This window comes from Alkalibaculum sporogenes, from assembly GCF_009362815.1.
Taxonomy (GTDB): Bacteria; Bacillota; Clostridia; order Eubacteriales; family Alkalibacteraceae; genus Alkalibaculum_A; species Alkalibaculum_A sporogenes.
Map to the genome: position 1 here is coordinate 1 of NZ_WHNX01000011.1, position 57,671 is coordinate 57,671.

Genomic DNA, 57,671 nt, shown 5'->3' on the forward strand with positions numbered 1-57,671 from the left:
AATGACAAGAAAGGATTCTAGTACCATATCAAAGGAAGTACGTAAACATTCAAAAGTTTCAGAACGTAAGAATATGGAATTTGCGCCTATTCCATGTGCGAAGAGAAGAGAATGCGTGTTAATGTATCTGTGTGATCATAACTGTGGAACAGAGTGCAAAATATGCTTGGTATGAGATGCATAGACGTATGTAAGGTATATGAACCTATTCAATGTGAAAAACTGCAAAAACCACCCTATGTATGTAACGGTTGTGGAAAGCGTACTGGTTGTCTTCTTGAGAAAAGAGTATATTCATCAAAGTATGCAGATGACTCATATAAAGGACTTCTAGTCTCATGTAGGGAAGGTATTAATCAAACACCTGAAAGTATTCAGAAAATGAATGATATTCTCACTCCGCTAATAAAAAAGGGTCAGTCAATTGCACACATATATGCAAACCACGCAGAAGAGTTAGGATGTTCTAGAAAGACAACCTATACTTACATTGATGCAGGTATCTTTGATGTCATAAATCTTGATTTAAGACGTCTTGTAAAATATAAAAAACGTAAAAAATCAACACAGAGCAGCGTCAAAGATAGGTTTCATCGTCAAGGTCGTAATTATGATCAGTTCCTGGATTTGGGCATACCCCATTCGAACTGTCCCAACTTCTACTGGACAAGGAATTACATAAACAACTCCATCTTAAGGCAATCAAACCAGATGATGTAACCCTTATGCCAGCATTATTAAGATAAAATAGTCGTAGCACAGGCAGAGATTTTACTGTATAGAACTTAGTCTTACACTAAGGCATGTGGAATTTAGTCTCGCACACTATTTTCAGATGCCTGTTTGCTATGCAGAAAAACCATGTTTTTTGTGCTAATACAGACATTGTAATATAAAAAAAGAGTTTTGTTAAGCTCAAAAGTGGACGTTAGTTCCACAGAAAATAAGGGGTTATGAAAAACTGGAAGTTAGTTTTTCATTCAACCAGAACAATCAACCCTAATATTCAATGTGATTTACAAAAATATTATAATTTATAGATAGCGTAAGATATAGTTATAAAAAGATGAGACATGTCCCTATGCTACTATAGCCTATATAACATGTGACACAAAATGATTTATCTACTTTATATGTACTAAAGCATATAATATTAATTGTAGCTTTTAATAAATTATTTTAACCATTTTTTTAAAATACCTCTTTTAAATAGTAAATAGAAACCCTATGGTTCTACTAAAGGGAGGTGGGAGCCAATATCACTATTGTTATTAATAGATGCTTTTCAAAAAGATAACAATACTTTTTTAGAAATTGTAGACTTATTCAAAAATTCGATAAAATTCTATTCTAGAAAATTAAATTACGATTGTGCAGAAACTGATTTAATCATTTTCTTGTTGGAATTATTGCGTAAAATAGATTTGAGTACTTTTAAAGCAAATGAAAGTCTTGATTATTATATAAAAAAATCAATTAAGCACGAATATATACGACTAAGTAAGAAAAAAATCACTGAATTAATAATTGAAAATGATTTCATTGAGGTAATTCAAGATGACCAATATAATGATCCATTTTCATTAATATATTTTACAGATATGATAGGGAATTTATCGCAGAGAGAAAGTAAAATTTTAGATTATAAATATAATCAAAAATTCACAGATACAGAAATTGCATCGCTACTTGGTTTATCAAGGCAGACAGTTTATAAATATAGAAAGAAAAGTTTAGAAAAATTAAAAAACACAATAAATATGTAAATAGAATAGATTTATCACAGGACATAACCTATCAACTCAGGTTATGTCTTGTGAGTTTATATAACTCTTACAGATTGCTAGAAAGTAAATTTCTATTATATCCAAAAAATAGTGTACAAAAATATATTACATATCCTTATTAATAATTGTAATAAATTTCAACGAGTAATCTGCTCTTTGAATCCGTAATTAGTAATACACAATAAAATGATATAAGGAGGAAATATAAATGGATATAATGGTTTATGCTGCGCAGGCGTGGTTAAATTTAACCTATAGAGGAAGGATTGGTTATAATGAAATCCCAGAAGATGGAATAACAGGATGGGCGACGATGTATGCTTTAACCAGAGCATTGCAAATAGAACTGGGAATAGCAGTTACTTCGGATAATTTTGGAAGCCAAACTATGGCAGCATGTCCTACGTTATCTGTAAATTCAATTCCTGAAGATATAACTGATAGCAATATCGTTAGAATTCTTCAGAGTGCCATGTACTGCAAAGGGTATAGTCCTGGAGATATTAGCGGTAACTATACTGTTGCAACAAAAGATGGGATTCAACAAATGCAATCACATGCAGGGTTATCAAATACAGATGGAGTAGCAACTCCATTGATTTTTAAAGCATTATTGACTATGGATGCTTATGTACTGTTACCTGGAGGAGATTCAAATATTCGCACCATACAGAGGAATCTAAACAGAGATTATTACCCTGCCATAGGAGGGCTCATACCCTGTGACGGTATTTATGGACGCAATACTTGTAAGGCAATGATTATGTCTCTGCAAATCAAGGGAGGAGTTGCAGTAGATGGTCTATGGGGTCCATCCACAGTCGCAACATTACCTGTTTTAGTTTACGGCAATAGCAATAGAGATTATAATTATCTATTGCAATATGCTCTTTATGCCAATGGTTTTAGTCCTAATGGATTTGATGGTCTATTTGGAAACGGGTGCAGAACAGCTGTACAAAATTTCCAAGAGTTTTGCATGATTACGGTAGATGGAATTGTGGGAGCAAGAACATGGGCGTCTTTAATGGTAAGTGCAGGAGACACCAGTAGATCGGCAACAGCATGTGACTGCAGTACAACAGTGACAGCACCACGGGCAGCAACTATTTATAATAATGGCTATAGAATTGTAGGAAGATATCTTACCGGAGGCTGGAAAGAGATTCAGCCAGGGGAAATCCAAACGATATTTAATGCAGATTTAAAGATTTTTCCCATATATCAGACGTCAGGAGACTCTGCTGGTTATTTTAATTATTCAAGAGGTGGTGTTGATGCGGTAAAAGCAATTGTAGCTGCTAAGAAAAATGGATTTAAGCCAGACACTACAATTTATTTCGCAGTTGATTTTGATGCATTAGACCATCATGTAACAAACAACATCTTGCCTTATTTCAGAGGGATCTACAATCAATTTACAAGTTCAAATCCCGGGTATAAAATTGGAATATACGGACCTAGAAATGTATGCTCTAGGATAGGAGGAGCAGGCTATTCAACCAGTAGTTTCGTCTCAGATATGTCTACAGGCTTTAGTGGAAACTTAGGATATAAACTTCCAAATGACTGGAATTTTGATCAAATACTAGAGTATTCTATTGGCAGCGGAGAGGGTCAGATCGCCATAGATAAAAATATATGTAGGGGAAACTATATGGGAGAGAGTAGCGTCATTGAATCTAGCGGAGTAACAACGTCAGATATAGTAGCATTAGCGAATAATTTAGATGGAATAATGAATAGATTAGGAATCACATTTACCTCACCAGAAGCAGAGATTGTATTAATAAATACACCACTGGTAAAAATAAGTGCGAATTTTTCCGTATCTAGTGTGTTTAGCGAAGGCGATGGCCTATTGGTAAAGGTAGAGAATGGTCAGATTGTCAGTGCTGAAGGTGAAGTTTTTGATGTTACAGGTGCATTTGATATTGATGGTGCAACTTTAGGAGCTAAAATTGCATCGTGGGAAGGTATTGATTTTAGTGTTAGTATGACAACGACACCTACTGGTACCAAAATCAGATTAATCAATCAGTACAACGCTGAATACTTTGACCAAATAGGATATTTAACTGAACAATTGACGATAGAATTTAAAAGTCTTAACGAAATCCTTTTGGAAACTCAAATTTCCGCCGCCTTTGATGATATATTGGAGTGGGTAGATGAGAATTCAGGTTTAATTCTTGGTATTTGTATTGTTGCTGTAGTTATAGCAATCATAGGTCTTTTGGGGATAGGAATAAGCACTATAGCAGCTGCAATAGCATCATTTGCATCAGCGCTGATGACTTATGGTATGATCATTGTATTTCTAATGTTTTTTACTAACAAAATATTTGAAGAGGATATAACTTAGATCTTAAAAGGGTGCCTCACAATAATGTTATGAGGCAACCTTTTGCTTATACGAAATATCTTTTATATTTTATGTTGGTAGGATAGCATTTATTAATAATTAAATTAGTATAATGGGAAACAAGCTTACAGAATTCATCTATTTCAATAACTTCGCAAGGAATATATATAATTTCGTCAGAAATTGTACGTATTATAACATAGGCATTGGTAACATATATATCATATAGAGATTTCCATGTAAAATATTTTTTTCCATAACAAGTCTCTGTCTTTATTCCCGTATCTATTATCAAAAGGTTTGTTGTTTGAAATGTATTTTTGTATATATCCGATTCAAATACTCTCTTTCGCAAACTTTTCTTTAATGTTTTGTTTCTATATTTACTAAATATAATCTTATGAAATAAAAAAACAAATAATGTCCCAATCATTAAACCAACTCTCATGGGTGAAAAGATTACACATATTAATAATAAGATTAATAAAGAGATAAGAAAAGGCTTTAACAAACTTCTAACGGCATCGGAGTTAAGTATATGAGAATGATGAAACTGTAAAAAATTATCTTCGTTTATTTTGTAACGAACATCCAATTAATATCACCTCAACTAAATATTATATCTGGTACTTTACTACTGATTTTTAAGTCCGTGTTTTTTATTACCATGTCTAGAAAATTTTTTCGAATATCTTCTTTGATACTATTCGAACCAATAAAAATAAATTCTCTCATATATGTAGTAATATAGATATTATTATTTATGAAATATAAATTTGTTAATGTGTTCCATTTAAAGAATACTTTACATAAATTTGTTATTAATTCGATTCCATCTTCATTTATCTTCAGTGATGTATGCAAAAAACAATTATCAAATATTTTTAACGAATACAACTTTAGAATATTATTTTTATAAATTCGAGATACGACAAAGGGAGTTGATGTGAATATTAAAAATAATACAAATAATCCTATTCGAGTATAATTATTATACGTGGTTACAACAAAAATAAGAAAATAGAATATGGCAATCAAATCTATTGTAATATACCACCCTACATAGAGAGGTGTTTTTTTGTAATGCGATAAATAAAAGTCAATAAATTCTTTTCTCGTAACTTCATATTGTAGTTCTATTGTCATCTCCTCCTATTCTAAATAATTAATTTCTTGTTGTTTAAGTACAGCATAAATCTCAGAAATTTTGCGGGGGCTTTGTAGATTCTATAATATCTTCATCCACAATTCTCAACAAATCATTAAACATCATCCCACCTTTTATATACTTATAGTAAGCTTCTTCCAAATCTTTATTATTCTTAGCATCCATATAAAGATTTTTAGCTTCATCAAGCCAATTATACAGAATAGGGATTTCTTCAACTCCTCCTTGTATTTTTTCTATATAACTTATATTATGTTCTATGTCAGGCATTATCAAAAGTTCCCAACTAGCCATATTACTATCTTTCAATGTTTGAAGATCTGCCTCTGAAGGCTTAGGAAAATCAAATACTGGAGAACCAGCTTTAATCGCATAGTGTTCTGTTAACTCATTTCCGAGCAATAATTTAAAGTATAGGAGGGTTTGCCTTTCTTCATCTGTAATCTCTTTGTTAACATCTATATCTATTAACAGTACTTTTATTTCAGACAAAGTTGGATCTATTGGGCTAGTATGATTGTTTTCTGAATTTGTTGAATTGAGAATATCTTGAGGAGAATTCAACAATAAACTTAAAGACAAAATTAAAAGTACTACTGAAATTACTAGAACCGTTTTTTCGGTTTTTCTCCGATACTGTAGTATATTTTTTATCCGCTGTTTAATACTACTGCCTTTGAAAAATAGGGAAACTTGTTGATTCCCACTCGTATTTATTGCTAATAAGGTTTTTGAGTAATTAGTACGAATATCCTCTTCATATTTTTTTAAGACGCTTTCATCACAAGACATTTCCATATCTCGAATCATCAGGAAATAGCAAATCCAAACAATAGGATTAAACCAATGAACGACCAACGTAATTGCAGATAATAACTGGATGAGATGATCTTTTCTCTTAATATGGATTTGCTCATGTTTAAGAATATAACTGAGTTCTATTTCATTTAAATACATAGGTATATAAATTCGTGGTTTAAGTACCCCCAATACAAAAGGTGTCTTTATTTGATCAGATTCAAAAATATTTCCTTCTTTACATGTAGCTATTGCTACTTGCTTTTTAAGAATTCGATAGGAGGTTATTCCATAGAACAGAAAGGCAAAAATTCCCGCTATCCATACAAGAAGTATGATATCAACAATGGACAATGTAAATAAATGCGGTATTTTCGATTGCTGAAATGTATCAAGATTTTGTGATACTCCAATTTTTCCATTGCTTTGCCAAGTAGGATTCATTTCTATTGCCTCAATATCAGAAGCTCTTTCAGTAAAGGTATATATCAAATTATTTGAAGGTGGTAACAAGCTGACTTGGCTATAAAAAGAAAAGGGGGAAACCAATCTAAAAAAAACTACAGCCCAAAGAATATAAGAATATAATTTGGGAGAATGAAAGAATATGAGTATTGAGCGAAATATTAAAACCACAATCGTAACATAACTTGCCATAAGACTCATGTTCAACACTGTAAAAAAGATATCTTTCATCTCGTCGCCTCTTCAATCATTTTTTTTATTTCTTCCGCGTCTTTCAAAGAGAGAGTTTTATCATTCAAAAAAGCAGTAATAAAAGCTGGCAAAGAACCGTTAAATGATTTTTCAACTAATTCATTACATTCATACTTTTGCATATCTTCTCGTTTTACTAAAGCGACGACAAAAGTATTTTCATTTTTAACGATTTCTCGTTGTGCAAGTTTTCGTAATACAGTGTAAGTGGTAGACTTATTCCAAGCCAGTTTTTCCAGACATACTTTAACCAATTGTGTGGAGTTGATAGGTTCCAATTCCCAAACAATATCCATAAATTTATATTCCGCATCAAAAAGTTTGTTTTTCTTCATATTTACCAATTCCTCTTACTTTTTTATTTTGATACCAATTTTAGTTTATCTCAATAAACCTCACGAGTCAATATGTTATTAATTTTTATTAAATATTGTGATTAAATGTTTTATTCACTTGTTCCTCGCTAGATCAACTAGTTAAATACTTAATAAAACAGCACAAATAATAGAAATTTATTTATGCTGTTTAATTTATTATCTCGTATTTATAGCATAACTACCAGAATCCATTGTAATATCTCTTACTCGAACATATAGTCCAGTTGTTTCTATTACTATACCACTAGCATTTTTATAACCCCAACATCTTAGTCTATTGAAATTATTAAAATTAGCATTATTTGAATAAGTGTACCCTTGACCTCCTCCTATTATAACTCTATGGTTTTGCGGTAAAGTTTTTTGAGTTTGCCAATTTCCATTTACTAATTTTTCTAAATACGTTTCTTTTCTTAATCCGTAATGAGATCCACCTGCATATGCATAACTACTTCCATATACAGCTTTATTAAAATTAGGCAAAGAGTATAATTTATCACCATATCCATTTACTACTTCGCCTTCTTTTGGGAAACCATAATTATCTGTAAACATTGAAGTCATTACAAATGATCCTGTATTTCTATAGATATAGAAGAATGTTCTCCATTGACCCGCTGCATCCACGCTTTCATCTGGAAATAAAAATATTTGTCCGTTTGTAACAGATATCGGTTGTTCTCCTATTCCCATTGGCTCATAAGTTCTTGAACTTGATCCTCCATTTTTATGCCTAAATATATAAGCAACTGCCATTTAATTTCACCTCTATTTAGTGTTTGTTTTTGAATATATATTTCTTTAATATAAAAGGTAAAGATATATAGAATTGTAAATGTTTTTATTAAATATTATTAAATTTATATGTAAAACAATAGGGTATTTAAGGAATGCACTAAGAGGTTTTTTGTATGTATAAAATCAATGGTACAAATCGGTTGTCAAAAATTATAAAGATTGGTACACTTAATATCATTTGTTTTGTAAACCTATTGATTATCATGTTACGTCATAGTGTATATTAATATTTCAAAGGTGATGATTAAATGAAGATTACACTTATGCGCTCAGATGAGAGCGATGATTATTTATATTTTGTGAGTAATAAAAACCTTTTGACTCTCCAGTTACAGGAGCTTGTAGAATAAGTTATGATAAAGGAAGTGAGTGAATGTACCGTATCGGCGATTTTTCAAACTATCATTAAAGAATTACCTGAATGTATTGTTTATTCCAAAAGAATGACCGTGCCAAACTACGACTCATATTTCGAGCTTATTCCTGCAATAGGAAAGGCAGTATCAGAGAAATATCCAGATCTCAAGTGTATTGTTCCCGAATACTGCTTCATCATCTATCTTGATAATGAGTACAAAGAAAAGGACATCCACGTGGAGTACTGCGAAGCGATTGACAAAATGAAAGATGACTTTGAAGACGTTAAATTTAAGAAGATGGAAAAGGTTACTGCTATATCAGTTATGCACAAGGGTGCATATGCTGGACTAGCTCATGCCTATGCATACGCTTTCAAGTGGATTGATGAAAACGGCTATGCAGTCGCTGACAGCCGACCAAAGGTGCGCCCCTACGCATTAATAATGCTATATCGTAGGGGAGACCTTTGGTCTCCCGCTGTATGACACAATATTCTAAAAATGCGAAAAATTATGGACAAATAATTGTTTATCATACTGATAAATAGGAATTTGTAGAAAAGATTATATACCCCTTAGTATAGTTGTCTGCATTTGTAGGCAGCTTTTTTTAAAAAACTTTGTAACGAAATCATATTTCATTAGTTAGTGAGGTGAAAGGAGGATTTAACTTTGGAATTTGAACAAGTATATAAATTGTATTTCAAAGATGTATATATATATCTGTATGGTTTATCACAAAATAAAGCCGTTGCCGAAGATATTACACAAGACACATTTTTAAAAGCAATGAAGAACATTCATACATTTGACGGACGAAAAGAGATTAAAGCATGGCTTTTTACCATCGCACGAAATACATATTATACAGAGTATAATCGCCAAAAACATTTCTCGTCTTATGAGCTTGAGGACAATGTGGATGGTAAAACTAATGTTTTGGATAATTTGATATTAAAAGAACAATCTATTTTGATACTAAAAATTTTGCACAATATGAGCGAACCATATAAAGAAGTTTTTATGTTAAGATTTTTCGGCAGTCTATCTTTTAACAAAATAAGCTTAATTTTTACCAAAACTGAAAGTTGGGCGAGAGTTACTTATTACCGAGCTAAAAAACAAATATTAGAACAAATGGAGGGAAATCATAGTGAATAAAATAAACTGCAACATTGTAAAGGATATTTTGCCTTTATATGCTGATAACATTGTCAGCGAAGACACAAAGAAACTTGTTGAAGAACATCTGCTGAGCTGTAATGACTGTAAAAAGGAACTTTCATTATTAAAATCCGATTTAGAAACACCTACAGTTGTTATAACTGAAAAAGATGACATAGAATTTCTGAAAAAAATAGGTTTAGATATAAAGAAAAAACGAGTATTTAATGCAATACTCTCAGCAACTATTTCAGCCATCGTTGTAATATTATCATTTGCATATCTAACTGCACCTGAATATATACCCTATACTCAATCATCTGAGATTATTACTGTAGATGAGAATAATAACAGTGTAACGCTTTCTTTTGTTGGAGAATATGAACTAACACAAAGTGAGCAAGGAATATATAATATTAGTATTTATAATACTGCATGGAATGAAATTATTGACGCTACAAGATCCCAGACCATTACAGTAAACCCAAATAATGAAGAAGTGAGCACGATTTATTATGTGTCTAACGGAGGAGAAGAGGATAAAGTAATATATGGTAAAAATCTAATTTCTAATGGCGGTGTTATTACCTTGCCACGATTGTTTTTGAATTACTATATTACTCTTGGCATGTTAATTACATTTGTTTTGGTAGTATTCTTTCTAATATTCAGAAAGAAAGAAAAAGTTAAAGCTATCATAGTAAAGATTCTATTTGTTCCTGTTTCTTACTTTGTAAGTCATGTTATGATTACAGGATTTAATGCTACCTCATACTCAGCAACTCGTGATTTTTATTTGATTTTGCTTTTAGTAATACCTATTTATTCTCTATTTTATATTTTGTATAAAAAGAAACATTCGAAATTTAGGCACTAACTGTTATGAGCATAACACGAAGTTCATAAATTCCAATTTGTAGTCTACTGTAATAAATTTAAGACTATATTTACACATAAAAAGACTATGCGAAAACATAGTCTTTTTTGCTTGTGATCCTATTTAATTTACTTTGGTTTGCACCTCAAAAGAGAACATGTTATATAAGAAGTGGTTGGTTTTTAAACTTTATGAATTTTACGCTCGGTGGGTTTTCGTGACTCTTAATCTTCTCTCAACTTCACAATCTTTGCAGCACTACGCTTTTGGTCATCGCTGATGGCAGCGTAGTGTTTTTTTGTAGTGTTGACGTCTTTGTGTCCCAATACGTCGGCTACTAGGTAAATATCTCCTGTCTCTCTATAGAGGTTGGTGCCATAGGTGCTTCTTAATTTGTGAGGGGAGATGTTTTTTAATGGGGTTATAATGCTGGCGTATTTTTTTACTAATTTTTGGATAGCACTTACTCCTAAGCGTTTTCTTTGAAGTGATAGGAAAAAGGCATTTTCATGGCCAGGGTAGGGGATAATGCTTTCTCTAACGGATATGTAATCTGTTAGGATTTTTTGAACTTCATCGCTAAAGTAAAGAATAGTTTCACTTCCACCTTTACGAATAATTCGAAAGCTGTTATTTTCAAAATTAAAGTGTTGTATTTCTAATCCAACACATTCGCTTATACGGATACCAGTACCTAATAATAGGGCAATTAAAGCTAAATCTCTTTCTTTATTGTGTTCATGATATTTCTTTTGTGAGGCAGATAAATTTTCACCTGTCTCAATAGTATCTAGTAAATTAGCTACTTCATCAACTTCTAAGCGAATTATAGCTTTTTCTTTGCTTTTAGGTAGATCTACTAGTAGGGCAGGGTTGCTTATTATTAATTCTTTTTTAAAGAAGTATCTATAGAAAGTTCTTATAGTTGAAAGTTTTCTAGCTTTTCCACTATTTGAATTTGTATAGGTTATAAATTGATCTGGATTTTTATAGTTGGGTAGGGAGTAGAATGATAAAAACTCCATAAACTTCTCTATATCGATTGAAGTTATCACATCTAAATCTTCTATATTTAATTCTTTCATCTTTTTTCCATAAAAGTTTTCTAATTCTTCGGTAATATAATAAAAGAATGTTCTTAAGTCAAAAGCATAAGCAATCCTTGTTTTAATAGAAGTATTTGGTTCAATTCCTCTGAAAAAGGTTTCTACGAAAGTTGGCAAATCATTGATTAATTTTCTCAATTTAATAGTTAACTGAGTATTTTGATCTTTTGTAAATGTATCCATTTTCATTTTTAATCATCCTTTTGTATAAAAATTTGATCTGAGGTGATGGGTAAATTGTACTAATATGTAATTTGAAAGTCTAACAGCATTTTAGCCAATAATATGTTATTGAAGGATAACATGGTATTTATGGAAATTACTATAGTAAAATTGTATCACAACTATCTGTTAAACACAAGTTTAATGTAAAGTTGACAAAAGAAAAGGGTACTTTTTTATATTTTACATTCTATTAGAGATTTTCATAAGTTTTTCTACTTTGTTAGTATAAAGAATTTGTTTTTGTATCAATAATTAAAATAATAAAAGATTTACTAATAATATATAGTTTTAACTCTAGTGCAGTCTCAAACTTTGATATACGCCTTCATTTATATAATACATTGGTAGAAGACTAATATTATTAGTGTAAAAATTTAATAGCTTTAAAACGCAATTATGGGCTCTGTATTTTTACTGATAATAAATCAGTTTCTCTCTTTATAGTATTTCTGAGATTTTGAGAAGAGATTCTATTTTTAATACTTGGATTCTTATCTACATGACTTTTAATTAAATGTTGTATAGTACGTTTACTAATTTGACTTTTACGCTGACTTAAAAAAAGATAATCACAATTAGCATTTTTTCTCTCATTATTTAAATAATCATATATAATATTTTTACACTCATTATTCAATAAAACAATTTTATCATCGTATCCTTCTTGATTAATAACTATATGATTATTTTCTAAATCCAAATCATATAGTTTAATATTTATTATCTCTATAAGTCTTATACCTGAATATACAAATAATAGTATAATTGATTTATCTCTGAGTGGGAATTTTCCACCGATGCTATTTACTAATACTAATGCATTATCAAGTTCTAATTGTTGAGAAAGCTTATTTGTTTTTTTAGGTACATCTACATTATCACAAGGGTTTTTATCTAAGTATCTCTTTGTATTAACTAGATAATTAAAAAAAGATCTTATACTAGATAATTTCCTAGCTTTTGCTGCTTCGCTATTGTTCCTATTATTTGAAATATAATTCATAAATGCGATTATGTCAACAATAGATGTTCTAGATAATAGTTGTATATCTACATCTATTATATCGATTGAATCGAAATGTGTAATGTTAATAGTAAATAATCTGGTTTTTAAGTACTTTAAAAACAATACTATATCATATGAATACGCTTTAGCAGTTTGAGGTCGTATTTTACCTGTTTCAATTAATGTGTTTATATATTCATTTAAAATATCTGGTGTATTTTTATCCACCTTATCACCTACCTATTTTTAGCTAAATATAGTAGTCTCAGATGCCTACCTAGCTGGCAGCCAATTGGCTTCTGTTTACAAATAGTATATCATAAATAATAACATTGCGCGAAATATTATTTAACGCAATGTTACATACAAGTATATCTTTATCTTTAACAATAAATAATAAAATTACTTATTGACTTATTTCCTTCCCGCCTTTATAATAATAAATGTACTATTTTTAGGGGTATAGCTCAGTTGGTAGAGCAGTGGTCTCCAAAACCACGTGCCGATGGTTCAAATCCTTCTACCCCTGCCAAATTTAATCATTAGTTGTATGTATATAAATAAGATCTCACAGATCTTATTTTTTTTATCGCGAAGACAATGAGCCAAGCGGCTGCGTCGAAGACGCATTTTCATAGAATTGAAAGTTTGGCCAGCTTGCTGAGTTAAACAAGAAATTCTATGAAAATACTACGTCGAAGACGTAGAACATTTGGCGACTGTCCGCGTAACCAGGAGAAACTCGCGAAGCGTGTTTCTCGCTGAGTTAAACAAGAAATTCTATGAAAATACTACGTCGAAGACGTAGATCGTTTGGCGACTGTCCGCGTAACTATAAGTTCTTATTTTTTTAATGTAAAGAAATAGCGTGACTACGCCTCATACAATACCAACAACATATCTATTAGCTCTCCACGAGATAGTTTTATGGATTTTGCGGCGATTACAGCTTCAAACAATTTATCTTCTACTATTTTCACTTGATTTTCTTTTACCATCTCATTGTTTTGGGCTGTTATATAAGATCCTTTGCCAGGTACTGTGGAGATATACCCTTCTTTCTCTAAGTCGTCATAAGCTCGCTTTATGGTTATTATGCTAATCCCTAGATCCTTGGACAGTTTTCTAATTGAAGGCATCATTTGCCCTTCTTTAAGCTCGCCTATCATAATAGATTCTTGAACTTTGCCAACTATTTGTTCGTATATTGGTTTGTCACTAGTATTTGAAATAGAGATATTGATAAAATCACTCCTTTAGATTACTGTATATACACAGACGTTCCGCACTGTATATATACAATATACACAGATGAAATTCATCTGTCAATAGCTATACAATGTGAAATGTTAGAATTACATTTACTTCGTACAAGAAGGTGTCTTCGACGCGTTTTAAAGAATATAGGATAACGAGCTAGTCAAACTATCTATCTTATAAAACAAATAAGCTCCTAGACATAGCCTAGAAGCTTATTTGTTAATGAATAAAGTTACATTTTTAAACGTGGACCTCCCCTTTTTCTCCTAGAAGATCTTGATTTTCTGTTAAGATAGGATTGATTATATCATTTATAAACTCTACAACTTGTTCTGGTGCTCGCCCAATGTATTTATTAGCATCTAATACATCGTCTAATTCGCCTTCATTTAGATTAAAGCTTGGATCATTTTTGATTCTTTCTATTAAATCGTTACTCTTTCCTTCTACTTTTACCATTTTGCCTGCTTCCATAGAATGAATTCTGATTCTTTCATGCAATTCTTGCCTATCTCCACCTTTTTTAACACCTTGCATAATAATATTTTCTGTAGCCATGAAAGGTAATTCCTCTTCAATGCGTTGTTGAATTACTTTTTCATATACTACTAAACCTTCTGAAATATTTAAGCATATGTTTAGAATGGCATCTACTGCTAAAAAAGATTCTGGTATACTTATTCGCTTGTTAGCAGAATCGTCAAGAGTTCTTTCAAACCATTGAGTAGAAGCAGTAATTGCTGGATTTAAGGCAGTTACAATAACATAACGAGCCAAGGCACCTATTCTTTCGCTTCTCATTGGATTTCGCTTATATGCCATTGCAGAGGATCCTATTTGATTTTTTTCAAAAGGCTCTTCTATTTCTTTTAAATGTTGAAGAAGTCTCATGTCATTACTGAATTTATATAAGCTTTGTGCAATCCCACTTAGAACATTACAGACTTGGCTGTCGTACTTTCTTGAATAAGTTTGCCCAGTTACTTTATAAGATTCTTTAAATCCCATTTTTTCTGCTACCATGCGGTCTAATTTCTTAATTTTTTCATGATCACCTTCAAATAACTCCATGAAGCTTGCCTGCGTGCCAGTAGTTCCTTTTACGCCTCGAAGTTTTGTGTTACATAGTAGATGATTTAAATCTTCTAAATCCATGACTAAATCTTGAATCCAAAGACATGCTCTTTTTCCAACAGTTGTTAATTGTGCTGCTTGAAAATGTGTGAAACCTAGAGTAGGCATATCTTTATATTTTAGGGCAAATTGTGATAATTTATCAATACAGTTAATAAGCTTTTTCTTCATTAATTCTAAGCCTTGTGTGTATTGGATAATATCAGTGTTATCTCCTACATATGCGCTAGTTGCGCCAAGATGGATAATGCCTCCTGCTTTTGGACACTGATGGGCATATGTGTGTACATGAGCCATTACATCGTGTCTAAGTTCCTTTTCTTTTTCTTTTGCCATTTTATAATCTATATTAAAAATATTAGCTTCAAGTTCGTCGATTTGTTCTTGCTCTATAGGTAAACCCAATTCTTTTTCACATTTTGCAAGGGCTACCCATAATTTTCTCCAAGTAATAAACTTATTATCAGCTGAAAAAATAAATGACGCTTCTTTAGAAGAATATCGTTGGATTAAAGGACTTTCGTATTCATTTGTAGGCATATTTACACTCCCAACTCAATAAATTTTTCTATTCTGTCTAAACCTTTTTTGATTTCTTCCATTGTTGTAGCGTATGAAACTCTCACAAAAGTATCTATTCCAAATGCTATTCCAGGCACTAATGCAACTTTTGAATCTTCTAGTAATGCATCGGCAAGTTCAAGAGAAGTTCTAATGATTTTTCCGTTATAGGTTTTATTAAGTAACTTAGATATATTTATGAAAACATAAAAAGCACCTTGTGGATATATATAAGAAAGAGATTTCATACCATCTAATCTTTCTACCATATATTTCCTTCTTTGGTCGTACTCTTTGTGCATCTCTAAAAATACTTCTTCGTTACAATTTAACGCACCTATTCCAGCATATTGAGTTATAGAAGAAGGATGTGATACAGCATGACCTTGTATATTTCCCATAGCCTTGATTACTTCACTATTTCCTGCAGTATAACCTAATCGCCATCCAGTCATAGCATAATCTTTACTCATTCCATTGATAAGGATTGTAAGATGTTTTATTTCAGGACTAATCTCAGCAATGCTGATATGTTGATTGCCATCATATACAAGTCTTTCATAGATTTCATCTGATATAACGTAAATATTATGGTTTACTGCGACTTCTGCTATACTTTCTAACTCTTCTCTAGAGTATACGGCTCCTATTGGATTGCTTGGGCTATTAAGTAAAAGAGCTTTAGTCTTATCAGTTATCGTCGCTTCAAGTTCCTTTGCAGTGATTTTAAAATTATTAGACTCTTTAGTTTGGATAATTACAGGTACTCCTCCTGCTATTTTAATAATTTCAGGGTAACTTACCCAGTAAGGAGATGCCATAATTACTTCTTCTCCCGAATTTAAAATAGTTTGAAAAGCAGTTGACAAACTGTGTTTTGCGCCACTGTTTACTATTATTTGGTCAGCAGTATAATCTAAATTATTGTCTTTTTTAAGTTTAGTTGCTATTAATTCTCTTAGCTCTAATACTCCAGTCGCAGGCGTGTATTTAGTATAACCTGCTTCAATAGCTTCTATTGCAGCTTTTTTTATTGGTATAGGTGTATCAAAATCCGGCTCCCCAGCACCAAATCCAACTACATCATGTCCTTGCATTACTAATTCTTTAGCTTTTGCTGTAATTGCCAAGGTCATGGAGGGTTGAATATTTTTTGCTTTTTCTGATATCATGTTTTTCACTTTATAACCTCCATTTAAGTATTAACTATATATTGAAACCATAAGACTTTCAAGCATTCGAATTGAATCGTTTATAGGTCCATGATAGTTTTTCTTGAGTATAGGAAGGTATCTAGTACCTTCTTCAGTAATTTTATAGTACCTAGTTGATCGTTTGACAGGATCACTCCATCTTCCAATAATATAACCTTCATCTTCTAATTGTCTAAGTAAAGGATATATCATTCCGGGACTAGGAGCCCATTGTTCATTTAATATGAGTGAAATATTGTCGATTATTTTATTGCCGTATAATTCTTTTTCACTTAACATATTTAGAATCAACAACTTAACTAAAGCAGTCATACTTATTTTAAATAAAGCATTTCTATTTCTTCCTTTTCTTATTGGCATTTAAGCACCTTTGCTTCTTTCATATTTTCAACATAAGTATATGGAATTTTCACAGTGCCTATAAAAGGTTTTCTTGTTGGGTCGCTTGAGTGACAATCTGAACCACCAGTGATTAGCAAATTATTATTTTTTGCCATGTGATAATATTCTACATTGTTTTGTGAAGTGTGCTTATAATGATAAACTTCAATTCCGTCAATTTTCATTGAAATAATATCTTCTATTAAATTTTGAGTTTTTATAAGTCCAGGATGTGCTATAACAGATATTCCTCCAGCATTATGGATACTCTTAATAGCTTCTTGTGGCGAAAGTTTAAATCGTTCAACATAGTATGGACTTCCAGGGAGCATATACTTTTTAAACGCGTCGTTTATTGAATCAGCGTAACCCTTTCGTATCAGCATTTGAGCAAAATGAGGTCTTCCAATAGAGTTTCCTTTACTAACAGTTAATAAATCATCTTCACTGATATCAATCCCATTTATATTAAATACTTCAATCATCTTTTGTGCTCGATGAATACGTTGGGTTTGCATATTTTGAATAAACTCACTAAAGGGTTCATCAGTAAGTTCAAATAAGTAACCTAGGATATGAATTTCTTCCCCTTTATATACAGTACTAAATTCAATGCCAGGTATTATCTCGACTTTATAATTATCACAATTGGCTACTGCTTCTTTGACCCCATCAATTGTATCGTGATCTGTTATAGAAATGGCTTTTAACTTTAAATTAGTTGAGTGATGTAAAATTTCTTTAATAGTTAAATTACCATCAGAATAGTTTGAGTGCATGTGTAAATCTGAATAAAACAAATTAATTTCTCCTTTAATTCTAAGATATTATAACATAAAAGATGGTAAAGTGTCGTTTATTCAATAACTTTTATGAAATTGTCTATAGCTTCGCACTTTCCAGTTTTTTCATTGATCTCTACATATAGTCCGTTTATTTGCATTATACCAGTGGCAATTTCAAATTTTACAGGTCTCCTACTTTTAAGATGTTGAATTATTATATCTTTATCTACTCCTAAAACACCATCAAAAGGTCCAGTCATGCCTACGTCAGTGATATATCCTGTTCCCTGAGGTAGAATTCTTTTGTCTGCTGTTTGAACATGAGTGTGTGTACCGTATACAAGAGATACTCTTCCATCTGAATAGTAACCCATAGCAATTTTTTCCGATGTGGCTTCACCATGAAAATCGAGGATTATTATTTTACACTTTGAGGATATTTCTTCTAAAATAGCGTCTATTGTAGTAAAAGGACAAATTAAATTATTAAGATATACTATACCTGAGATATTTATAACGCCAATTTTTATACCATTTTTCTCAAATATAGTATATCCTTTTCCTGGACACGGGTCAGGATAATTGGCAGGTCTAATTAAATTTGTATAATCGTCTATATAATTTACAATATCTTTTTTATCCCACACATGGTTACCCATGGTTATTATATCTACTCCATTTTCAAAGAACTCTTTAGCGTTTTTTTCTGTTAATCCATTCCCTCCAGAGGCATTTTCACAGTTTGCAATAGTTATATCTACTTGATATTTACTTTTTAAATTAGTTAATTCTTGTTGTATAATATTTCTCCCGGCACGTCCAACAACGTCACCTATTATGAGTATTTTCAAAAAAACTTACCTCCTGTATTCTAACTGTATTTATTATAGCATATTGTTAGTATTTATGGTCTGTGCAATTCTATTATTGAGAAATATACAAAATAAATAGAGAGCTTTCGCTCTCTATTTATTTTGCATATTCTATTGACCTTGTCTCTCTTATTACATTTACTTTAATTTGACCAGGATAGTCAAGCTCATCTTGAATTTTGCTTGCTATTTCTTTTGCTATATGTATCATTTCTACATCGTCTACTTGGTCAGGTTTCACCATGATTCTGACTTCACGGCCTGCTTGTATAGCAAAAGTTTTTTCTACTCCCTCGAAGGAGTTAGATATTTCTTCCAGTTTTTCTAATCTCTTTATATAAGAGTGTAGTGTTTCTCTACGTGCACCTGGTCTTGCAGCTGATACTGCATCCGCAGCTTGCACTAAAACTGCTTCTATAGAAGTTGCTTCTATATCTTCATGATGAGCTTCTACAGCGTGTATTACTTGAGCAGATTCTTTGTGTTTCTTTAATATATCTACACCTATTGCAACATGTGGACCTTCTACTTCATGGTCTACTGCTTTTCCTATATCATGTAATAATCCAGCTCTTTTAGCAATTTTTACATTAGCACCTAATTCTTCTGCCATAATTCCAGCTAAATGTGCTACTTCTATAGAATGTTTCAATACATTTTGACCATAACTAGTTCTAAATTTCAGTCTACCTAATAATCGAATGATTTCTGGATGAAGACCATGAATGCCAGTTTCAAAACTTGCGGCTTCTCCATCTTCTCTAATTCTATTATCTACTTCTTTTCTCGCTTTATCGACCATCTCTTCTATTCTAGCAGGATGGATTCTTCCATCTATGATCAGTTTTTCTAAAGCAACTCTAGCGATTTCTCTACGGATGGGATCAAAACCAGAAAGTATAACTGCCTCTGGTGTATCATCTATAATAAGATCAATTCCAGTAAGAGTTTCTAATGTTCTAATGTTTCTACCTTCTCGACCTATAATCCTACCTTTCATCTCATCATTAGGCAAAGTTACTACAGATACAGTAGTTTCTGCTACGTGATCAGCTGCACATTTTTGTATTGCGTAGGACAAAATTTCTTTTGCTTTTTTATCACCATCTTCTTTAGCTTGGGTTTCAATTCTTTTTATTAATAATGCAGATTCTCTTCTAATTTTCTTCTCAACATCATGCAATAAGATATCTTTTGCTTCTTCTAAGGTCAAACCAGAGATTCTTTCTAATTCTTCCATTTCTTTTTCAACTAATTCATTTATCGTGTCTTCTTTTAAAGCTAATTCACTTAACTTTGATTGTAATGAGTCTTCTTTCTTCTGTATAGAGTCATTACGTTTGTCGACATTTTCTTCTCTTTGTATTACTCTTCGTTCAAGTCTCTGTAATTCATTTCTTCTTTCTCTATTTTCTTTATCAACTTCTTGTCTTAAACTATGAATTTCTTCTTTGGCAGATAAAAGGGTTTCTTTTTTTTGAGTTTCGGCTTCTTTTAAAGCGTCTTCTACAATTCTATTAGCTGTTTGCTCAGCACTTTCAATCTTACCTTCAGCAATATATTTTCGAACTAAATAGCCTACAACAAGTGCTATAATAATTAAAATCGGAATTACAATGAATATACTATTTCCTAAAGCTTCTAACAAATTACTTACACCTCCTCCTTTTCAATTTTAGACAAAAAAATAACTTTATAAACTCTAATTAACTTAAGGATACCTCTAAGTACTTTCACTTAGTAGGGTCAAACAATATTAATTTTATACTTTTTTAAAATTAGTGTCAAGCTGATAAAAATTACGGTAACCGATAAATAGGTAAAAAGAAAGTATCTTTACCTAAAATAGGTAGGATACTTTTTATTCATAAGTGCTTATTTATTCTTCAGCGTCTGATTTTGCTGTATCTTGCGTTTTACTTCGATTAAGATTAAATTTTTCTCTTAATAAACTTTCAACTTCCAAGGCTAACTCAGGATTTTCTTTTAAATGCTGTTTAGAATTTTCTCTACCTTGACCTAATCTTTGATTATTATATGAATACCAAGCACCAGCTTTATTTATAATATCGTTGTCAGATGCAACATCAAGAATATCTCCTTCCTTAGAGATACCTTGTCCGTACATTATATCAAACTCTGCCATTTTAAAAGGTGGAGCAACTTTGTTTTTTACTACTTTAACTCTAGTTCTATTTCCAATCATCTCTTGACCTTGCTTTAATGTTTCAATTCTACGGACATCTAATCTTATAGAGGCATAAAACTTAAGTGCTCTACCTCCAGAAGTAGTTTCAGGACTACCAAACATGACTCCAACTTTTTCTCTTAATTGATTAATAAATATAACTGTAGTATGTGATTTATTGGTGACACCTGCTAACTTTCTAAGAGCTTGTGACATAAGCCTTGCTTGTAAGCCTACATGAGAGTCGCCCATTTCACCTTCAATTTCAGCTTTTGGCACTAATGCTGCAACAGAGTCTATTACAACTATATCTACTGCTCCACTTCGGACTAATGCTTCTGTAATTTCTAAAGCTTGTTCCCCAGTGTCAGGTTGGGATACAATTAAATTATCTATATCTACACCTAATGCTTTTGCATAAGTAGGATCTAGTGCATGTTCTGCATCGATAAATGCAGCATTTCCGCCATTTTTTTGTGCTTCAGCTGCAATATGTAATGCAACGGTTGTTTTACCAGAAGATTCAGGTCCGTAGATTTCCACGATCCTACCCCTCGGTACGCCACCTATTCCTAAAGCTATATCTAAACCTATTGAGGAAGTAGATATAGCATCGATATTAAATTTTACAGACTCTTCTCCTAATTTCATAACTGAGCCTTTTCCAAACTGCTTTTCTATTTGGTTTATGGCCATTTGTAATGCTTTATCTTTTTCCATCATCATTTATCCGAATTAATCGGTCCACATCCTTTCATAATAGACGCACAAGACGTCAGTGTGTATATCTTTTGTAATATTCAGTTAAATTCATCTTCCAATAGGAATTTATGAATTAGTATAACTCCGACTTATCTTTTTTCATCAAATGCGGGATAAATAAGTAGTTTGCAATTTCAATAGAACAAGTGTTCTTAAAATATTATATATCATAAAGCAATATAGGTCAAGAAAATAAGATGAACTATTAGAGCAAAATAAAGTGATACTTTATTCAGTAGGGTTTTCTTATCCACTACTGAATAGATTACTCATTTATAGTCTTACGAATCAAATTAAATGCAATATTAGTAGCTTTTAGTTGAATTCTCTCTCTACTTCCACTTAATTGATGTTTTTCTACTACAGACTGATTTTTATATAATATTCCTATATACACCAAACCAACTGGTTTTTCAATGCTTCCACCACTAGGTCCTGCGATACCTGTTGTGACTATTGTAATATCTGATTTAGTTTGTTCGTATAGTCCTAAGAGCATCTCAGTAGCGGTTTTTTCACTAACACTCCCATAGTTTGACAAAGTATCTTCACTAACTCCTAAAAACTTTGTTTTAGCCTGATTAGAGTAGCAAACTATTCCACTGTGAAGGGAGCTCGAGATACCAGGGATTTCTGTTAATTTGCTTACAATAAGGCCCCCAGTACATGATTCAGCTATAGATATGGTTAACTCTCTCTTTATTAGAGTATTAGCTATGACTTCATGTAATGATATATCTTCATTGGCGTAAATATTATCTCCTAATCTTTCTTTAATAATAACATCATATTTATCTAGTAATATTTTAGCTTCTTCATATGTCTTTGCATTTGCAGTAACTCGAAGCAGCACATCTCCTACTTTTGCATAAGTAGCGATTGTAGGGTTACTTTGTCCATTGATTAAATCTAGTAACATATCTTCTAAGGTTGATTCTCCTATGGAAGCTACTTTATAATAATTTGAAAAAAATTTCGTTTCACATTTACTTACTAACAGAGGTAGGACAGTTTCCTCAAACATAGGAATCATTTCTCTAGGAGGACCGGGTAGTAGAATTACTATTTTGTCATCCTTTTCTAGTAAAATCCCTGGAGCTGTACCATTATTATTAGGAATAATAGTAGAACCACGGGGTATATAAGCTTGTTTATAGTTGTTTTGAGTTACATTAGATGAATTTACAAAGAATTTCAATAGAGTATCATGACTCTCTTGATCAAATACCATTTCGACATTTAATAATTGAGCAAGGGTTTCTTTTGTTAGATCATCTTGAGTAGGGCCAAGTCCACCAGTTAAGATAATTACATCAGAACGGCTAAGAGAAAGCTCCAAAGCAGATTTTAGTCGATTGGGATTATCGCCAACAGTAGTGTGATAGTACATATTAAATCCAATAGTAGCTAGTTCTTTAGATATATACTTTGCGTTTGTATTTAAAATATCTCCAATAAGTATCTCTGTACCTACATTGATTAATTCGCTGATCATTTTAAAACTCCCTTCAATTCTATTTAGTTTTATGTAGATTTAAAATAAATTTTAAGATAGGAAAGTTCGACTAGCTCGCTGAGGTCTAAATTTTACTATCTTACTTGAATCTTTTCTTTATAAGTGTCTTAAAATAAACTAGGAACGCTTACGTTTTTTCTTCTTACGTACAGAAAAACCGAAAGTACCAATTTTTTTGCCAAGTTCAAAGTATTCACCGTGAGCGTATGCTGCTAAAGAACATTTGTCTAGGTGTAGTTTTCCTTTATCATCTATAAGTTGGCTATCTACATTTACTGCTAAGATATCTGATATAAACATATCATGTGATCCTAAGGACACAATATCTCTAACTTTACACTCAATATTTAGTGGACTTTCAGTAATAATTGGGCTACTGACTTTTGAGGCAGCTTGTTTATTTAGTCCAGTAATTGCAAATTTATCGTAGTCTCTTCCTGAGCGGACTCCACAGAAATCTGCGGCTTTTACTATATGAGTAGTAGTAAGGTTAATTACAAAATCACCACTTTCCTTTATAATATTATAAGAAAAACGCGAAGGACGTACTGAGATATAAGTTGTAGGTGGTATAGTATTTAAAATACCTGTCCAAGCGATGGTCAAGATATTTCCGTTATCTATGGTTCCACAAGATACCATTACCGGTGGCAAAGGTGCGATTAATGCCCCACCCTTCCATGTAATTTTATTTGATGTACTAGTATTCAATATGTCAGACCCTTTCAAATGTTCGTTTAAGTTTTCTTCATAAATTTTGTACTACATTTTGAACAAGTAATATTAATTTTGCCTTTGCCTTTTGGCAATCTCAACTCTTGTTTGCAGTTTGGGCATTTAAAGTACTTGTATGATTTCTTGCTTTTGATTTTTGACACCTTAACACTAAACCACGAGTATAATGGACTAATTAAAATCATAAATTTATAATTTTCCATTCTTCGTTTAGTCAAATCCTTTGAGTACATTCTATAAATGCATAAAATTATGGGTATATAACTTAAGTAGTTTATTATGGGCAATTTTAAAATATTTCCAATGATTGTAGTAATTAAGCCTAATAATAAAAGACCCATACAGAGTTGATCTCCACCATTTCGACCCAACATTATTTTTTGAAGCCATTTAATTAGATTATTATTCATTTAATCCCATCTTTCTATTAATAGCTTTTTATTGTATTTTATTTGGTTCTAAGTACTACGTAGTAATATTAACAAAAGATTAATTACCTGTAAAAACCTTCTTATTAATCACAAAATAATCTACTCCGGATATTACAGTAAACAAGGCTGCTAGGTACATAAAAGTTGTACTAACAGGTATATTTATAAGGGAAAAAGGATAATTGTTAAATAATGTTGCAATTATGGCAACCATTTGTGTCACTGTTTTAATTTTACCCCACCAACTTGCTGCAATTACAATATTATCTGACGCAGCTAATACTCTTAGGCCAGTAACAGCAAATTCTCTTGCAATAATAAGTATAACTATCCACGAGGATACTGCACCTAGCTCTACAAGGCAAATTAGAGCAGCAGATACCAAAAGTTTATCTGCTAGTGGATCAGCAAATTTTCCAAAAACGGTAATGAGATTATACTTTCTTGCAATATAACCATCCAACCAATCTGTAGCAGAGGCAATAATAAATATAATAGCTGCTATTGTCTGACCATTATTTACATCTGCAATCATAAAAAATATAAAAAATGGTATCATAATAACTCGAAGTAGCGTTAGTTTATTTGGTAAATTCACCTGTTATCTCTCCAATCAAATCGTATTCTAATGCGTCAGTTATTAGGGTTTTGCACATTTGTCCTTCTTCTAATTTATAATTAGAATGCACGTATACTATACCATCTATTTCTGGTGTGTCCATATAGCTTCTACCGAAATACACACTCGGGTCATCAGTAACACCTTCTATTAATATTTCAAGTACATGGTTAATTTTTTTTTCATTATTCATCAAAGAAATTTCTTGTTGCATTTGCAAAATTTTCTCTTGTCTATCTATTTTTATTTCATCTGGCACTTGATTTTCAAAAAGAGCAGCTTTAGTATCTTCTTCTAAGGAATAAGTAAATACACCTAAACGATCTAATTTCAAATCCTCTAATGTTTTTAACATATTATTAAAATCTTCATCACTCTCTCCAGGAAACCCCGTAATAAAAGAAGAACGTATTACGATATCTGGAATTTCAGATCGTAATTTTTCTATTAATTTAGTTATTTTAACTTTATTAGTTTTTCTAGCCATTCCCTTTAATACATTATCTTCAGTGTGTTGCAGGGGAATATCTAAATAATTTATTATTTTGGTACTATTTTTTATAACATCTATTAATTCATCGCTTATATTTTCTGGATAAGCGTATAATAGTCTAATCCACTTTAACATATCTATATCTTCTAATTCTTTTAGTAATAGAGGTAGTGAATTTTTGCCGTAAATATCAATACCATACTGAGTAATATCTTGAGCAATTAATATAACTTCTTTAACGCCATTACTAACAAGATTTATGATTTCTTGCTTAATATCTTTAGGTTTTCTACTTCTAAATCTACCTCTAAGAGTGGGAATAATACAGAAAGTACAGTGATTATTACAACCATCTCCAATTTTAACAAAAGCAGTGTACTTAGGTGTAGAGATTTTTCTAGGTAAAGATTCGTCAAAGTTGTAATGAATGTTCCCATATGCACATACTTTTTCTCCATTTAGAGTATCTTCAATTATTTTTACTATATTCACATAATCTCCAGTACCAACAACAGCATCTAGCTCAGGTATAGAGTTTAGTAAATCTTCCTTATATCTTTCTGATAAGCACCCAGTAGCTATTAATACCTTTAAACTTCCATGTACTTTATTTTGTGCTAGTTCTAAGATCGTATCTATAGATTCATCTTTTGCAGAAGCGATAAAACCACAGGTATTTACTATTAAAACTTCAGCCTTTGAATTATCTTCTACAAGTACGTAATTTCCTTCTTCAATTAATCCTAACATTATTTCTGAGTCCACTAGATTTTTTGCGCATCCAAGGGAGACTAAGCCTACATTACATGTCATTTTTATTCATCCTTTTTTACTCGTTTTTTTTAATACTATTATCATACTCATCTTTTGAAATTAATACTTTTCTTGGCTTACTACCCTCAGGACCAGAGATAATACCCTTGCTTTCCATTTCATCAATAATCCTTCCAGCTCGAGAGTAGCCTACTCTTAGCTTTCTTTGAATCATAGAGGTTGATATATTATCTAATTCTAAGGTTAATGCTAGAGCTTGAGGCATCATATCATCTTCAAAATCGTCTTGATCAGTAGATACATTAACATCCTTTATCTCTTCTATTACTTTCTCATTGTAGTTAACCTCTCCTTGCTTCTTCACAAAGTTCACTACTTCTTCTACTTCAGTATCAGAGATAAATGTTCCTTGAATTCTGATAGGTTTTGACTCGCCGACTGGATTGTATAGCATGTCCCCTCTTCCAAGGAGCTTTTCTGCACCACCTACATCTAATATCGTTCTTGAATCGACCATAGATGATACAGCGAAAGATATTCTTGAAGGCACATTTGCTTTAATAAGACCAGTTATTACATCTACAGAAGGTCTTTGTGTCGCTAGAACCAAATGAATTCCAGCAGCTCTTGCTAATTGAGCTAAACGACAAATTGCATTTTCCACTTCTCTAGGTGATACCATCATTAAATCAGCTAATTCATCAATTATAATTACTATTCTAGGCATTTGAGCTTTATCTTTCCCTATTACTACTTCATTGTAACGGTTAATATCTCTTACACCACTATCTTTAAATAACTTATATCGTTCAGTCATTTCTTTTATAGCCCAATTTAATGCACCAGAGGCATGTTTAGGGTCTGTAACAACTGGAATAAGTAGATGAGGTATTCCATTGTAGTTATTAAGTTCAACCATTTTTGGATCAATTAGTATCAGCTTTACTTCTTCAGGAGAAGCTTTATATAGTATACTTGTTATGATGGAGTTGATGCAAACACTTTTTCCAGAACCTGTAGCTCCTGCAATTAGAACATGAGGCATTTTTGCAATGTCTCCAACTACTACAGAACCAGATAACTCTTTACCAAGGGCAAAACAAATTTTGCTCTCGTAGTCTTTAAACTGTTTACTTTCTAATACTTCTCTAATATTGACTACTGCAGTATCTTTATTTGGTACTTCAATTCCAACGGCAGCTTTACCGGGAATAGGAGCTTCTATTCTAACATTCGTAGTTGCTAGGCTTAAAGCCAGGTCATTAGATAGATTAACAATTTTACTAACTTTTACACCAGCTTCTAGTTGTAATTCATATCTTGTTACACTAGGTCCCATACTAACTTCTACAACCTTAGCCTTAACTCCAAAATCTTGTAGTGTTTTTTCTAATATTTTTGCGTTAATTAGTATTTCTTTCTTGCTATTGGAGTTTATAGTAACAGGTGGTATTAATAATTCGAGTGAAGGAAACGAGTATTTTATAGGTACGTATTCGTTATTAATTGGTCCACTTTTAGTTTGTTCTTCTAATTGTGAGATTTTTTCCTCAATTTTATGATTATTTTTTTCTGACTCAGTTTTCTTTAAGTCGTTGGGGTCCTTGTTTTTTTTGCTCCTCACTTCAGAATAGTCTAATATTTTTATATTTTTGACTGATTCATCATGGTTTTTATCCTGTAGCGGTTTGTCAGGTTTTGTTTCTTCTTTAGGCTCTTTAATCTTACTTGCATCAGATTTTTCTGGTCTACTGTTATAAGCCGATTTTAAATGTAAGTAACCGTCGTAAAGAGATTTTTGAGTCATTAAAATGATAGAAATAAGTGTGGTTATTGTTAATATTATAATAGTTCCCTTAACTGAGAATAAGCTTACTAGTAGTGCAGTAAGAAATATTCCTATAATACCTCCTCCATCTTGGGCATTTAAAGCTACATCTAAGACTTGTCTGCTAAATACTGGATTAATTATTAAGTTATCTATTATAGTAATGAAAATACTGATATTTACTGTAAATAATATCATGGGCAAAACGATAGATTTCCAATAGGTAATACCTTTCATAATAAAATAAATACCTAAGATAATTAATAGAAATGTAATTATATAACTCGCTTTTCCCATAGCAAAATACAGTAGAAAATACAGGCTTTTTCCTATTGTTCCAGGTTCACTAACCATTAACGAGTAAAAGCTGTAAATACCTACTAAAATCATGGTGAGGCCAATTATTTCGCTAAATATTTTTGTTTCAGTAAAACTAACTTTCTTAGAAGCTTTTCTTTTTGAAGTTTTCTTATTCGTTTTTTTTCTAGTTGTAGCTGTTGACATTATATCACCTCGAAGTTCTCTCTATATTTTACCACAAAAAAATATGCACAGTTGTACTGTACATATTTTTTTGATGAAATTATTAATTATTTATTTTCTTATCTTACTTAAAACGCCGCGAAGACGCTTTTCATTAATAATTTAGTTAGAAGCAGGAATCCATTCGTTTACTACTTCTTCATTATCGTTCATCCAATTTCTAGCAACTACCATTATATCTTCTTCACTATCTTCTATTAGAACTAAGAGTTCACTTAATTGCTCATCTGTTAATTTAAAGTTAGCTAATAACTCTACAACATCTGGCATATCTTCAGATAGTCCTTTTCTAGTAACAGTTTGAATTTCTTCAGCAGCTCCAAAGATACCTTTAGGATCTTCTAATACTTTTAAGTCAAAACGTGAGAATTTCCAGTGAGGTTTCCAACCTGTAACAACAATAGGTTCATTTGCATCTATTGCTTTATTTAATGCAGCAGTCATTGTTACATCACTACCAGCTAGTAATGTATAGTCTAGGTCATATTCTTCAATGGCGTTTTCAGTGGCACCCATAAGACCTGCTCCAGAATCAATACCAATAATTTGTCCGTCAAATAAATCAATATTATCGTTTAATTCGTCAACACTATCGATATCAACATAGGTTGGGACTATTAATCCAATCAATGCACTATCGTAGCTAGTGCCAACAAAATCCATGTCGTCCCCATATTTCTCTATATAGTCCTTATGGGTTACAGGTGCCCATACGTCTAAGAAAGCATCTGTATTACCACTTGCTACTGAAGTAAAGATAGGTGCAACGTCAGCAAGAGTAAGATCTACATCGTATCCCATTTTATCTTCTAGTATTGTTGCCACAAGGTGAGTCATAGCAATTCCCTCTGCCCAATTAACATAACCAAGTTGTACGGTTTCTTTTCCATCTTCATTTGTTGCACAACCACTTAATACAGTTAGTGATAGTAATCCAACTAGTATTAGTGAGAGTAATTTTTTCATTTTAATCATTTTATGACATCCTCTCTAAGTATGAAATATTTATAATCAACTATAGTGGACATTATATTTATCAACTATAGGAGTTATTGCTTAATTTTTCTCTTTTGTTGACCTAATCCTTGAGTTATCCTATCTAGTAACATAGCTAAGATAACTACAGCTAGTCCTCCTTCAAAACCTTCTCCAATTCTCATTTGTGTTATTCCTCTGAGCACTACATTACCTAACCCACCAGCTCCAATCATTGCTGAGATTACAACCATTGAAAGTGATAACATAATAGTCTGGTTTAAACCTGCTAAAATAGTAGGTAATGCCAATGGTATTTGTACTTTAAAGAGTAATTGTGATGAGGTTGCTCCAAATGAATGAGATGCTTCAATAACATCTTCTGGTACCTGGCGAATACCGAGGCTTGTTAAACGTACTACTGGAGGCATAGCAAAGATTACAGTTGCTACAGCACCTGGTACTTGTCCTAAATCAAAAAAGTAAACGGCAGGTATCAAATAAACAAAAGCAGGCATTGTTTGCATAAAATCTAAAACAGGTCGCATGATATTATTGAGCTTATCATTTCTTGACATCCATATTCCAAGTGGGATACCTATTATAAGTGCAATAAAAGTTGCAGTGATTACTAAAGCTAATGTTTGCATTGTTTCTCGCCATAAACCCATAGATTGTATAACTAAAAGTCCTACAATGGCAAAAATACCAGTTCCTTTATTTGCAAATTTCCATGCAATAAGGGCAAAAATTAAAATAGTAATATAAAAAGGAATCCCATTAAAGATCCACGCAAATGTATTTATTACTGTTAGTAATATACTTTTTATACCATCAAAAAAAGAAGTGAAATTCGTTGTTAACCAAGATATTAAAATTTCTACAATATCTCCTATAGGAATCTTATACATCATTGTCCTCCTCACCAAGTAATCCAGCTAAAACGGATACTTTAAATATTATCCCTAATACTCTATTATCATCATCTAATACTACTACAGGATAAGGAGAACTTATAAATAGTGGTAAAAGTTCTTCTATAGACGTATTGCCAGAGACAGTATTTACATTCTTATGGATAATGCTTTCTAAGTCGTTTTTGTTTTGCTTAAGTAAATTTGTTGCGTCATCTATTGTAACAATACCTTTCAAATGTCGTGCTTTATCTACTACAAAAATACTAGATATGGATGCTTCTTTCATTTTTCTAACAGCCACTCTTACTCCATCTTTAGAGGATACAATAGTATCAACTTTTTTCATTATAGAAGATGCAGTAACTATTTTTGCTCGATTTACATCTTGTACAAATTCTTTTACATAGTCATCAGCTGGGCTATTTAGAATTTCTTCTGGAGTTCCAATCTGAACAATGATTCCATCTTTCATAATTGCAATTCTATCTCCAATTTTTAATGCTTCATCTAAATCATGAGTTATAAAAATAATTGTTTTATGCATTCTATCTTGAAGTGATAATAATTCATCTTGCATTTCTTTTCGAATTAAGGGATCTAGGGCACTAAATGCTTCATCCATTAAAAGAATATCAGGATTTGTAGTTAATGCTCTCGCAAGTCCTACTCTCTGTTGCATACCACCGCTAAGTTCTGATGGCATTGAATTTTCATAACCTTTTAACCCAACAAGTTCTAATGATTCTATAGATTTTTGATTTCTTGTGTTTAAGTCTTCATTTTGTATTTCAAGACCAAAACCTACATTATCTAAAACACTACGATGAGGCAATAAGGCAAAGTTTTGAAAGATCATTGCCACCTTTTTTCGACGTACATCTTGAAGAGTTTCTTTACTACATCCTACAATATTTTGACCATCAATTAATATTTCCCCTGATGATGGTTCAATAAGTCTGTTCAGACATCGTATTAGGGTTGATTTTCCACTACCAGATAGACCCATTACTACAAAGATTTCTCCTTCTTCAACAGCAAAACTAGCATCATTAACACCTACACCATGACCTGTTTGTTTAAGAATTTGTTCTTTATTTATACCTTGTTTAATTAAAGGATATATTTTTTTTGGAGTTGGTCCAAAAATTTTAAATAAATTTTTTACTTCAACTTTTACCATTCGCTTTCTCTTCCTCCATAAACCGCCTATATTTTTAACATAAAAAAAGTAACAACTCGTTAGCATGTTAAAATTGTTACTTGTAAAGTATAACATCTAAGAGTTTTTTATGTCAAGGTTTAAAAGTATTTGATATTAGTTATTCCCTATTTTAAAATAAAAAAACACATTAGAATCACTTGAAAATTCAAGGAACTAATGTGTTATTTTTTGATTAATATTAGTTTTGATAAAGAAAATTTAATACCCTTTCATAGCAGTTTTCATCTCCGACAAAGTATAAAATATCACCTTCAGTAATAACCGAATAAGGGCCAGGTGACATCAGTAATGAATCTTCACGTTTAATACCAACTACAGTAGCTAGAGTATTATGCCAAAAATTAACATCAGATAAATTCTTTCCTACATAAGTGGAAGTAGGATCAATAGTTATCTCAAATGGTATAAAAGGATTTATAGATTTAAATCGACTAGTTTTATCGATTAGCCTTCTAATTTGTTCTTTTAGAAACTCATTTTCATTATTTTGGCGTTCAATACTTTTTATAATGTCATTTCTTAAGTCATTAACTGTCTCTATATCTTCATGAGTCTTGACAAATTTTACAGCATTTTCATAAGATGTTATAATTACTCCACTACCTTTTGTAGTATTTACAATTTGCATGTCTGACAAGACACATATTGCACGCCTAGCTGTCTCAGCTGATACTCCATATTGGCTAGCTAGAGCAGAACGAGCAAACAACTTATCCCCTACTTGATAATGTTTGTCTGCAATTTTAGCTGCTACATCAGCAGCTATTTGTTGATATCGTGGGCTTGTTACTTTAACTTTTTTCTCCATTTATATTCCTTCATTCCATATAAAATAAGTAAATATATAATATAGCGATTGCCTATATTATCATCCGCATATTATCCTCAACCCCTTTGGGGCTTCAGTCGTTGTCATTTGCTCATGGAAATACCGTCATCTTTTCGCAATCGCGAAAAATATGGTTTCTGAGAGCCAATCTGCTGATACGAATAGTATATCATAATTACAAATTTTATCAATCTATAGGAAGATATAAATGTGAATATAAGTTAAGTAACTATATAAGGGTTATTTGTTTTCGTTATTATTTTTTTCTATCAATGAATTTATTTTTGCTAATGCTTCGCAAAGACCTCCAACTTCGTCTATAAGACCTACGTCTACAGCTGATTTACCTATTAATATTGAACCCATGTCGTTTGCTAATTCATTTGTATTTAGCATTAGTTTTAGAAATTCATCTTTTTTTAATTGTGAATTTTTTTCCACAAAATTTAGAATCCTTTCTTGCATTTTCTGAAAATATTCAAAACTCTGAGATACTGCTATAACCAATCCACTAGTACGAATTGGATGAAGTGTCATAGAAGCAGTAGGCGCTATAAAAGAATAGTTTGTACTTACGGATAAAGGGACTCCAATACTATGGCCACCACCTATCACAAGTGAAACACTGGGCTTTTTCATACTAGAGATAATTTCAGATAGGGCTAGACCAGCTTCTACATCTCCACCTACAGTATTTATTATTAGCAATAAACCATCGTACTTAGGATTTTGCTCTACAGCTAATAATTGAGGAATAACGTGTTCGTATTTTGTTGATTTTCTGCCAGCTGCTAATTCAGCATGCCCTTCGATTTCACCTATTATTGGAAGAGTAAAAATATTGCTTTCAAATTCAGCGATATTTACTTGACCTAGATTTTCAAGATTATTTAACTCACTATCATTGCGATTTTTATTCAAATTTGTATTTTGGCTATTGTCTTTGTTATTATCTAAGTTATTCATTATCACACCACCATTTTTTTAATAGTATGGCGTTATGAATTTTTTTTATACAAATTTCATTGATATACGTGTTGTATTGTAGAAAAAGGTGATCATTAGTACAATTAATTTAAATTAAAGATTAAAAGTTTTATGAAGTAGTGTGATTGCTTCTTTAGCGTATTTTGACTTGACTAAAATAGATATAGTAGTATGTGAATCTGAAGTTTGAAGTATATCGTGTTTTTCTTGTAAAGAGTTTATGACTTTTGACATGACACCTGGTACACCTCTGATTTTACTACCTATTATTGTTATTTTCGTACAATCTTCAACCATTGTATAACTAATATTATTTTGTATTAAAATATCTATTATTTTGTGTTTATGAGTACTATGAGTGATAAAAATACTTTTATCTTTAAATATATTTATCATATCAATGCTAATAAAATTATTTGCCATTTCTATAAACACCTGATTATTTGTAGAGATCATTTCAAGATTCCACTGTGTTTTACTATCCTCGTGTGCAATTGCTGTCACTATACTATTTACTTCTGTGCATTTTGAATTTATAGTTGTTCCGGAATTCTCACGATATTTAGATGTATTGTATACTTTGATTGGGATATTCTCTTTCATTGCTAGATCAACAGCACGAGGGTGTATTACTTTTGCCCCATATTGTGATAATTGAAAGACCTCATCATAGGCAATTTGTCTTATCAAATTTGCATTAGGCACTAATTTAGGGTCAGCAGTCATAATGCCATCTACATCAGTAAAGATTTCGATTTCTTTTGCTTTTAATGCTATTCCTAAAAGAACTGCACTTGTATCACTACCACCTCTGCCAAGAGTAGTAATTTCGCCAGATGCATTTATTCCTTGAAACCCAGCTACAACAGGTACTTTACCCATAGAGATAAGTTCTTTTAGATAGTTAACATTTACATCTAAAATAGTACTCTCACCATAATGGTTGTCAGTAATAATGCCAGCTTGGCCTCCAGTCAAGGCAATCGCGTCAAAGCCGTGGTCAATGAGATGTGCAGTTAAAACTGTTGCTGAAATTATTTCACCGCATGATAGTAGCATATCCATATTCCTAGTATTATTATGTATAGGAGAAATAAGTTTTATAAGAGAATCAGTAGAATAATGTTCACCTTCTCTACCCATTGCAGATACTACAATAACAGATATGTATCCACTTTCCCTTGCTTTTTTTAAATTATCTACGATTTTATCTCGAAGTTGTATACTATTGACTGAAGTACCTCCATATTTTTGTATTATTAGACTCAAGTAAATCCTCCTTAAAAAACTTATTTTTATATAACACGAATTATAGTTTATAAGTTTATTAGTCTTTAAGATGTTTAGTACTTAAGCAGAAAAGATTATAAGACTTTTAAGGTGTTATAGTTTGGTAAGGATAAACGTAAACAATGCTTATTAATTGCTTAAGTGACTTCTAGGGATATTACAAAGATATCATAATAGTATCTTTCCCAATCTTAACTATTTTTTCCCAAGGAATTACTACATATTCCTCTTGTTTACTAAAAAAAGAAAAGAAAGATGAATTTTCTGATATTAATAAAGATGTAATTTGTCCATTTGATATATCTATATCTAAGTCACAATTACCGAATATGCCCAACTTCTCGCCAGTATTTACATTAATAATTTCTCGCTCTTTTAACTCTCCATATTTCATATTATCCCTCCATAATATTTAATATGAACAATACTAAGAAATTATACTACTTAACTTCCAGAATGACCAAAACCACCTTGTCCTCTTTGGGTTTCATCTAATACCTCAACCTCTTCAAATGAAGCACAAATATACTTTTTTATAACCATCTGTGCTATTCTTTCACCTGGAGCTACCTTATAATCGTGGCTTCCTAAATTAATTAATATAACTTGAATCTCTCCTCGAAAATCAGAGTCTATTGTACCTATACCATTGGCTATAGTTATACCATGTTGTAAAGTTAAACCACTTCTTGCGCGTATTTGAGCTTCATAGCCAAAAGGCATTGACACAAACAGGCCTGTAGGAACTAGTATTATTTTACCTCGTTCTATGTGTAGTGGTTCTATTATATTTGCGTAGATATCAACACCTGCTGAGCCTTCAGTTTGATACTTTGGAAGTGGAAAATTAGACTTGTTGATAATTTTTATATTACACTTTTCCATGTAAATCTCCCCTTATTTTAATAATAATAATTAACTTTCTATATATGCTATTATATATAATACTCAGATTTATGCAAGCAAGCTTTCATTTACGGATTTTCCCACTACTTCAGCCAAATTAGCAAGCTATTTGTCTTCTTTAGTGGGAAAATCCTATGAAAACAACTTTTCGCTTGGCTCATTGTCTTCGCGATAAAAAAAAACATAAACTTTTTAGTTTATGCTTTATTTGTTGTCATTTTTTGATGGATCGGGGAGTGTATCTTTTCTTGATAGGTTTATTCTACCTTGTCCATCTACTTCGAGGACTTTTACTGTAATTTCATCGCCGATTTTGACTATATCTTCTACTTGATTTACTCTTTCATGTGATAATTTGGAGATATGAACCATACCGTCTTTTCCACCTGGTAGTGTTACAAATGCGCCAAACTTCATAATTCGAGCAACTTTACCTAAGAATACTTGACCGACTTCTATTTGCCTTGTGAGATCTTCTATAATTTTTTTTGCTTTTTGTGCTGCTACTGAATCAGTTGAAGCTATAAATACTTTTCCATCATCATTAATATCTATCTTAACACCAGTTTCTTCGATTATCTTATTAATAACTTTACCACCAGCGCCAATTACATCTCTAATTTTATCTGGATTAATTTCCATAGATATGATTCTAGGTGCATATTCAGAAAGTTCTTCTCTAAAATTCGGCATAACTTCTATCATTTTATCTAGTATAAATAATCTAGCAGTTAGTGCTTTAGATAAAGCATTTCTCAGTACATCTTCATCAATACCGTGTATTTTAATATCCATTTGTATAGCTGTAATTCCTTTGCTAGTACCTGCTACTTTAAAGTCCATATCGCCTAAGAAATCTTCCATACCTTGTATATCTGTTAAAACAGCAACCTCATCGCCTTCTTTAATAAGACCCATTGCTATACCAGCTACAGGAGCTTTAATTGGCACTCCAGCATCTAATAGAGAAAGTGTACTGCCGCAGACACTAGCTTGTGATGTCGATCCATTTGAGCTGATTACTTCTGATACAACCCTTATAGCATAAGGAAATTCTTCTTCTGATGGAATAACAGGTAGTAAAGCTCTTTCAGCTAAAGCACCATGTCCGATTTCTCTTCTTCCTGGTCCACGCATTGGTCTAGTTTCACCAACACTAAATGACGGGAAGTTGTAATGGTGAATATATCTTTTATTTACTTCTTCTTCTGAAAGACCATCTAATATCTGAATCTCTCTCATAGCTCCTAAAGTTACAACAGAAAGTACTTGAGTTTGACCTCTAGTAAATAATCCAGAACCATGAACTCTATCAAGTTTTCCAACTTTACATGAGATAGGTCTTATTTCATCTAGCTCTCTATTATCTGGTCTAATTTTATCAATTACAATCATCTTTCTAACTTGCTCTTTAAGCATCTTATATGCCACTTCTTTAATATCTTTCTTATTATCTGGATATTTTTCAATAAAAGTTTCAGCAATAGAATCATTTACTGCGTCTATCTTTTCTTGTCTTTCCATTTTTTCTTTTGTTTGGATGGCTTCAACAAGTTTTTCAGTAGCAAACTCTCTAATTTCTTTTTCTATATCTTCTAGAGGTTTAAATAATGTAATCTCCATTTTTTCTTTTCCAATTTCTTTTACTATCTCTTCCTGAAAAGATACGATTTCTTTAATCTCCTCATGAGCAAATAATATAGCTTCTAACATAATTTCTTCAGATATTTCGTTTGCTCCGGCTTCTACCATCATAATTGCATCCTTTGTCCCAGATACTATTAAATGTAAGTCGCTATTTTCTCTTTGTTCCATTGTAGGATTAGCTATTAATTTACCATCTATAAGTCCAACTAAAACCGCACCAGTAGGTCCGTTAAAAGGAATATCCGAAATAGACAGTGCAATAGATGAACCTATCATTGCAACGATTTCAGGAGAAGTATCTTGTTCCACGCTCATTACTGTGGCTACAACTTGTACCTCATTTCTAAAGCCATTTGGAAATAATGGTCTAATAGGTCTATCAATCAATCTGGATGATAGAATTGCCTTTTCAGAAGGTCTACCCTCCCGTTTAATAAATCCTCCAGGAATTTTACCTACAGAATATTGTCTTTCTTCATAATCACAACTAAGTGGGAAAAAATCTAAGCCTTCCTTAGGTTCTTTTGATCCAGTTGCAGTGACAAGTATGTTTGTTTGTCCATACTTTAGAAAGACCGAACCGTTTGTGAGTTGGGCTAATTCCCCTGTTTCAACTACTAATTCTCTACCTGCTATCATTCTTTTGAATACTTTTGACATTGTATTCCTCCCTTCATATATAATAATAGGCGGAACATATCCGCCCAATATTATTACTTTCTAATATTTAATTTTTCTATGATCACACGATATCTATTAATATCTTTCTTTTTAAGATAATTTAATAAACCTCTTCTTTGTCCTACAATCTTTAGAAGACCTCTTCTAGAGTGATGATCCTTTTTGTGAATCTTGAAATGCTCTGTTAACTCGTTGATCCTTTTACTAAGTAGAGCAATTTGAACCTCAGGTGAACCTGTATCAGTTTCACTTAATTTAAAATCTTCAATAACAATTCTCTTTTCTTCTTTTCCTAAACTCATTATACTTACCTCCTAATTTTTAGTTAAACGCCTTTATCACAGTAGATTGTTGGAGATTCAATTTACACAGGTAAAGGTTAAAATTAACATTATGAATTATACCATAGGGTTAATTTATTTGCAAATAAATTAATGATTTGAAAGGCTATAACTTTATAAGGTTATTACAAATATTTTTCCCTAATTAATGCTATATCATCCTCTATTTGATGAATTAGCTCATTTACATTTGCAAATTTCTTTTCTTTTCTAATTCTTTCAACAAAGATAATTTCTAATTCTTCTCCGTATATATCTTTAGAGAAATCGTATATATAGGTTTCAATACTAAAAGCATGATTCTTGAAAGTGGGGTTATATCCCACATTTGTTAACCCATCATATACTTTGTTTTTATAAATAACAGAGGTTAGATATACTCCAGGTTCTGGTGTTATATGTTCACTACCTACTCCAATATTTGCAGTAGGTATATTATAAGTCCTTCCCAACCCTTTTCCTCTAATCACTTTGCCCGTTATAGAGTACTTCCTACCTAAATATTTTTCAACAGCATCCACCTTACCAGAAGTAATTAGGTTTCTAATAAGACTACTGCTGACTACCTCTTGATCAACTTCATAGGGGTTCACAATAGTAACATCAAAATTATAATCTTTACCTAGTTGAGTTAATAAATCAGGTGTACCTATTCCCTTATGTCCAAAATTGTAATTAAAACCTACAATAACTGATTTTACTTTTAATTGATCTACTAGTATTTGTTTAGTAAATATTTCGGGATTAGTATTCATCATTTCTTCATCAAAATTAAGAAACACTAATTTATTTATATCTAATGTATTGAAGAGTTTTATTTTATCCTCATTAGATGATATTAATTTAGGCGCATATTTGTTAAAAGCCAAAGATAGAGGATGCTTATCAAAGGTAACAACACAGCTATCTAATTCAAGCTCTTTTGCTTTTTTTTTCATAGTATTAATAAGATTTCTATGGCCTAAATGAATACCATCAAAAAATCCTAATGCTATAGCAGTATTATTAGTAAATTTTATATCTTTATTTAAATACACACACTCCATTATATTACTCCTTATATAAATAAACGTAATGGTTTAATACAGTAAAAGTCATTATTATCAATTACTCCGATTCCTTTAAAAGAATTATCCAAATATAGTCGAAGATTTTCTCCTAACTCGAAATCACTTATATTTTGCACAATGTTCTTTTGAATAAGAGAAACACCATTTAAGAGAAATCTAGCGCTATTAATTTGGATATCTACCCTACCTAGATGTTGTAGTGGAAAATCGGTAGGGTGTAAATACTCTTGTACTTCATTTAAATCTAGCGTAGTAAGATTATCTAATAATATACAATTTTCCATGTGAAATGGTCCACTCTTAGTTCGAATCAAAGAAGTCATATGTCCATATGTTCCTAATTTCTCACCTATATCATTACAAAGGGATCTAATGTATGTGCCTTTTGCACATGAGACTTTTATTTTGGCTATTGGATACTTGTACTCTAGTAAATCTATACTGTATATGGTAACTTTGCGAGGTTTAATTTCCACTGGTTTGTTTGATCTTGCATATTCGTATAATTTTTTTCCTTTTACTTTTATCGCAGAATAAATAGGAGGTACCTGTTCTATATCTCCTATAAATAAATCTAGTATTTTATTGAATTGATTTTTTGTTACCACTAAGTCATTTTCTGCAACTATGTGTCCAGTTTTATCATAGGAATCCGTTTTAACTCCTAAAAAAACTTCCGCGATATATTCCTTGTCTTTTTCTACAATAAACTGTGAGACCTTAGTAGCACTACCAATACAAAGTGGTAATATTCCCTCTGCAATAGGATCTAGGGTACCAGTATGGCCTACTTTTTTTGTATTTAATGCCCTTCGAACTTTATTTACTACATCATGAGATGTCATGCCTGAGGGCTTATATATATTTAATATTCCGTTCATTTTAGATCCTTTTCTATTTGATCAATGATATCTTTAATAATCTGATCGGATGTTATACCTTCAATAGTACAACCTGAGGCCTTCATATGACCACCACCACCATAATATGCTGCCAATCTACTTACATCAAAGTTTGTATTAGATCTAAAGGAAACTCTAAATGTATTTTTATTAGTCTCTTTTATAAACACTGCTACTTCAACGCCTCTAATATCTCGAGCATAATTTATGATACCTTCTAAATCGACACTTTCTGATATATTTCTTAGATCATCTAAAGTAAGTAATATTATTGAAACTTTATTATCCTTGGTAATATACAAATTACTAAGGCCTTTACCAATTAATTTGATTTTTTCATATGAATGTTCATCAAATATAATTGTATTAATATCTGAGTATGAATTAGGAACTTCATATAATTTCGAAACTATATAGTGCGTTCTAGAAGTTACATTACTATACTTAAAATTGCCTGTATCTGTTACTATGGCTGTATAAAGTGCAGCAGACATCTCTTTTTCAAGAGGGACATTAAGTTTGTTAATTAATTCAAATATTACTTCACCTGTAGCACTAGCACATGTATCAATAAAATTTAGGTTGCCATATTTTGTATTACTAATATGATGATCTATATTTATGCTCATATCACAATTATCTAGAAGAGACGAATTATGTAAATGTTCTATATTAGAGCAGTCTAAAAACAAGCCTACATCATAATTTTGTAAGCTTGTGTAATGATCATTGAAATTTGTAATCTCATTTAGAAACCTGAATTTTTCTGGTGCATATTCCATCACATAGGTAACAGTTTTATTTAGTCTTTTTAGCGCCAAACCCAATGCTATACAGGAACCGATAGAATCACCGTCAGGTGATTTATGGCTACTGATTACAAAACTTTGGTTATTTTTTATTGCTTCTATTATATCGTTCATTCTTAGTTTTCCTTCTCACTCTTGTCTAGCTTTTTAAGCAGTTCTCCAATATGTGCACCATACTCTATAGAACTATCTATTTCAAATAGGAGCTCTGGTGTGTAGTGCGTAGTAAGTTTTTTTCCAATTTGTTTTCTCAAATATCCTGATGATTTTGTGAGAATTTCTAAGACTTGTTTCTTATTACCATCTTCTTGGAATATACTTATATATACTTTTGCATATCTTAAATCGCCGGTTGCTTCTACTCTAATAACACTTAAAATGTCGTTGTTTAATCTTGGATCTTTTAAATTGCGAATTAAATAACTTAACTCTTGTTTAAGTGTTTCATTTATTTTTTGTATTCTATTTGACATTATATATCATCCTTTATCTAGGGATTTCTTCCATAGTGAAGGCTTCAATTAAGTCACCCTCTTTAAGGTCATTAAATTTATCTATGCCAATCCCACATTCATAACCTTTAGCAACTTCTCTTGCATCGTCTTTAAATCTCTTTAAGGACGAAATAGAACCTTCAGTAATGACAATACCATCCCTGATTACTCTAACATCATAACTTCTTGCAATTTTTCCATCTGTTACATAAGAACCGGCAATCATTCCAAGATTTGGAACTTTGAATGTTTGTCTAACCTCAGCAGTTCCCATTACTACTTCTTTGTACTCAGGATCAAGCATGCCTTTCATTGCAGCTTCTACATCCTCAATAGCATTGTATATAACTCTATATAATCTGATATCTACTTTTTCTTTTTCGGCAGTTTTTATACTATTAGCACCTGGTCTAACGTTAAATCCGATAATTAGTCCATTAGATGCAGCTGCCAGCATTACATCAGATTCGGTTATACCGCCTACTCCATCATGAATGACATTTACTCTAACTTCATCATTAGTAAGTCTAATTAAAGACTGTTTTAAAGCTTCTACAGATCCTTGACCATCTGCTTTAATAATAATATTAATATCTTTGACAGTTCCTTCGTTTATTTGATTAAACAAATCGTCTAATGTTAATGGCGCAGTCTTTTTTACTTGTTGATCTTTTACATAATGTTTTCTTTTTTCTGAAATCTGTCTAGCAGTTTTATCATCTTTAACTACATAAAATTCATCTCCAGCTTCTGGTACCTCGGATAAACCTAGAATTTCAACAGGGGCAGAAGGACCTGCATTCTTTAATTTTTTACCTTTATCATTATTCATAGCTCTAACTTTACCATAAGTTGTACCTGAAACTACGATATCACCAACTTTTAGGGTGCCAGTACTAATAAGTAAAGTAGCAACTGCACCTCTACCTTTGTCGAGTTGTGCCTCAATTACAGTACCTTTTGCTAATCGGTTAGGATTGGCTTTTAATTCTTGCATTTCAGAAACTAATATAATCATCTCAAGGAGAGTGTCTAATCCTTCACCAGTATGTGCAGAAACTGGAACACAAATTGTTTCCCCACCCCAATCTTCAGGTATTAAACTATGTTCGGTTAATCCTTGTTTTACTTTGTCTGGATTAGCATTAGCAACATCCATTTTATTGATTGCAACAATTATTGGTACTCCCGCAGCTTTTGCATGATTAAGAGCTTCAACAGTTTGAGGCATTACACCATCATCTGCAGCTACTACTAAGATAGCAATATCAGTAACGCTAGCACCTCTATGACGCATAGCTGTAAAAGCTTCATGACCAGGAGTATCAATAAATGTAATAGCTCCATTGTTTATTTTTACTGTATATGCACCAATATGTTGAGTAATGCCACCTGCTTCTTTTGCAGTAACTTTTGTTTTTCTAATTGCATCTAGAAGAGAAGTTTTGCCATGATCAACATGACCCATAACGGTAATTACTGGAGGTCTAGGAATTAGATCTTTTTCATCTTCTTCTTCAAATTGTTCTAATATGCTGCTTACTTCTTCTTCTACATCTTCAAGGACTACACTTATCTCTAATTCTGATGCAACAACTTCTGCAGTATCAAAATCTATATCTTGATTTATAGTAGCCATAATTCCTAATTTCATTAAATGTTTAATTATTTCAGTAGCTGACACATTAATTTTAGAAGCAAGATCGCCAACAGTAAGCTGAGAAGGTAGTAAAATATTATCTTCTACTTTAGTTTCATCAGTTTTTCTTTTTTTATAATCACTTTTAGATTTTTTTTCCTTCTTACTATTATCTATCTTCACTGGAGTTACTCTTGGTTTATTTGTGTATGGTCTCTTTGTATCTGCTTTGTTGTTTATGTTTTTATTATTGTTACTACCAACCACTGGTTTAGTAGTAGTCGCTGTTGTATTACTTCTTTGTATATTTGTAGAATTTTTTGTACTTGTGTTAGCTATGGTACTATTTTGAGAAGATACGGTTTTGTTATTATTAGTTTCCTTTACGGAAGGTGCTTCAACAGGTGATTTGCTTATAATACTACTTTGTTCACTTCTGTGATTTTTAAAATATTTCACTTGTTGTTCTGTAAGTGCACTCATATGATTTTTTGCTGGAATGTCTAATGCATTCAACATATCCACTAATTCTTTACTTGGTATATTTAATTCTTTTGCTAAATCGTAAACTCTAATTTTACTCATAAAATTCCCCCTACTCACTATATCTATTGATATAAGCTTAGTAATTTATTTTTCTGATTTATATCTGTTATACCTATGATTGCGCATACATTTCTTCCAATGGCACAGCCTAGTTCTTCTTTTGATAAACATGTAATAAGCTCTATATTATAAGATGACGATAGTTGTGTATATTTTTGAACCTTATCAGCCGAGGAATCCTCCGCAATAATAAGAAGCTTAGTCCTATTATTAAAAATACTTTTTTCTACACTATAGTCACCAGAAATAAGTTTTCCTGACTTCTTGCATAATCCTAAAAATTTTAAAAATTTATCTTTTTCCATTGACAACATCTTCTTTAATTTTTTGTTTAATTTCTTTGTTAACTTCCATTTTAAAGGTTCTATTTAATACATTGCTTTTTTCGAGGCTTTCAATACAAGTTTCATTACTACAAATATAAGCACCTCTACCATTAGCTTTACCAGTTTTGTCATAAAAGATTTGATCTTCATTATTTTTAACAATCCGAATCAACTTGTTTTTATCAATTTTATTGCCACAAACTACACAAGTTCTCTGTGGTATTTTTTTCATAACTTCACTTCCTATAAATCAATGTCTAAGTCTAAGTCTATATCTAAGTCTATGTCATCTAATATAGATTTTTCTATATTATCAATTGTACTGATTCTATCTAGTTGAGATTTACTTTTAATATCTATTTTCCAACCAGTTAGTTTAGCAGCTAATCTTGCATTTTGACCTTCTTTACCGATTGCAAGGGATAATTGATAATCATCTACAACAATTAATGCAGATTTATTTGCTTCAGTAACTTCTACACTTAATACTTTTGCTGGGCTAAGTGAACTAGATATATATTCATTTGGATTTTCACTCCATTTAATGATATCAATTTTTTCACCATTTAACTCATCAACAATGTTTTGCACTCTTGTTCCCTTTGGACCAACGCATGAGCCTACTGGATCTATATTTGGATCTGCAGCGGAGACAGCAATTTTAGTTCTAGAACCAGCTTCTCTAGATATAGATTTAATCTGAACAGTACCATCAAAAATTTCTGGAACTTCACTTTCAAATAATCTTTTAACAAGTCCTGGATGAGTTCTAGATACGTAAATCTGCGGTCCTTTTGATGTCTTTTTTACCTCAAGGATATATACTTTTATCCTTTTGTTTTGTATATAGTCTTCTCCCTGAATTTGTTCATTTGGAGCTAATATACCTTCAGTTTTTCCTAAATCAATGAAGATATTATTTTTTTCTTTTCTGTGTATAATACCGTTAATAATTTCATCTTCTCGCGAAACGAACTCATTAAACACGATATTTCTTTCTGCTTCTTTAATTCTTTGTACTACGAGCTGTTTAGCATTCTGGGCAGCAATACGACCAAAGTCTTTAGGTTTTACTTCTATTTCTGCAATATCGCCTAGTTCATAGCTTTCATTAAGGTTTCTAGCATCAGACAAGCTAATTTCTAATAATCCATCTTCAACATTTTCAACTACATCTTTAGTGGAATATACTTTAATTTCACCATCATCTCTGTTTATAATAATCTTTACGTTTTGTGAACTACCATAATTCTTTTTATAAGCAGAAGTAATAGCAGCTTCAATAGCATTTATTAGTTCATCTTTGTCTATACCTTTTTCCTTTTCCACAGCATCTAAAGCTTGGATAAAATCCTTGTTCATTATGTTACCTCCAACTTAAAATTCAAAATACAGTTTTACAGAAGCTACTTGCTTCATTGGTATTTCAAAAGACTTATTATCTTCTAATAAAATAGATAGGTAATTATTTTTAAGACCTTTGTTTATTCCTCTGAAATTCTTTGTGTTATTCAATGGCTGATAGAGGGTTACTTCCACTTCTCGACCAATATACCTTAAAAAATCTCGATCTTTTTTTAGAGCTCTATCTAAACCGGGTGAAGAGACTTCAAGAAAGTAGCTATCTAAAATAAGATCCTCTTTATCTAAAACTGGGTCTAACAGCCCACTTATTAACTCGCAGTTGTCTAAGGTAATACCATCTTCGCTATCTATATATACTCTTAGATACCAATGTTGACCTTCTTTTTTGTATTCAACATCTACAAGTTCCAGGTTTTGTTCATCTATAATAGGTTTCACAAGATCGTATACCAAATCTTCTATTTTTTGTTTTGCCATTGAAAGCCTCCTGATAAATAGTAAAGAGTGGGTAATCCCACTCTTTACATGTCTTCTTCGATAAATTGCTATTGTTATACATATTATATCATTAATTATTGGCAATTTCAAGGATTTTTAAACAAACAAACATTGAAGTTTACAAGATGTTTGTAACTTAAAATGCAAAAGTTATTAATTACTATTGTTTAATATGCACTTTTTTGAATATTTAAAATTAAGCCAACAACTACATACTTATTTCATACTATTAAATAATGCAAGTAAGATGCTTTTGTTAGAATAATGATATTTGATTCGACACAGGTAAGAAATTAATCGATCCGTGTTTAGTTAATACTTCGATATTTGTTTTACTAAGTTTAGCCCTTTTTTGCAAGTCTTCAATTGAAAGAAAATCACCTTGATATTTTGAATTATACAAATTCAAAGCTGCTTTATCTCCTATTCCTTCTAAAGCGTTAAATGGCGGCAGGAGTTTATTACCTACAATTATAAACTTATTGTAATGTGATTGCATTAAATCTACAGGTAAAAATTCAAAACCGCGACATAACATCTCTAGTATTAGTTCTAAAATAGTAAGTTGAGATTTTTCTTTTGTCGATGCATTATTACCTAATTTTTTCATCTCACAAACATGTTTTCTTACAACATCTTTTCCTTGTATGGCGATATGTGCATCAAATTCATCAGCTCTAATAGAAAAATAGGTAGCATAGTATGCTAAAGGGTAATGTACTTTACAATATGCTATTCTAAAGGCCATAGTGACATAAGCTACTGCATGAGCTTTAGGAAACATATACTTTATTTTATTACATGAATCTATATACCATTCTGGAATACTATACTCCTTCATTAATTTAACATCATCGTCATTTAAACCTTTGCCTTTTCTAACCTTTTCCATGATAGTAAAAGAATTTTTAGATGGTAGACCTTTATAAATGAGGTAAACCATAATATCATCTCTAGTACAAATTACGTCTTTGATAGTCGCAGTTTCCTGTTGTATTAGGCTTTGTGCATTATTAAGCCATACATCTGTACCATGTGATAAGCCAGATATTCTAACAAGGTCTGCAAAAGCAGTAGGTTTTGTAGTAAGTAACATCTCTCTAACGAAGTGTGTTCCGAATTCTGGTATACCATAGGTACCTATAGGAGAACCAATATCTTTATCAACAAGGTTTAAAACTTCATTAGTTGTAAAGATGTCCATTGTTTTTTTGTCATCAAGTGGAATTGACTTTGCATCTATTCCAGTTATATCTTCTAGCATACGTATCATAGTAGGGTCATCATGACCAAGTATATCAAGTTTTAGAAGGCGTCCACTTATTGAATGGTAGTCAAAATGAGTCGTGATAATCTCACTATCCATATCATCAGCAGGTTTTTGAATAGGACAAAAATCGTATATGTCCTTATACTCAGGTACTACCATGATGCCTCCAGGATGTTGTCCAGAGGTCTTTTTTATACCTGAGCAACCACCAACGAGGCGGCTAATTTCAGCATTCGTGATTGTTTTATTAGTTTCTTCTAGATAATTTTTTACAAAGCCATAAGCAGTTTTGTCTGCAATTGTAGAGATTGTACCTGCTTTAAAAGTCTTTCCAACGCCAAATAGTTCTTCCGTATATTTATGCGCAATAGCTTGATATTCCCCAGAAAAATTTAAATCAATATCTGGCTCTTTATCTGCTTCAAAACCAAGAAATACTTCGAAGGGTATGTCAAAACCATCTTTATCATATGGAGTTCCACAGATAATACAATCTTTATTGTGTAAATCTGGGCCAACACCTACATCGTTACTGTCAAAAAACTCTGAATGTTGGCAATTAGGACATATATAATGAGGTTGTAATGGATTTACCTCTGTAATATTGCAAAAAGTTGCAACTAAAGATGAACCAACAGAACCTCGTGATCCAACTAGATATCCTTCATCATTTGACTTCTTCACTAGTTTATGGGCAACTAAGTATAAAACAGAATATCCATTCTTAATAATGGAAGTTAGCTCTTTGTCTAATCTAGCTTCAACTATTTTAGGAAGTGGTTTTCCATACTTTGAGTAAGCATTCCCCATAACCATTTCTCTAATTTCTTCATCAGAACCTTCCATAATTGGAGGGAATGTACCATCTGGTATTGGTGTGATTTTTTCTATTAAGTCAGAAATTGCATTTGTATTGTGAATGACAATTTTCTCAGCTGTTTCCTTATTTAAATAGTTAAATTCTTCTAACATTTCTTGTGTAGTTCGATAGTATAAAGGTGCTTGTTTATCTGCATCACGGAATCCTTGTCCGTGCATCAAAATACGTCTATAGTATTCATCGTGTGGTTCTAAAAAGTGTACGTCGCCAGTAGCGACGACAAGTTTATTATAATCTGTTGCTAAATCGATTATTTTTTTATTAATCTCGATTAGATCAGATACACTGTTTACTCTATTGTTGTCCACCATAAATTGATTATTACCTAAAGGTTGTACTTCTAGATAATCGTAAAAGCTTACAATATCGGCAAGTTCTTCAGTAGATGTATCATTTAGAATGCTTTTGAATATCTCGCTATTCTCACACGCGGAACCAATAATAAGTCCTTCTCTGTATTTGTTTAGTAAACTTTTAGGTATTCGTGGTTTCTTATAAAAATATTTTAGATGTGAATCAGAGACTAATTTATATAAATTCTTAAGACCTGTATAATTTTTAACTAGTATAATAACATGATTCATATCCATTCTCTGAACAGCACGTTGATTGTCAAAAACATGATTTATATCATTTGCACTTTTAGCTCCATTTTCTTCACTAGTTTTAATTAAATTGATAAATATTTTTGCAGTAGCCATAGCATCATCTAAAGCACGATGATGATTGTCGAGTTTAATTTTGTAGAAGTTTGTAAGTGCCTTTAAATTATGTCTACTAATTTGAGGAATTGCACTTCTTGCAAGCGATAGCGTGTCAATAACTGAAAAATCTCTAGATAAAGATAATCTGCTACATGATTTTTCTATAAAAGAAAGGTCAAACTTTGCATTATGAGCTACTAGTATATGTTCTTCGCAAAAATCTAAAAATTTAGGTAGAACTATTTCTATAGGCTCCTGATTCATCACCATATCATTTGTAATTCCAGTTATTTCAGTTATTTTAATAGGTATTTTCATCTTCGGCTTAACAAAAGAAGTAAACGTTTCTATTACTTGATAATTTCTTACTTTTACAGCACCTATTTCTATAATTTCATTGTTTTGAGATGAAAGCCCAGTAGTTTCAATATCAAAAATTATAAAGGTATCTTCAAAGTTTGAATCTTTTTTCCCCCACTTTGAGCTTTTATAATCATCTACAAGATAACCTTCTAGACCATAAATTATCTTAATATCTTTACCTCTAGAGTGCTCCATAGCATCAGGAAAACCCTGTAATACACCATGATCTGTAATAGCTAAGGATTTGTGGCCATACTGAATAGCCTTATCAATGACATTTTTAATCTTTGCAACAGAATCCATAGAACTATACTGGCTATGTAAATGTAATTCTACTCTTTTTATTGGCGAATCATCTGTCTTTACTTTAACATAAGTCTCTTGTATACTATCAGCCATAACTACATTTTCTTTTGCAAAAGAATCAAATAGCACACGTCCTTTGATTTTTAAAGCTTTTGCTTCTTTGATTCTATTTAAAACTTCATCTTTCTTATCTTGACCAATAAAAAATTTAACAGTCATTGAACTGGTATAGTCAGTGATGTTAAAAGAAATTATGCTTTTATTATTTTTAATATCTCTAAAAGACAAATCAAAAATAGTGCCACCTATAGTATTTTGCTCATCTGCAGTACAATCAACAATTTGTTTTACATCAGAAGTGATTTTCTTACCAAATATAATTTCATCTTTTTTTGTACTTAATGATTTAGAAGAAGCATGGGCGTTTTGTTTTGAGATTTCTACTTGTAGAGCTTTTTTTTGTTTATTTATTTCAAAAGCAAAATCCTTTATCTTTTCTCTATATGTAAATGAAAAACTAATGTCAATTGCATCCTGTTCTTTCAAGAAAGAATGCAGTTTTTCAGATATATCAGAATTATATAAAGTTTCATAATCTTCTTTTAGTAATAAAGGAATAGTCACCATATTATTGTCTATAATCCAGTTGTTTTGAGGTAAAAACATTTTAGGATTATAAGACCTTAGTATTTGATTAATACTTTCTTTTTTACTTAAGATATATTCTTCGAAATTTTCTTTTATAGGTCTAACTTCTACTTCTTTTAAACCTTTTATTTGTTTTTTTATGTCTTCAATAAGTTTTTGTACGTCAAAGTCAATGTGATTCTTTATATGTAGTATCCATTTGCAACTCTTTGGATTTACTTCTACCTTTATAATTTCTAGGTTATAAGAATCAAGTGTTTTATTTAATGGGTTTGCGATATGTCCCAATTTCTTATCCCCCCGTTATGATAAGTTATATAGTCTTGTAGTGTAGCTTAAATATTATAATCTATAAGAATACGATTGAATAGTTTTAACTTTCGTCTAAATAGCTAAGATTGTTCTATATATGTACTAATAAAAGTTATGTTTTCATCCTCTGACAATTGTTTTAGTACATGAGTGTAATCTTCGTTCTTTTTTATTTGTAAAACAAATTTTGCTTTGCCATCTGTGTCATCAAAAGATAACAAGTGTGTACTTTCTACATCTATATATTTGAATAAAACATCTATTTTAAATACTTCATTGTATTTTAGAATAAAGGTGTATTTTTCATTTGCATTACCATATTTATATTGTATATTACCAAATATTTTTAGGGTTGCAAATACTACTATAGTTGAGATAATACTTAACTCATAATATCCACTACCTACAGTAAGGCCGATACAGCCAACAGCCCAAGTACCTGCTGCCGTTGTAAGTCCTTTTACACTAACACCTTCTCGTATAATAGTCCCAGCCCCTAAAAAACCTATGCCACTAATAACTTGTGCACCTAATCGAGCAGGGTCCATATTAGTATATGACCTGTATTCTTCAAACATCATAATACTAGCGATCATCACAGTAGTTGCACCTATAGATAGTAATATATGGGTTCTAAAACCAGCTGGTTTTTTCGTGTGTTCCCTCTCGAAACCTATTATACCACTAAGGATAATAGATAGTACCAATCTTATTACAATATCTGTAGTGGTTAAATTCAAAAAATCCTCTCCTTTATAAAAGTTGTATTTCTTTCATTACCTCTTCAATAATATTATTTTCATCAATTGTTCTCAATATTTTACCTTTTTTAAATAAAACAGCCTTACTTTTGCCGCCTGCAATCCCAATATCTGCATCTTTTGCTTCCCCTGGTCCATTTACGCCACAACCCATTACTGCTACTTTAATATTTTTTTTAATTGATTTACATTCTTTCTGTATTGCATCTGCAATGTTAATTAAGTCTAATTCACATCTACCACAAGTAGGACAAGAGATAAACTCTATTTTTTCTTTTTGAAATATATTTAAAGATTTTAGAAGTTCTTCAGCAACAAGGATTTCATTAACTGGTTCAGACGTTAAGGACACTCTTAATGTGTCGCCAATACCATGGTAAAGCAAAATGCCAAGTCCTACGGAGGATTTGACACTACCAACATTTAGTGTACCTGATTCTGTTATTCCAATGTGTAATGGATAGCTGAACTTTTGACTAAACAACTTATAAGATTCAACAGATAATAAAACATCAGAGGATTTAATAGATACTACAATATCATCAAAATTTAAGTTCTCAAGAATTTCTATATGTTTTGTAGCACTTTCTACTAAACCTTCTGGAGTTATGCCATTATATTTATCATAAATATCTTTTTCTAATGAACCAGAATTAACTCCAATACGTATAGGTATTTTTCGTTCTTTTGATTTTTCAACTACTTGTTTAATTCTAGAGATATCCCCGATATTACCAGGATTTATTCTTAATTTGTCAATTCCACTTTCAATTGCAGTTAGTGCTAACCTGTAATCAAAATGAATATCTGCAACTATAGGGATTGATACGCTTTTCTTGATTTCTTTTATTGCCTTTGCAGCCTCCATATTAACGATAGCTAGTCGAACTATATCACAGCCACTTTCCTGAAGTTGTAAAATTTGAGATACAGTTGCAGGTATATCTCGAGTATCTGTCTTTGTCATGCTCTGAATAGCTATTGGATTATCGCCACCGATAGTAATATCTCCTATTTGCACTTCTTTTGTTTTCCTTCGTTGAATCAAATGATCACCCTAATCTTAAAATATCTTTATATGCTATGAATACAGCTAATACTAATAAAGCTGCAAATCCAACAAAATGGACCATTCCTTCTTTTTCTTGTGATATAGGAGAGCCTTTAATCCATTCTATTATAACAAAAACAATTCTACTTCCATCTAATGCAGGGATAGGTAATAAATTAAATATAGCTAAATTCAAACTAATGACTGCAGCTAAATTTAAAATAGCTGTAATCCCATATTTTACAGTTTCTCCTACCATAGATACTACTCCAATCGGTCCCATCAAGTCATCTGTAGATGCACCTCCTGAAACTAATTGAATCAGCGATGTAAAAATTAATTTAGTATATAAAACAGTTTGCTCTAAACCACTATACACTGCAGAAAAAATATTTTTTTCTCTTTCAGGTGTAATACCTATTCGATACTGGTTTAATCCTTCATCCAGTTGCGATGATACTTGGAAATTTAAATTTTCATTATTACGAAGTACATTTAAATTGTAGATACCCACCTCATTACTGTCAATAATTTGTGAAATATCTTCCCAACTTTTAATTTCATTATCGTTAATCGCTACTATTGTATCTCCCTGTTCAATACCTGCCTCATAAGCAGGATAATTTTCTTCTAAAGAGGTAATTGTTGTAGTAGGAATACCAATTATTATAAAAATAGTAGATAGTAAAATGATACATCCCAAAATATTCATTATAGAACCAGCTGCTAAAATAATAATGCGATTTAATTTTCCCTTACTATTAAAGCTACCTTCTGTATAGTTATTTTCATCTTCTCCAAGCATCTTACAAAATCCACCCATAGGGATTAACCTAAGTGTATATAGTGTTTCTTTTCCTTGATAACCAAATATCTTTGGACCCATGCCAATGGCAAATTCCTCAACTCGAACTTTAGATAGTTTTGCACTAATAAAGTGACCCAACTCGTGGATTACTATTAGAAATCCAAATATCAATACTGCAATTATTATTGTACTTAATTTCATTTTGAATCACCCCAAAATTATATAGTATAATGTAAAATAGTATACTAAAGGTGTAGCAAAGATAATGCTATCAAACCTATCTAAAACCCCACCGTGACCAGGAAGTATATTTCCAAAGTCTTTAACATTAAAATTTCTTTTGATCAAGGACGCTGTTAAGTCGCCAAACTGTGATAAAATACTAGCCCAAAAAGATAGGACAATGTAGTATATAGGTTGGAATTCTAATAAATTATACTTATTCATTAGATACCCGTAAATACTAGTAATAATTAAACTGCCTACAATACCACCTATAGCACCTTCTATAGATTTTTTTGGACTTATCAAAGGACAAAGTTTATGTTTTCCAAAATTAATTCCAATTATGTAAGCAAAAGTATCTGTTGAGAAACAAATAATGAAAACGAGAAGTATAAGAAAACTACCATTTTCAAAATTACGAAATAAACTTATATGACCTAATAAAAATGGTACATATATTATTCCGAAAAGTGCATAAATGCCCTGTAAAACATTTGCTTTTCCTTTAATAATCTCGTATATAAAAATAACAATAAAGCATAGAAATAAACCAGCAACAATTAAGCTCTCATAGAAATTAAAAATGAAAAGCAACATTATACCTAGAGCTATTTCTAAATAATAACTAATATTTATGTTTTCATCTGTATTAACTGATTTACAGTATTCCAATAATCCAATGGAGCAAATAGCTAATAGAGCAGAAAATAACAATAGTCCACCTATATGAATAATGTATATTATTAGAGGAATACCTAGTAGTGCAGTTATGACTCTTTTAAACATAATTGCCTCCTATATTTTTAAACCGCCATATTTTCTTTTTCTTTTCTGATAGTCCCATATAGCTTGATAATATTCTTCATGGGTAAAATCAGGCCAGAGCACATCTGTAAACCATAACTCAGAATAAGCACTTTGCCACGTTAAAAAATTACTAGTTCTAAGTTCACCACTAGTACGAATTATTAAATCAGGATCTTTCATACCTTTTGTGTAAAGATATTGAGAAAATAAAGTTTCATCAATAGTATCTATATGTGTTGTTTCATTGATTAAGTCTTTATATAATTGTTTTATACCCATAATTATCTCATCTCTACCACCATAATTAATCGCAATATTTAACTGTAAACCTAGATTATCATTTGTAAGATTCATGGCATCGACTACTGTCTTCTTTACATTGTGAGGCAATAATTCAACTTGACCTAATATCTTGATTTTAACCTTGTTTTTATTTAACTCGTGAATTTCTTTGTTGAAGTAATCTACGAGTAACTTCATAAGACCATCTACTTCAGCTTTTGGGCGTTTCCAATTCTCTGTAGAGAAGGCATAAACAGTTAGAATATTTATTCCTAAATCTGAAGATGTTCGAATGATTTTTCTTAAGGATTCCATACCTGCCTTATGCCCGAATAATCTTGGTTTAAGCCTCTTCTGTGCCCATCTACCATTACCATCCATAATAATACCAATATGCTTTGGTAGATTATTCTTATCTATTTGATTTTCTAATACCATGAAATTTTATCCTCCTACAAGAAGATTAACTGTGTAAGATTTTCACAGCAACTTTAAATTATAGTGAAAAACAATTAATGCTCAAACCGAACAATTAGACTAAATGATTAAACAGTTTTAACGAGAAAGTGTCGGATAAACTGGTTAAACTTTCTAATCTTAAACTAGAAGAAACACCCTTTTAAGGGTGTTGTTTACATTATAATTATAATACATTAATTTGTAAACTTAGACTTCTAAAATTTCTATATTTTTTGCACTAATTATTTCATCAATTTTTTTTATCTCTTCGTCAGTGATTTTTTGTATTTCTACTTCTACACTTTTTAGTTCGTCTTCGGTAATTAATCCTTCTTTTTCGGCATTTTTAAGTGCCGTATTAGTATTTCTACGTATATTTCGTATAGCTACTTTAGATTCTTCACCTTGTTTTTTTGCCAATTTTACGAGTTCCTTACGTCTATCTTCTGTAAGTTGAGGTATTACTAACCTAATTACTTTCCCATCATTGCCAGGATTAAAACCTAAATCGGATTTAATAATTGCTTTTTCAAGATCGGGTATTGATTTAGGATCCCAAGGTTGAACTAAAATCATTCTAGCTTCAGGGCACGATATATTTGCAAGTTGATTTAGAGGTGTAGGAGTACCGTAATACTCTACCATCACTCTATCTAGAATTTTCGGATTAGCTCTGCCAGCTCTAATTGAACTTAACTCTTCTTTAAGATTTTGAATAGCTTTCTCCATTTTAACCTTATTTTCATTTTTAATTTCTTTAATCATTTTCAATCCTCCTTTACAATAGTTCCTATATTTTCTCCACAAAGAACTTTTACAATATTTTCAGGATTATCAAGACCAAACACTAATACAGGGATGTTGTTGTCCATACAAAGAGAAATTGCTGTAGAATCCATGACTTTTAATCCCTTGTTCAATACTTCAATGTAAGTAAGCTTATCGATTTTTTTTGCATTTGGATTAAGTTTTGGATCACTATCGTAGACAGCATCAACTTTTTTAGCTGATAATATAACTTCAGCATCAATTTCAGCTGCTCTAAGTGCTGCTGTAGTATCTGTAGAGAAGTATGGATTTCCCGTACCTGAGGCGAAAATAACGATTCTCCCTTTTTCTAAATGTCGCATAGCTTTTCTTCTTATATAAGGCTCAGCAATTTCTTTCATGTCAATAGCTGTTTGGACTCGTACGTCAACACCAGTATGTTCAAGCGCATCTTGTAATGCTAAAGCATTAATTACTGTAGCAAGCATACCCATGTAATCTGCAGTTGCTCTATCAATACCCTCGCCATCTCTACCACGCCAGATATTTCCTCCACCAACTACAATGGCTATCTCTACGCCTAATTCACTAGCATCTTTGATTTTATGACTTATTTCTTTAATAGTACCTGGATCAATTCCAAAACCTTTATCACCAGCTAATGCTTCTCCACTAAGTTTTATTATAACTCTCTTATACTTTGGTAACATTTGTGCCTCCTATTATCATACCATTTTATAGAAAATACTTAAATCAATTATTTTAAAAAAATAAACACAAAATGTAGATTTAAAGTATCGTTGGTTGATACTATTTCTTTGTCTGAACTTACGATTCAGACATTATTTTCTACATTTGTGTTTAGAGATTACTATTTAATTTGATTAGCTACTTCTTCAGCGAAATTTTCTTGTTTCTTTTCTAAACCTTCACCCATTTGGAATCTAGCAAATCTTCTAATTTTAACGTTTTCTCCGATTATTGAAATCTTTTCATTTAATAGTTGTTGAATAGTCTTATCAGGATCTTTAACAAAAGCTTGTTCTAACAAACAAATTTCTTGATAATATTTTTTAATTCTTCCTTCAACCATTTTCTCTGCGATATTCTCTGGCTTGCCTTCATTTAAAGCTTGAGCTTTTAAAATAGATTTTTCTTTTTCGATTAGATCCTCTGAAACTTCTTCTTTAGATATATATAATGGATTACTTGCCGCAATATGCATGGCAATATCTTTGACAAAAAGTTTAAAATCTTCATTTTTAGCAACGAAATCTGTTTCACAATTAACTTCTAATAAAACACCGATTTTTCCACCAAGATGTATATAAGATTCTACTATACCTTCTGCGGCAATTCTACCAGATTTTTTAGAAGCTGCTGCTAATCCTTTTTCTCTTAAGAACTCTATAGCTTTTTCCATATCATCATTACATTGTACCAACGCTTTTTTACAATCCATCATACCTGCGCCTGTTTTTTCTCTTAATTCTTTTACCGATTGAGCACTAGCCATATATATGACCTCCTATTTAAGTTTATTCATAAGTATACGCTGGCTAAAGAAATACCCAGCAAGTTTAGACTTAAGTCCTCATACTTAACAAAAATGTTGGACTACTAGCGTTTTTATATTTAAAAAACAGCGCAACTTATATATTTACAAAATAATTAATTTCA

The 57,671-nt window shown here is 31.5% G+C and carries 54 protein-coding genes and 1 tRNA gene; 7 read left to right on the plus strand and 48 right to left on the minus strand.

Going from position 1 to position 57,671, the window contains the following annotated elements:
- The first annotated feature begins 162 nt into the window (after positions 1-162).
- From GC105_RS08320 to GC105_RS08330, 3 genes are all read left to right on the plus strand, one after another.
- A complete protein-coding gene (locus GC105_RS08320; RefSeq protein WP_152803613.1) occupies positions 163-720 on the plus strand; it encodes a hypothetical protein in 558 nt (185 codons plus the stop codon).
- 545 nt (positions 721-1,265) lie between these two features.
- Positions 1,266-1,766, plus strand: a complete 501-nt coding sequence (locus tag GC105_RS08325; RefSeq protein ID WP_152803616.1) for an RNA polymerase sigma factor — start codon at positions 1,266-1,268, stop codon at positions 1,764-1,766.
- A gap of 229 nt (positions 1,767-1,995) precedes the next feature.
- The gene (locus GC105_RS08330; protein WP_152803618.1) at positions 1,996-4,152 is read left to right on the plus strand and encodes a glycoside hydrolase domain-containing protein; all 2,157 of its coding nucleotides are present in this window, start codon (positions 1,996-1,998) and stop codon (positions 4,150-4,152) included.
- 606 nt (positions 4,153-4,758) lie between these two features.
- On the opposite strand, the gene GC105_RS08335 is transcribed toward GC105_RS08330, so the two are convergent.
- The 4 genes from GC105_RS08335 to GC105_RS08350 all read right to left on the minus strand — a co-directional run bounded on the left by GC105_RS08335 (position 4,759) and on the right by GC105_RS08350 (position 7,968).
- Positions 4,759-5,298 carry a hypothetical protein gene (locus GC105_RS08335; protein ID WP_152803620.1) on the minus strand — a complete coding sequence of 180 codons (540 nt, stop codon included), beginning with the start codon at positions 5,296-5,298 and terminating at the stop codon, positions 4,759-4,761.
- Between the two features lie 52 nt (positions 5,299-5,350).
- The gene (locus GC105_RS08340; protein ID WP_152803622.1) at positions 5,351-6,814 is read right to left on the minus strand and encodes a M56 family metallopeptidase; all 1,464 of its coding nucleotides are present in this window, start codon (positions 6,812-6,814) and stop codon (positions 5,351-5,353) included.
- Complete coding sequence (locus GC105_RS08345; RefSeq protein ID WP_152803624.1) at positions 6,811-7,170, minus strand: BlaI/MecI/CopY family transcriptional regulator; 360 nt, start codon at positions 7,168-7,170, stop codon at positions 6,811-6,813. Before GC105_RS08345 ends, GC105_RS08340 begins: the two co-directional genes overlap by 4 nt.
- A 198-nt stretch (positions 7,171-7,368) precedes the next feature.
- Entirely contained in the window at positions 7,369-7,968 is a 600-nt protein-coding gene (locus GC105_RS08350) for a hypothetical protein (protein WP_152803626.1), read from the minus strand.
- Between the two features lie 395 nt (positions 7,969-8,363).
- Between GC105_RS08350 and GC105_RS08355 the strand changes: the two genes are divergently transcribed.
- The 3 genes from GC105_RS08355 (at position 8,364) to GC105_RS08365 (ending at position 10,410) form a co-directional block, all read left to right on the plus strand.
- Positions 8,364-8,855, plus strand: coding sequence for a GyrI-like domain-containing protein (locus GC105_RS08355; protein ID WP_152803628.1), 492 nt, complete (start codon positions 8,364-8,366; stop codon positions 8,853-8,855).
- A 186-nt stretch (positions 8,856-9,041) separates the two neighbouring features.
- The gene (locus GC105_RS08360; protein WP_152803630.1) at positions 9,042-9,530 is read left to right on the plus strand and encodes an RNA polymerase sigma factor; all 489 of its coding nucleotides are present in this window, start codon (positions 9,042-9,044) and stop codon (positions 9,528-9,530) included.
- On the plus strand, positions 9,523-10,410 hold the full coding sequence (locus tag GC105_RS08365) for a zf-HC2 domain-containing protein (protein WP_152803631.1): 888 nt from the start codon (positions 9,523-9,525) through the stop codon (positions 10,408-10,410). The genes GC105_RS08360 and GC105_RS08365 overlap by 8 nt, the downstream gene beginning before the upstream one ends.
- A gap of 224 nt (positions 10,411-10,634) precedes the next feature.
- Here GC105_RS08365 and GC105_RS08370 read toward each other — a convergent pair whose 3' ends face one another.
- Together GC105_RS08370 and GC105_RS08375 are read right to left on the minus strand one after the other, a co-directional pair.
- Positions 10,635-11,705: a tyrosine-type recombinase/integrase gene (locus tag GC105_RS08370; protein ID WP_343029993.1), complete on the minus strand. Its 1,071-nt coding sequence runs from the start codon at positions 11,703-11,705 to the stop codon at positions 10,635-10,637.
- A gap of 430 nt (positions 11,706-12,135) precedes the next feature.
- The gene (locus tag GC105_RS08375; protein WP_152803633.1) at positions 12,136-12,975 is read right to left on the minus strand and encodes a tyrosine-type recombinase/integrase; all 840 of its coding nucleotides are present in this window, start codon (positions 12,973-12,975) and stop codon (positions 12,136-12,138) included.
- A gap of 228 nt (positions 12,976-13,203) precedes the next feature.
- Between GC105_RS08375 and GC105_RS08380 the strand changes: the two genes are divergently transcribed.
- Positions 13,204-13,279: transfer RNA gene (locus GC105_RS08380), tRNA-Trp, on the plus strand.
- A gap of 340 nt (positions 13,280-13,619) precedes the next feature.
- On the opposite strand, the gene GC105_RS08385 is transcribed toward GC105_RS08380, so the two are convergent.
- From GC105_RS08385 to tsf, 42 genes are all read right to left on the minus strand, one after another.
- Positions 13,620-13,991, minus strand: coding sequence for a GntR family transcriptional regulator (locus GC105_RS08385; protein ID WP_343029996.1), 372 nt, complete (start codon positions 13,989-13,991; stop codon positions 13,620-13,622).
- Positions 13,992-14,247: 256 nt separating this feature from the next.
- Positions 14,248-15,681 carry an adenylosuccinate lyase gene (gene purB / locus GC105_RS08390; protein ID WP_152803637.1) on the minus strand — a complete coding sequence of 478 codons (1,434 nt, stop codon included), beginning with the start codon at positions 15,679-15,681 and terminating at the stop codon, positions 14,248-14,250.
- 2 nt (positions 15,682-15,683) lie between these two features.
- Positions 15,684-16,874: a pyridoxal phosphate-dependent aminotransferase gene (locus tag GC105_RS08395; RefSeq protein WP_207706966.1), complete on the minus strand. Its 1,191-nt coding sequence runs from the start codon at positions 16,872-16,874 to the stop codon at positions 15,684-15,686.
- Between the two features lie 30 nt (positions 16,875-16,904).
- On the minus strand, positions 16,905-17,276 hold the full coding sequence (locus GC105_RS08400; protein ID WP_152803639.1) for a PadR family transcriptional regulator: 372 nt from the start codon (positions 17,274-17,276) through the stop codon (positions 16,905-16,907).
- Entirely contained in the window at positions 17,267-18,097 is an 831-nt protein-coding gene (locus tag GC105_RS08405) for a PHP domain-containing protein (RefSeq protein WP_152803641.1), read from the minus strand. Before GC105_RS08405 ends, GC105_RS08400 begins: the two co-directional genes overlap by 10 nt.
- Before the next feature lie 56 nt (positions 18,098-18,153).
- Complete coding sequence (locus GC105_RS08410; protein ID WP_152803643.1) at positions 18,154-18,933, minus strand: TIGR00282 family metallophosphoesterase; 780 nt, start codon at positions 18,931-18,933, stop codon at positions 18,154-18,156.
- Positions 18,934-19,051: 118 nt separating this feature from the next.
- A complete protein-coding gene (gene rny / locus GC105_RS08415) occupies positions 19,052-20,602 on the minus strand; it encodes a ribonuclease Y (protein WP_152803645.1) in 1,551 nt (516 codons plus the stop codon).
- A gap of 231 nt (positions 20,603-20,833) precedes the next feature.
- Positions 20,834-21,868 carry a recombinase RecA gene (gene recA / locus GC105_RS08420; RefSeq protein WP_484476967.1) on the minus strand — a complete coding sequence of 345 codons (1,035 nt, stop codon included), beginning with the start codon at positions 21,866-21,868 and terminating at the stop codon, positions 20,834-20,836.
- Positions 21,869-22,169: 301 nt separating this feature from the next.
- Positions 22,170-23,399, minus strand: a complete 1,230-nt coding sequence (locus tag GC105_RS08425) for a competence/damage-inducible protein A (RefSeq protein ID WP_152803649.1) — start codon at positions 23,397-23,399, stop codon at positions 22,170-22,172.
- A 138-nt stretch (positions 23,400-23,537) separates the two neighbouring features.
- The gene (locus GC105_RS08430; RefSeq protein ID WP_343029994.1) at positions 23,538-24,131 is read right to left on the minus strand and encodes a flavin reductase family protein; all 594 of its coding nucleotides are present in this window, start codon (positions 24,129-24,131) and stop codon (positions 23,538-23,540) included.
- A gap of 26 nt (positions 24,132-24,157) precedes the next feature.
- Positions 24,158-24,565 (minus strand): hypothetical protein, encoded by a 408-nt coding sequence (locus GC105_RS08435; RefSeq protein ID WP_246169798.1) that lies wholly within the window; start codon positions 24,563-24,565, stop codon positions 24,158-24,160.
- Positions 24,566-24,644: 79 nt separating this feature from the next.
- Positions 24,645-25,184 carry a CDP-diacylglycerol--glycerol-3-phosphate 3-phosphatidyltransferase gene (pgsA, locus tag GC105_RS08440; RefSeq protein ID WP_343029995.1) on the minus strand — a complete coding sequence of 180 codons (540 nt, stop codon included), beginning with the start codon at positions 25,182-25,184 and terminating at the stop codon, positions 24,645-24,647.
- Entirely contained in the window at positions 25,168-26,511 is a 1,344-nt protein-coding gene (rimO, locus tag GC105_RS08445) for a 30S ribosomal protein S12 methylthiotransferase RimO (protein ID WP_152803651.1), read from the minus strand. Before rimO ends, pgsA begins: the two co-directional genes overlap by 17 nt.
- Before the next feature lie 16 nt (positions 26,512-26,527).
- Positions 26,528-28,804: a DNA translocase FtsK gene (locus GC105_RS08450; RefSeq protein ID WP_152803653.1), complete on the minus strand. Its 2,277-nt coding sequence runs from the start codon at positions 28,802-28,804 to the stop codon at positions 26,528-26,530.
- A gap of 141 nt (positions 28,805-28,945) precedes the next feature.
- Positions 28,946-29,818, minus strand: coding sequence for a glycine betaine ABC transporter substrate-binding protein (locus GC105_RS08455; RefSeq protein ID WP_152803655.1), 873 nt, complete (start codon positions 29,816-29,818; stop codon positions 28,946-28,948).
- 74 nt (positions 29,819-29,892) lie between these two features.
- On the minus strand, positions 29,893-30,729 hold the full coding sequence (locus GC105_RS08460) for an ABC transporter permease (protein ID WP_152803657.1): 837 nt from the start codon (positions 30,727-30,729) through the stop codon (positions 29,893-29,895).
- On the minus strand, positions 30,722-31,915 hold the full coding sequence (locus GC105_RS08465; RefSeq protein WP_152803659.1) for a quaternary amine ABC transporter ATP-binding protein: 1,194 nt from the start codon (positions 31,913-31,915) through the stop codon (positions 30,722-30,724). The genes GC105_RS08460 and GC105_RS08465 overlap by 8 nt, the downstream gene beginning before the upstream one ends.
- A 220-nt stretch (positions 31,916-32,135) precedes the next feature.
- Entirely contained in the window at positions 32,136-32,765 is a 630-nt protein-coding gene (locus GC105_RS08470) for a GntR family transcriptional regulator (RefSeq protein WP_152803662.1), read from the minus strand.
- Positions 32,766-33,026: 261 nt separating this feature from the next.
- Entirely contained in the window at positions 33,027-33,752 is a 726-nt protein-coding gene (locus GC105_RS08475) for a ClpP family protease (protein ID WP_152803664.1), read from the minus strand.
- A gap of 114 nt (positions 33,753-33,866) precedes the next feature.
- Complete coding sequence (gene dapG / locus GC105_RS08480; protein ID WP_152803666.1) at positions 33,867-35,042, minus strand: aspartate kinase; 1,176 nt, start codon at positions 35,040-35,042, stop codon at positions 33,867-33,869.
- A gap of 178 nt (positions 35,043-35,220) precedes the next feature.
- Entirely contained in the window at positions 35,221-35,457 is a 237-nt protein-coding gene (locus tag GC105_RS08485) for a YlmC/YmxH family sporulation protein (protein ID WP_152803669.1), read from the minus strand.
- A 50-nt stretch (positions 35,458-35,507) separates the two neighbouring features.
- A complete protein-coding gene (gene dut / locus GC105_RS08490; RefSeq protein ID WP_152803670.1) occupies positions 35,508-35,948 on the minus strand; it encodes a dUTP diphosphatase in 441 nt (146 codons plus the stop codon).
- 225 nt (positions 35,949-36,173) lie between these two features.
- Entirely contained in the window at positions 36,174-38,276 is a 2,103-nt protein-coding gene (locus GC105_RS08495) for a polyribonucleotide nucleotidyltransferase (protein ID WP_152803672.1), read from the minus strand.
- A gap of 53 nt (positions 38,277-38,329) precedes the next feature.
- The gene (gene rpsO / locus GC105_RS08500; RefSeq protein ID WP_152803674.1) at positions 38,330-38,599 is read right to left on the minus strand and encodes a 30S ribosomal protein S15; all 270 of its coding nucleotides are present in this window, start codon (positions 38,597-38,599) and stop codon (positions 38,330-38,332) included.
- Positions 38,600-38,763: 164 nt separating this feature from the next.
- Complete coding sequence (locus tag GC105_RS08505) at positions 38,764-39,684, minus strand: bifunctional riboflavin kinase/FAD synthetase (protein WP_152803676.1); 921 nt, start codon at positions 39,682-39,684, stop codon at positions 38,764-38,766.
- A gap of 11 nt (positions 39,685-39,695) precedes the next feature.
- Entirely contained in the window at positions 39,696-40,589 is an 894-nt protein-coding gene (gene truB, locus GC105_RS08510; protein WP_152803678.1) for a tRNA pseudouridine(55) synthase TruB, read from the minus strand.
- Complete coding sequence (locus tag GC105_RS08515) at positions 40,586-41,533, minus strand: DHH family phosphoesterase (RefSeq protein WP_152803680.1); 948 nt, start codon at positions 41,531-41,533, stop codon at positions 40,586-40,588. Before GC105_RS08515 ends, truB begins: the two co-directional genes overlap by 4 nt.
- Positions 41,534-41,535: 2 nt before the next feature.
- The gene (gene rbfA, locus GC105_RS08520; protein WP_152803683.1) at positions 41,536-41,892 is read right to left on the minus strand and encodes a 30S ribosome-binding factor RbfA; all 357 of its coding nucleotides are present in this window, start codon (positions 41,890-41,892) and stop codon (positions 41,536-41,538) included.
- Between the two features lie 13 nt (positions 41,893-41,905).
- The gene (gene infB, locus GC105_RS08525) at positions 41,906-44,137 is read right to left on the minus strand and encodes a translation initiation factor IF-2 (RefSeq protein WP_152803685.1); all 2,232 of its coding nucleotides are present in this window, start codon (positions 44,135-44,137) and stop codon (positions 41,906-41,908) included.
- A 23-nt stretch (positions 44,138-44,160) separates the two neighbouring features.
- Positions 44,161-44,463 carry a L7Ae/L30e/S12e/Gadd45 family ribosomal protein gene (locus GC105_RS08530; RefSeq protein WP_193708337.1) on the minus strand — a complete coding sequence of 101 codons (303 nt, stop codon included), beginning with the start codon at positions 44,461-44,463 and terminating at the stop codon, positions 44,161-44,163.
- Complete coding sequence (rnpM, locus tag GC105_RS08535; protein ID WP_152803689.1) at positions 44,450-44,716, minus strand: RNase P modulator RnpM; 267 nt, start codon at positions 44,714-44,716, stop codon at positions 44,450-44,452. Before rnpM ends, GC105_RS08530 begins: the two co-directional genes overlap by 14 nt.
- 11 nt (positions 44,717-44,727) lie before the next feature.
- Positions 44,728-45,846, minus strand: coding sequence for a transcription termination factor NusA (nusA, locus tag GC105_RS08540; RefSeq protein ID WP_152803691.1), 1,119 nt, complete (start codon positions 45,844-45,846; stop codon positions 44,728-44,730).
- Between the two features lie 15 nt (positions 45,847-45,861).
- Positions 45,862-46,326 carry a ribosome maturation factor RimP gene (gene rimP / locus GC105_RS08545; protein WP_152803693.1) on the minus strand — a complete coding sequence of 155 codons (465 nt, stop codon included), beginning with the start codon at positions 46,324-46,326 and terminating at the stop codon, positions 45,862-45,864.
- Between the two features lie 277 nt (positions 46,327-46,603).
- Positions 46,604-50,806, minus strand: coding sequence for a PolC-type DNA polymerase III (locus GC105_RS08550; RefSeq protein WP_152803695.1), 4,203 nt, complete (start codon positions 50,804-50,806; stop codon positions 46,604-46,606).
- A 104-nt stretch (positions 50,807-50,910) separates the two neighbouring features.
- Positions 50,911-51,570 carry an MgtC/SapB family protein gene (locus GC105_RS08555; protein WP_152803697.1) on the minus strand — a complete coding sequence of 220 codons (660 nt, stop codon included), beginning with the start codon at positions 51,568-51,570 and terminating at the stop codon, positions 50,911-50,913.
- Between the two features lie 13 nt (positions 51,571-51,583).
- On the minus strand, positions 51,584-52,636 hold the full coding sequence (gene ispG / locus GC105_RS08560; protein WP_343029997.1) for a flavodoxin-dependent (E)-4-hydroxy-3-methylbut-2-enyl-diphosphate synthase: 1,053 nt from the start codon (positions 52,634-52,636) through the stop codon (positions 51,584-51,586).
- A 7-nt stretch (positions 52,637-52,643) separates the two neighbouring features.
- On the minus strand, positions 52,644-53,651 hold the full coding sequence (gene rseP / locus GC105_RS08565; protein WP_152803701.1) for an RIP metalloprotease RseP: 1,008 nt from the start codon (positions 53,649-53,651) through the stop codon (positions 52,644-52,646).
- 6 nt (positions 53,652-53,657) lie between these two features.
- Positions 53,658-54,461, minus strand: a complete 804-nt coding sequence (locus GC105_RS08570) for a phosphatidate cytidylyltransferase (protein WP_152803703.1) — start codon at positions 54,459-54,461, stop codon at positions 53,658-53,660.
- A gap of 9 nt (positions 54,462-54,470) precedes the next feature.
- Positions 54,471-55,202: an undecaprenyl pyrophosphate synthase gene (uppS, locus tag GC105_RS08575; RefSeq protein ID WP_152803705.1), complete on the minus strand. Its 732-nt coding sequence runs from the start codon at positions 55,200-55,202 to the stop codon at positions 54,471-54,473.
- Between the two features lie 228 nt (positions 55,203-55,430).
- A complete protein-coding gene (gene frr / locus GC105_RS08580; protein ID WP_152803707.1) occupies positions 55,431-55,988 on the minus strand; it encodes a ribosome recycling factor in 558 nt (185 codons plus the stop codon).
- Positions 55,989-55,990: 2 nt separating this feature from the next.
- Positions 55,991-56,701 (minus strand): UMP kinase, encoded by a 711-nt coding sequence (gene pyrH / locus GC105_RS08585; protein ID WP_152803709.1) that lies wholly within the window; start codon positions 56,699-56,701, stop codon positions 55,991-55,993.
- A gap of 161 nt (positions 56,702-56,862) precedes the next feature.
- Positions 56,863-57,507 (minus strand): translation elongation factor Ts, encoded by a 645-nt coding sequence (gene tsf, locus GC105_RS08590; RefSeq protein ID WP_152803711.1) that lies wholly within the window; start codon positions 57,505-57,507, stop codon positions 56,863-56,865.
- Positions 57,508-57,671 lie beyond the last annotated feature (164 nt).

Coding starts and splice junctions, on each gene's coding strand:
- GC105_RS08320 (WP_152803613.1), top strand. CDS start 163: ATGCTTGGTATGAGATGCATAGACGTATGTAAGGTATATGAACCTATT.
- GC105_RS08330 (WP_152803618.1), top strand. CDS start 1,996: ATGGATATAATGGTTTATGCTGCGCAGGCGTGGTTAAATTTAACCTAT.
- GC105_RS08335 (WP_152803620.1), bottom strand. CDS start 5,298: ATGACAATAGAACTACAATATGAAGTTACGAGAAAAGAATTTATTGAC.
- GC105_RS08340 (WP_152803622.1), bottom strand. CDS start 6,814: ATGAAAGATATCTTTTTTACAGTGTTGAACATGAGTCTTATGGCAAGT.
- GC105_RS08345 (WP_152803624.1), bottom strand. CDS start 7,170: ATGAAGAAAAACAAACTTTTTGATGCGGAATATAAATTTATGGATATT.
- GC105_RS08350 (WP_152803626.1), bottom strand. CDS start 7,968: ATGGCAGTTGCTTATATATTTAGGCATAAAAATGGAGGATCAAGTTCA.
- GC105_RS08355 (WP_152803628.1), top strand. CDS start 8,364: ATGATAAAGGAAGTGAGTGAATGTACCGTATCGGCGATTTTTCAAACT.
- GC105_RS08370 (WP_343029993.1), bottom strand. CDS start 11,705: ATGAAAATGGATACATTTACAAAAGATCAAAATACTCAGTTAACTATT.
- purB (WP_152803637.1), bottom strand. CDS start 15,681: ATGCCTACAAATGAATACGAAAGTCCTTTAATCCAACGATATTCTTCT.
- GC105_RS08395 (WP_207706966.1), bottom strand. CDS start 16,874: ATGATATCAGAAAAAGCAAAAAATATTCAACCCTCCATGACCTTGGCA.
- GC105_RS08400 (WP_152803639.1), bottom strand. CDS start 17,276: ATGCCAATAAGAAAAGGAAGAAATAGAAATGCTTTATTTAAAATAAGT.
- recA (WP_484476967.1), bottom strand. CDS start 21,868: ATGATGATGGAAAAAGATAAAGCATTACAAATGGCCATAAACCAAATA.
- GC105_RS08425 (WP_152803649.1), bottom strand. CDS start 23,399: ATGATCAGCGAATTAATCAATGTAGGTACAGAGATACTTATTGGAGAT.
- GC105_RS08435 (WP_246169798.1), bottom strand. CDS start 24,565: ATGAATAATAATCTAATTAAATGGCTTCAAAAAATAATGTTGGGTCGA.
- rimO (WP_152803651.1), bottom strand. CDS start 26,511: ATGACATGTAATGTAGGCTTAGTCTCCCTTGGATGCGCAAAAAATCTA.
- GC105_RS08450 (WP_152803653.1), bottom strand. CDS start 28,804: ATGTCAACAGCTACAACTAGAAAAAAAACGAATAAGAAAACTTCAAAA.
- GC105_RS08455 (WP_152803655.1), bottom strand. CDS start 29,818: ATGATTAAAATGAAAAAATTACTCTCACTAATACTAGTTGGATTACTA.
- GC105_RS08460 (WP_152803657.1), bottom strand. CDS start 30,729: ATGTATAAGATTCCTATAGGAGATATTGTAGAAATTTTAATATCTTGG.
- GC105_RS08465 (WP_152803659.1), bottom strand. CDS start 31,915: ATGGTAAAAGTTGAAGTAAAAAATTTATTTAAAATTTTTGGACCAACT.
- GC105_RS08470 (WP_152803662.1), bottom strand. CDS start 32,765: ATGGAGAAAAAAGTTAAAGTAACAAGCCCACGATATCAACAAATAGCT.
- GC105_RS08475 (WP_152803664.1), bottom strand. CDS start 33,752: ATGAATAACTTAGATAATAACAAAGACAATAGCCAAAATACAAATTTG.
- GC105_RS08485 (WP_152803669.1), bottom strand. CDS start 35,457: ATGAAATATGGAGAGTTAAAAGAGCGAGAAATTATTAATGTAAATACT.
- dut (WP_152803670.1), bottom strand. CDS start 35,948: ATGGAAAAGTGTAATATAAAAATTATCAACAAGTCTAATTTTCCACTT.
- GC105_RS08495 (WP_152803672.1), bottom strand. CDS start 38,276: ATGTCAAAAGTATTCAAAAGAATGATAGCAGGTAGAGAATTAGTAGTT.
- rpsO (WP_152803674.1), bottom strand. CDS start 38,599: ATGAGTTTAGGAAAAGAAGAAAAGAGAATTGTTATTGAAGATTTTAAA.
- GC105_RS08505 (WP_152803676.1), bottom strand. CDS start 39,684: ATGGAGTGTGTGTATTTAAATAAAGATATAAAATTTACTAATAATACT.
- truB (WP_152803678.1), bottom strand. CDS start 40,589: ATGAACGGAATATTAAATATATATAAGCCCTCAGGCATGACATCTCAT.
- GC105_RS08515 (WP_152803680.1), bottom strand. CDS start 41,533: ATGAACGATATAATAGAAGCAATAAAAAATAACCAAAGTTTTGTAATC.
- rbfA (WP_152803683.1), bottom strand. CDS start 41,892: ATGTCAAATAGAATACAAAAAATAAATGAAACACTTAAACAAGAGTTA.
- infB (WP_152803685.1), bottom strand. CDS start 44,137: ATGAGTAAAATTAGAGTTTACGATTTAGCAAAAGAATTAAATATACCA.
- GC105_RS08530 (WP_193708337.1), bottom strand. CDS start 44,463: ATGGAAAAAGATAAATTTTTAAAATTTTTAGGATTATGCAAGAAGTCA.
- rnpM (WP_152803689.1), bottom strand. CDS start 44,716: ATGAAAAAAATACCACAGAGAACTTGTGTAGTTTGTGGCAATAAAATT.
- nusA (WP_152803691.1), bottom strand. CDS start 45,846: ATGAACAAGGATTTTATCCAAGCTTTAGATGCTGTGGAAAAGGAAAAA.
- rimP (WP_152803693.1), bottom strand. CDS start 46,326: ATGGCAAAACAAAAAATAGAAGATTTGGTATACGATCTTGTGAAACCT.
- rseP (WP_152803701.1), bottom strand. CDS start 53,651: ATGAAATTAAGTACAATAATAATTGCAGTATTGATATTTGGATTTCTA.
- GC105_RS08570 (WP_152803703.1), bottom strand. CDS start 54,461: ATGTTTAAAAGAGTCATAACTGCACTACTAGGTATTCCTCTAATAATA.
- uppS (WP_152803705.1), bottom strand. CDS start 55,202: ATGGTATTAGAAAATCAAATAGATAAGAATAATCTACCAAAGCATATT.
- frr (WP_152803707.1), bottom strand. CDS start 55,988: ATGATTAAAGAAATTAAAAATGAAAATAAGGTTAAAATGGAGAAAGCT.
- pyrH (WP_152803709.1), bottom strand. CDS start 56,701: ATGTTACCAAAGTATAAGAGAGTTATAATAAAACTTAGTGGAGAAGCA.
- tsf (WP_152803711.1), bottom strand. CDS start 57,507: ATGGCTAGTGCTCAATCGGTAAAAGAATTAAGAGAAAAAACAGGCGCA.